Origin of the sequence: Hyphomicrobium sp., assembly GCF_035548195.1 — a bacterium.
GTDB lineage: Bacteria > Pseudomonadota > Alphaproteobacteria > Rhizobiales > Hyphomicrobiaceae > Hyphomicrobium_B.
This window is the reverse complement of record NZ_DASZTY010000016.1, coordinates 1-57,671: the sequence shown is the minus strand read 5'-3', so window position 1 is coordinate 57,671 and position 57,671 is coordinate 1. Positions and strand designations below refer to the sequence as shown.

Genomic DNA, 57,671 nt, shown 5'->3' with positions numbered 1-57,671 from the left:
CAAACAGGCCTGGTTCGTCCGTGCCGACAATGGTGACATCAGTGCGTTCCTTCTAAAAGGACAAGCGGAAGATTGGGCCAAGACCAAGGGCGGGAAGGTTCTCGATTACAATGCCGCACGCGCCTCGGTCGTGGCCAGCAATTGAGAAACGCCAGTGTCTGCTTCAGCCGAAACAAGCAACGGCCGCGGCCGCTGGATCTTGCAAGCGTCGTCGATTGCTGCCTGCCTTCTCGCCTGGCAGGCAGCATCCTCGTTTCATGCCGATCTCGGTATCGTTACCTTTGCGAACGTCCCAACTCCGGTTGAAGTGCTGAAAGCGGGCATTGATTTCGCAAAGTCGCCCAAGCTCTTGAATGACCTGTCGAGCAGCCTGATGCGCGTCTTCGCCGGTTATGGGATTGCCGCGGTTGTCGGCATCGCATTGGGCGTCGCCATCGGACGATCTCGACGAGCTTCCGATCTCCTGATGGCGCCTCTCGAACTCATGCGCCCTATTCCTGCAGTAGCCTGGATACCGCTTGCTGTCCTGATGTTTCCGTCGTCGGAACTTTCGATGATTTACATCACGTTCATCGGCGCGCTTTTTCCGATTCTGCTCAACACCATTCACGGCGTCGAGCATGTCGACCAGCGCTTGATCGCATCCGCGCGAAGCCTCGGAGCGACGCGCAGCGCAATTTTGCGCGAAGTGATCCTCCCCGGCGCCGCGCCAAATATCGTCACCGGCCTTGCGGTCGGAATGGGCACCTCCTGGTTTTGCCTGATTACAGCGGAGATGATCTCCGGACAGTATGGGATCGGCTATTTCACATGGGAATCCTACACGCTGCAGAATTACTCCGACATCGTCGTCGGCATGATCTTGATCGGCCTGCTCGGCATGGGCAGCAGCTATCTGCTGCGCAAGGTCGGGACGGTGCTGACACCCTGGCACACCGTCGAGGAAGCGCGCCGATGAGCGGGCGCGAACGCTTGATGCGAACCGATGCAGGTCGCATAGCCGCAGAGCACGTCTCGATAGAGCTAGGGCAAGGTGCGCAGGCATTCGAAGCCGTGCAGGATGTCAGCCTGACAGTAGAACCTGGTGAATTCGTTTGCATCCTCGGGCCCTCAGGATGCGGGAAGTCGACGCTGCTCGGGGCACTCGCAGGCCACATCACACCGAGCAAAGGCGGTCTTGCGGTTGACGATACTCCGATCGCAGGCCCCCATCCCGATCGCGGCATAGTCTTTCAGCATCACACGCTCTTTCCTTGGAAATCCATTCGCGAGAATGTTTCGTTCGGTCCGAAGATGCTCGGCTTCAAAAAAGCCGAACGACGTCGCATGGCCGATGAAATCTTGGACCTTGTGGGACTCTCTGATTTTTCCGATCGCTATCCTCGGCAGCTTTCTGGCGGCATGCAGCAACGCGTCGAACTCGCACGTGTACTCGTGAACCGACCGCGCCTTCTGTTGATGGATGAGCCGTTTAGCGCGCTCGATGCCCTCACGCGCATGCGGATGCAAGAACTGCTTCTCGACATATGGGAACGCATACGCACCACGATCCTGTTCGTAACTCATGACATCGACGAAGCGTTGTTCCTCGCCGATCGTATCGTCGTCATGACCGCGAGGCCCGGCAGAATTCTTGAAGAGATCGTCGTACCCTTCAGCCGCCCGCGCGCGACCGAAATCGTCGCGCTCCCCGAATTCGGAAAATTAAAGCGGCACTGCCTCGATCTCTTGCGCGCCGAGCACCCCTCTGCTCCGCTACCACGCCTGACACCTTTGGGATTGTAAAATCTTAATCCAATTGATGTCAGGAAGAAGATGGGCGACACTCCGAAATAGTGCGGATGCCGTCCCGCTCCATATCCGGCTTGAATTTCCGTTCCCTACGCCTTTGATAGGTTGTCACGCATTGGAAAATCGAGTTCGGTTGCCGGCCTTTTCTTCAGGCACTGGGTTTGGTCGAATCTTCGGTGCCAGCCTTGATGACCCTTTCGGTCAGTTCCGGCGCGCACAACTCGATGAAGCGGTAGGCAAACCGACGCAAGAAACGGCCACGACGAAGTGCAATGCGCGACGTCGATTTGGGGAAAAGATGAGCACTGTCGAGCAAACGAAGCTCGGTGTCGCGCTCTTCGTTATAGGCCATCGACGCGACGATGCCGATACCGAGTCCGACCTCGACATATGTCTTGATGACGTCGGCATCGAGCGCGACCATCACGATATCCGGCGCCAGCCCTGCCTTGGCGAAGGTCGCGTCAATTGCCGGGCGGCCGGTGAAGCCTTCATGATATGTGATGATCGGCCACTCCGTGATGTTCTCGAGTGTCAGTGGCGTCACGCTCTCCAGCGCGTGCCCCTTCGGCACGATAACGGCGTGGTTCCAGGAATAATAAGGAAACGAAACAAGCTCGGGTGCTTCTTCCAAAGCTTCAGTCGCGATGCCGATGTCCGCCGTGCCGTCGTTCAGCATCGTCGCGATCTCTTTCGGCGATCCCTGTTGAAGCACCAGGTGAACGTTGGAAAATTCTTTACGGAAGGCAGCAATTGGGCCTGGCAGCGCATAGCGCGCCTGCGAGTGCGTCGTCGCGATCGTGATCTCGCCGCGATCTGATTTCGCGAACTGATCGGCAAGACGCTTGATATTAGCGGTGTCGAGAAGAATACGCTCGACGATCTGTGCCAATTCTTTTCCTGGCTCCGTGAGCCCCAGCAGTCTTTTGCCGCGGCGGACGAAGAGTTCGACTCCAAGCTCGTCTTCAAGATCCTTGATGTGTTTCGAGACACCGGACTGTGACGTATAAAGCGCGTTCGCAACTTCAGTAAGATTGAAGTTGCGTCTGAGCGTTTCGCGGATGATGCGGAGCTGCTGGAAGTTCACGACGAGGATGTACCGTTCTGATCTGGGAAAATGCTGAGACGACGACTTCGGAGTTTCACGGATTGGCCGGGGGACAGTCCTAGCGACGCCGTCTGGGTTTCTGGAAGCTCGACTTCGAAGAAATCTTTTCGGCCCTTGCGGTCCGCACCGCTTGCAACGAGTTCTATACGCGCAACGGCTCCGTTGCCAAGAATACGGTTGATGTTGGCTGTGATGCCGTCGCTGGAAGCGGCGTCGGTCACGATCTCCGTGTCGTGGGGCCGGACGAACGCCACGACCTCCTGCCCGTCCTTGACGTGCTCGACATGATGGCGAAGGCGCTCGTCGCCGACACGAAGATAGTCACCTTCGATGCGGCCACGAAATTCGTTAACCGCACCTATGAAGCCATAGGCGAATGCCGTTGCCGGCCGTTCGTAAATCTCCTTCGGATTGCCGATCTGCTCGATGCGTCCTTTGTTGACGAGGACGATCCGATCGGAGACCTCGAGCGCTTCTTCCTGATCGTGGGTCACGAAGATCGACGAAATGTGGAGTTCGTCGTGGAGCGTACGCAGCCAGCGCCGGAGTTCCTTGCGAACCTTGGCGTCGAGGGCGCCGAAGGGCTCATCGAGCAGAAGCACGCGCGGCTCGACCGCCAAAGCCCGGGCGAGCGCGATGCGCTGGCGCTGACCGCCCGATAGTTGGGAGGGAAAGCGGTTGGCGACCCAGGAGAGTTGTACGAGATCCAGCAGACGCCCGACCTTGGCACGGATTTCCTTTTCCCTCGGCCGCTCACGACGCGGACGGACTCTCAAACCGAAGGCGATATTTTCGAACACCGTCATGTGCCGGAAAAGCGCATAATGCTGGAATACGAACCCGACGCGGCGCTGACGGACATCTTTGTCCGTCGCATCGTCGCCATCGAGGATGACGCGACCGCTGTCGGCGTGCTCCAGTCCCGCGATGACGCGAAGCAGTGTCGTCTTTCCGCACCCGGAAGGTCCGAGCAATGCCACGAGTTCGCCATCAGGAAAATTCAGCGAGATGTTGTCGAGCGCTTTGAACGCGCCGAACGCCTTGCTGACGCCTTGGACCTCGATGCTCATCGCTCTTGTCCTTCCTGTCCGGACTTTCGTGCGCGCCACTCGACATATGTCTTCAGAACGAGTGTCACGAGGGCCAGCAAAGCCAGCAACGATGCAACGGCAAACGCTGCTGAGAATTGGTATTCGTTGTAAAGAATTTCGACGTGAAGCGGCATCGTGTTGGTCTCGCCGCGGATATGCCCAGAGACCACGGAAACGGCGCCGAACTCGCCCATGGCGCGGGCGTTGCAAAGGATGACCCCGTAAAGAAGCGCCCATTTGATGTTTGGAAGCGTGACACGCCAGAACGTCTGAAAGCCCGCGGCCCCAAGCGAAATTGCGGCTTCCTCTTCTTCGCGGCCTTGCGCCTGCATCAGTGGTATGAGTTCTCTGGCAATGAATGGAAAGGTCACGAAGATCGTCGCCAGAACTATGCCCGGCACAGCGAAGATGATCCTGATGTCGTGCTCGCCGAGCCAGGGTCCGAGCCATCCTTGCCTGCCGAATACGAGGACGTAGATCAAACCGGCGACAACCGGTGAAACCGAGAACGGCAGATCGATGAGCGTGATCAGAAAATTCTTGCCCGGGAACTCGAACTTGGCGACGGCCCAAGCGGCTGACAGTCCGAAGATCAAATTCGACGGCACGGCGATGGCGGCTGCCAGCAGCGTCAACCGAATCGCCGATAGCGCATCGGGTTCAACAAGTGCTGCGAAGTAAGCTTCAGTTCCTTTGCGGAACGCTTCGGCAAAGACGGCAATTAACGGCAGCAGCAGAAAGACCAGAAAATAACTCAGCCCAATGCCCAGGATGAGAAACTTGACCCACGAAGCATCACGCGTTGCAGCGTTAGCTTCGAACTTGCCAGCTCCCTGCACGCGCGCACCGAATGTTGCAACGACGCCCGTCATCCGACGTTCCTCCCAAAGCGACGACCGTTCCAGGCTTGCAGCGCATTGATCACCAGGAGCATGACAAACGAGATGACGAGCATGACGGCCGCGACGGCTGTTGCACCTCGATAATCGAACTGTTCAAGCTTGGTGATGATGATCAGCGGCGTGATCTCCGAAACCATCGGAATGTTACCGGCGATGAAAATCACCGAGCCGTATTCTCCGACGGCTCGTGCGAAGGCGAGCGCGAAGCCCGTAAGAAGTGCCGGCAGCAACGTCGGAAAGACCACACGCTGGAACGACTGCCACCGGTTGGCACCGAGGCTCGCGGCTGCTTCTTCAAACTCGACTTCCAAATCTTCAAGGATCGGCTGGACGGTGCGAACAACGAAAGGCAGGCCGATAAAGATCAACGCGACGAGCACGCCGGTGGGGCGGAACGCAATTTTGATATCGTGAGGTTCCAGGAAACTGCCGATCCAGCCGTTCTTTGCGTAAATCGCCGTCAAGGATATGCCGGCAACGGCCGTCGGAAGGGCAAATGGAAGGTCGATCAAAGCATCGACGATCTTGCGCCCCGGAAACGTGTAGCGGGTAAGACCCCACGCCAACAGCAGGCCAAAGACGGCATTGATGCATGCGGCGAGGAAGGAAGCACCGAATGTCAGTTTATAGGACGCAACGACACGTGGCGCCGTTACGGCCTGCCAGAAGTCGTGCGGCGTCATCGTCGACGACTTCAGGAATACGGCCGAGAGAGGAATGAGGACGATCAGCGACAGGTAGATAAGGGTAAACCCGAGCGAAAGCCCGAACCCCGGCAATACTCGCTTATTTATGCTGCGTGCCATTTTGGCAAACCGTCTCCCCTAAATGGCAATGTCTAGAATTGCGATAATCACGGCCGGATATCCGAACCACGCGGGATACCTCGCGCCCGATTACGAACACCCGGCATATGCAGGCGTCCGTTAAAACGAATGCACCGCATATTATGGGAGAGGTTTGCCCTCGCTAAAGAAGAAGACATGCTAATCATATTCCGTCGGATGGAATTGACCTGAGACGCGGCGATGCCGGCGGGAGATCAGAACGGGTGCGGGCGGGAACCGTTGCCATCTATGCGCGTCACGACGAGGAAAAGTTTTGCTTCCCTGTCACCTAGGTTGTGAAGCCGGTGCGCGGTATCGGCATTAAAGAGGATGGCGTCACCGTCGGAGAGGATTGCAGGAGATTCGTCTACGAGACCCACCTCAACGTTTCCAACGACAACAAAAATTGCCTTCTTGGTTCCCGGCACGTGTGCGGCGATATCTTCGTTGTGATGCGGCGCTATCGTCACTTCGTACATTTCGATACTTTGCGTATCACCCCAGGGGAACAAGGCGCGACAGATAAATCCGCCGTCGCTCGATGTGAGGATCGTTGCCCGGTCGTGCGAGACGACGACCGTTCCAGCTCTTCCAGGAATTGAGATAAGGCTTGGAACAGAGACCTTCAGGGCGTCCGCTATGCGGCCGAGAAGGTTGATTGTCGGAGCGCTTTTGCCAGTTTCGATCTGACCCAGCATGGCGCGGCTGACACCGGATAGATTGGCCAATTGCTCAAGCGAGAGACCGTGTTTTCGTCTTAGCTGGCGGAGGTTTTCTCCTACGGCGAGCGAAAGCTTGGTCGAGACGCTCTCTGCGGTCTGAAACTCGGTGGTGTCCTGCTTTCTTGCCATTCCCATCGCGTCGCCCATTTTTACCCGTCACTCTGCGAAGACGGATAACCGGGCAATGATATCAGTGGAACGAAGAAGAAATGCTGAGCTTATGAGCAAGCCCAGACACGATCTGTATCGCAGCAGATCAGTAAAAGGCAAGAAGGGCGGACTAGGACTGCCCTTCTTGCCCAAAAGCTCACGGGAGGTGTCAGACCACAGCTGCCCGGTCTAGAAATTGACCTTCACGCCGCCGATAACCTGCTGCATCGTGTCCAACCTCGTGCTCGCGACATCGTCTCCCAGAATGACGTCGCCGTCCGCATGCTGATAAAGGAGGTAAAGCATCGTCTCGGCATTATCGAGGTACTGCGCGACACCACCGGACCAATACTCGATATCTGCGCTTCGAGTCCGCAACGTCCCTCCGCTCACGTTCGAGCCGGGTGCATCGTGGCGATATTGAGCAAAGAAGTTTGTCTTACCGAGCGACAGCCATTTGTGCTCGATGCCGGTTTGGACGTACCAGGCGTCGTCCCGCTTATCGACCAGGGCAGCATCCGTGCCGGCGTCGAAGGCACGTGTATTGTCAATCTGCTGACCATAGCCTGCGAAGACGAAAAGCCCCGTCGGCTTGTGCTGGACGAACCCCGACACGCCCCACCAGTCGCAATCGGCGCGGAAATCGGTCGGACCCGTATGGCAGGGGGTGGATTTCTCGTCCGTCGAGTGGCCGTAGCCGGCACGCGCGTTGACATTGAAATCACCGAAGCCGCCCTTGTAGATCAGCGCGGTGTCGAAGATATCGTCCTCACCCCACGTTGCCGTGTAGGTGAACCCGGCAATCGTCGGTGAATCATAGCGCACGATGTTGCGACGTCCGTCGTCGCCGGGCGTCGAGTTGTTGAAGCCGCGCATGACATCCGACCATTTCAGGTTGCCGCCACCGGGAGCAGCGACGAAGCTGCCGCCCGAACGAACGAAAAAGCCGGCCTGGTAGTCTGGCGCGCCTTCGCCATCGAAGAAGTTACGCGTCATCGTGGTGTCGGCGTCGTCGAGCAGATGGTAGGTCGAAGTGCCGTCCTGGCCGACGATCACCCGTCCGAGGTGATTATTCTTCAAGAACCAACTGCTTTTGCGGACCGAAACGCTGTTCGGGCCAGAGCCATCGGGAGTATTCTGGTCCCACTTGCCGCCATTGGCGCCATAAATTCCAAGCTCGATAACGTAACCCGCCGACCAGTCCTTATCGATCCGCGCTTCGCCAACAAAGCGGACACGCGACTGTTCTACAGGGTTGGTCCCGACGTACGCGTTGCTTTCCGTGCCGTCGTCCCACCAGGCGACCTCTTCGTTGACCCAACCTGACACCGTCAGGCTGACGTTGCGGTTGCCCTTTCGTGCGGTCGTGGCTTCGAGCTCGGCGATACGCTCTTCGAGATCGGCGCAGCAATTGCCGCCGAGATCCGCAGCGATCGCCGGTGGCGACCATCCCCCAATCAGCATGGTTGCCGCCCCCAGCAGCAACCCTGCCGTAAATTTCGGCATACTTGCCATAGCTTTCAGACCCCCGTCTAATTGAAGCTTGTTTTTGGTGCTTCTTGAGTCCTGATCTTTTGAGTTTGCCTCCTGCTGTCAATTCGAAGCGCGGTATCAACGATTTTTCTGCGATAGCGGCGTCGCTATGTTGCACCACGGGCGTGGACGTTCGGCGCACGCACCGTCCAGCCCGCATCGCGAAGGAGCGTCGCGGCACCCTTGATGTCTTGCGGGATCAAACCGCCTGCATCGCTTGCAGCCGGCGCCCGCTGGCGCGCGAGCCCATGTCGTCGAAGCCGTTGCGGCCGAGACAGGTTGAATGCCGCAAGCCTCTCGCTTGCCACACGAAATTCGGCCGCGCGCCGCAATCGTTCGAGGAAGGCCAGCGCCTCCGGCCAAGGTCCGAAACCCGATTCGGCATTGATGTGGCCGGCGTTGCCCAGGTTGATGAGCTCCGCTTGCCAAAGGGCCGCCCAGTAGCCTGCGCGGTCCAATTCCATCCATGGATCATTTGTGCTGGCGACCACGATTGCCGGAAATCCCAACGGCTTCGTTGGAAGGAATTCAGCGACTCCGAATTCTTCCGGATCGGCTGGAGCGACGAGCAACGCGCCGGTGATTCGCTCGACGTGATCGCTTGCGGCCTGGACCGCGGCCAGCGCACCGAAAGAATGGGCGACGATAAATATGCGTCCCGTTGCGCGTTTGATCTCGCTCCGTACCCGGGCCGACCAGTCGGGCAGGTGAGGATCGTTCCAGTCTCGCTGCGAAATGCGAATGCTGCCGGTGACGCGGCTTTCGAGCCAGGTCTGCCAGTGCGTCGGGCCGCTCGATCGAAGGCCGGGAACGATGAGAGTCGTAGACATGGAAATGATCCTGAAATGCAAAGCGCTACGCGCTCGTGGTCTGTCTTCGGAAAGGCTTGCGTGGCGATAGGGATCGCCTTCAACAAAGGCCCCCAAAGTTCCACTTGCGCGTTCGCATCGACATTGTTCGGTGTCCCATGACGTTCCGGTGATAACTCCGCTTCGTGCGCCGCCCGATCTCACGTCAAGCTGAACTTGCTGAGATACAGGCTCCCCCCGCCGGGCGGCGCACGAGCCGCGCGGAAGTGCGCCTAGCCATTTTTGCCGGGTGTATAGATCTGATCGAAAATGCCGCCGTCGGCGAAGTGCTTGGCTTGCGCCTTCGTCCAGCCCCCGAAGACGTCGTCGATGGTGAACGTCTTCACCTGTGCGAATTTTCCGGCGTATTCCGCCGCAACTTTCGGATCGCGCGGACGGTAGAAATTCTCCGCAGCGATTTTCTGGCCTTCAGGGCTGTAGAGATAATTGAGATACGCCTCAGCCACTTTCCGCGTGCCGCGCTTATCAACGACCTTGTCGACAACGGCGACGTTGGGCTCCGCCAGGATCGAAACCGATGGCGTCACGATCTCGAACTTGTCAGGGCCGAACTCCTTGAGCGCCAAGTGCGCCTCATTTTCCCACGCCAACAGAACGTCGCCGATGCCTCGCTCGACGAACGTATTCGTCGATCCGCGCGCGCCGGAATCGAGCACCTTCGTGTGCTTGTAGATCTGGCTGACGAATTCCTTCGCCTTCTCTTCGTTGCCACCGGGCTGCTTCAAGGCATAACCCCAGGCCGCAAGGTAATTCCACCGTGCGCCACCCGATGTCTTTGGGTTCGGCGTGATGATATCGACGCCGTTCTTAACGAGATCCGGCCAATCCTTGATACCCTTCGGGTTGCCTTTGCGGACCAGGAACACAATCGTCGACGTATAAGGTGCCGAGTTGTCCGGGAATTTTTTGATCCAATCGGCTTTGATGAGATCGCCGTTCTTGTGCAGGGCATCGACGTCCGCGGCCAGCGCCAGCGTCACGACGTCCGCCTGAAGTCCGTCGATGACCGCACGTGCCTGCTTACCCGAACCGCCATGCGATTGTTTAACAGTGACATCGTCACCGGTTTTCGCTTTCCAGTATTTCTCGAACGCCTTGTCATATGCCGCATAGAGTTCGCGCGTCGGATCATAGGAAACGTTGAGCAGCGTAATATCTTTCGCGGCAGCGGAAGGCGCGTGGCCGGCTAGGCCGGAGATGCCTAGGCCAAATGCGGCGACGATCGCCGATCTGCGGGTGAGGGTCGTGAAGGGCATGGCAACCTCTCAAGTTGGTGTTAACTCGAGAGCAACCCTATTTTACCGGCATACTTCCGCGAACGAAGAAGAATTGCTGAGCTTATTAGCTAGTGAAATTGGAATCTTCTTGACGCTTTTCCTTGTCGACGATAGCGGCTGCCCGGCGCACAATACCCAGGATCAGACGTGACCTGAATGCACCGAGCAACGTGCCTTCTGAGAAGCGATCCTGTCGGATCAAAGCCGTGATCAAGTACAAGAGTTGCATTGGGTCCGCCCGCGCAAGTGCCGACGGATCGTTACATAATGCTTGCGCATCCTCTGATCGAACCCACGATAGCCAATGGAAGCCGGGTAACACCCAACCACGATCGTAGGCGGACGTGACGAACGCCTCGGCGACGTCGCCGAGCACCACATAGGGCATGATGAAGGAGCCCGATTCCGTCCTCTCACCGGAATGAACCTCGCCTGGCGAGAAGTCAGAATCTTCCAATGTCGGAAGATAGCAGGTCATCGCATGAAGACGCTGCAGAAGATCAGGGGGCTCAGGAATCCTTTGTATATCTCTGATCGTCATCTCGCTTGCCGGGCTCCCGCGTCAATGCATCTTCACAGGCTGGGACAGGGAGCGACCTTCCTCGACTCACGAGTTCAACCGCTCGTCGGTGCCAACCAATGCGTACTTTCTGGCAGAAGTCGAGAGCTGTCTGCGCACTAGCTGAGGTCCCGTTTAGGGCGCATTTCTTGAGTAATGTGTTGTCAAAATACGTGATGAATCTGCGCGTGTTTCAGTGAATCTAAGCTCGGTGAAAGCTCTCACCATTTCGACCGGCACTACGCAGGTCAGGCCGTTAGGCCAGAGATCGAAGTCGACTATGAAAGAGTTGAAAATCCGTGGAGCTGAGAAATTGGACGATCGAGTCCACCTGATCGTCGAACTTGCAATGCGGGAACTGAAAGAGCTCAGCTTCACATGTCGCCAGCCACGGCGCTTCGACAGGGAGCCAGACGCGGCCCTGTTCGAACTTCACTGTCTGCTCCTGCGCGCGCTCTACCTTTCCTTTTTCTGGTTCACGCGAGAGCAGCCACGGCTGGTGACCCGATTTGGTGAAGTACTCGATGAGGCTGATACCGCTCGCCTTTCTCTCGACGATGACCAGCTTGGCATTCCACTTCTCTTTCTGAACTTTGACCTGATTGACGAGATCAACAAAGTTGGGGCGGTCGCGCCAAACGTCGAGCAAATAATACCCGTCGGGGCACTTCGCCCAGGTCGTGCAGACTGTGTAGGAGTTGGTCTCGTCACCTTGATAGGCGGTATCCCACGACTGAATCACCGCCTCGACTTTCGCTGCATCAGGGGCTTTTTGATAGCGTTTCACCCAGGCATTCTTGAAGATATAACCGCCCGGCGGCAGCGGGCACTGATTATATTGGGCTTCGAAATCATGTTCGCCCATATCTATTTTTAGCTGTTTGAGATCCGCCGTGTTATGCCGTGACCACTGAAGTATCGATCCCTCCCCAATCCATATCTTGTCCCCTCCAGCGACAATGTCGTAAATCTGTTTTTTTGGAAATATGGCTGGCAGTATCAGTTCTTCCCAGCCTCCTTTCGCGATGAGATGGCCTGGCAAATCCTCGGCGTGCAGTCTCTGTCCGACAACAATGACCCTCCCCTTCTTTGGGTGATCAAAACGGCTATGAATCGTTGAGTTGAACCAGTGGATACAGCTCTCGCGTGCCGTCGGTGAATGCGCCTCGCTGGCCTTGAGCAAATCGTCGGCGATAAAAAAATGCGCGCCGCGCCCAGTCACCGTACCTCCGACCGACGTTGCCAGCCGGTATCCCCCTGCAGTCGTTCCAATCTCGGTCTTATTCTGTAAGTTGGGATCCAGGATGGTTGCAGGAAACAACCTTCGATAAAAGGGCGACCGCATCAGTCTTAAGGTATCGCCGCTGAACTTCTCGGCAAGCGAGGCCGCATAAGATGCACAAACGATGCGTGTTTTGGGGTTCCTGCCAAGCAGCCAAGCTGTGTATGCGATCGAAATCAGATAAGTCTTCAGATAGCGTGGTGGGATGCAGACCAGGGCGCGCCGGACTTCGCCGTCATACACCTTTTCGAGCAGCCGACAGACGATGCTGATGTGGCGAGACATCTCGAGCATTCCTCCTTCCAGGACCGGAAAGGCACGAATAGCGAAGGATGGAAACTCGCGACGGCACAAGTCATCGACTATCTTTCGCAGCTCGAACGGGTCAGCCATCGGCTTCATCCTTTTTCTTGAAGACGTGAAATTTCTCACGAAGCTCGATCCACGCTTCGAGCGTCGCATAATCCGCAGTGGAGTCTTCCGGTGATGGCGGAGCGGCCTTCGGTGGGTCGTATCTCTCGTCGAGCTCTTTCTGGATCTGAAATGCCTTCAGGTCGCCGTTAGCGGCTTTCTGGGCTACTTGATGGTAACCCAGTTCCTTCTTGGACATGGTCTTCTGTTTGCCGTCCATGTTGACGGTAATCTTCTGTTCAAATGCCTCCTTGTAGAGGGTCTTCTGATTCTTCGTGCCTTTCGGGCGGCCCATCGGGTTGGGTGACGGGCCGCCTTTCTTCCACCAGGTTTTAGGATCCGTTTTGCCCTTGCCCCACTTCGAGGACTTCAGGGCCTTCTTCTCCTCATCCATGGTTGCCCGGCCCTTCGTCGCCAGCACGCTGTTCGACGAGTTCTGTAAAGGTCAAACCGGTATCGACGTGGACGGCGCGATCACCCGTTAGTCGTTCCCAGCGCCGGATGGCGCGATCGACATACTTGGGATCGAGTTCGATGCAGCGGGCTTCTCGATTACAATGCTCGCTGGCGATGATCGTCGCGCCCCCGCCAGAAAACGGATCGAGCACCACGTTGCCGGGTTGGGTCACATCGAGGATTGCGTCAACGACAAGTTCAACGGGCTTCGGTGTTGGATGATCGGCGAGTGCCTGAGCGGCAGAGGATCCCCGACGGTTGGCGCCCGGATAGCACCAAATGTTTGTGCGGTCCCGTCCGTGAACGCCGAGAGCCACATTATTTACAGCGAGCGAAGTTCCATTGCAGAACACAGCGATGAATTCATGGGCCGATCGGTACAGACCGCCCATACCGCCCGATCCTTTATTCCACACAGCGACATTGATGCGATCCAACTCAGCATCGCGTCCGGCTCCGAGAAGGACGTCTATTTGACGCCAGTCCATGCAGGCGAACAGGACCGCACCCGGCAACAACGACGCCCGGCAAAGTGTGAGGTACGTTTGCAAGAACTGGCGGAACTCGGCCTCGCTCTCCTTCCCCGCAAACATGACGAAGTCTTCGTGCTGATGCTTGCCGAGACCGCCGACGAAACCTTCGATTGGACAGTTATAAGGTGGATCGCTGAAGGCCGCGTGCGCCGCGCTGCCACCGAGCACACGCTTATATGATGTCTCATCCAAAGCATCGCCGCAAAGCAGCTGATGGCGACCGAGGCGGTATAGGTCGCCGACCCTGCTCGTTGTAACGGCTGTTGTGCTACCCTCTTCTTCGTCTCCCCCAATGTTGTGTTCGATCGGAAGAGGCTCAAACTTGATCTGATCGATCTCGGGTAACGTGAAACCGGTGGAGATCAACTCGATCCCGTGGGACTCGATCGTGATCATCCGATCGCGCAACTTATCGAGGTTGTATTTGCCGATTTCGCCGATGCGATTGAGCGCGAGACTGAGAGCTTCGAGTTCGATCGGATCAAGATGATCGACCACTCGGCATTCGATTGTCTCGAGGCCAAGCCGGATCGCCGCTTCCCACAAGACATGCCCAGCAATGATGGTGCCATGTTTGTCGATCAAGATCGGCAGCACCATCCCGAACTTCTTGACGGAGCGGATCGTGCTTTCGAGAAGCTGCGGCGTCGTCTCCCGCGTCCGATTTGCTGATGGGTGGAGCGAGTTGACGGGCTTGAAGACGGTGAGAAGCGCTGGCTGCGGATCATTGCGACCGTGACCATGGAGAAGAGCAGTGATCCGCGTCTCGTCACGGTTGCTTGAGCGACGCTTCTTCGTCTTGGCCTGAAGCTGTTTAGTTAGATTGCGGGATGTGAGCGTGTTTCTGGTCGGCATTCCTTCCTCCAATCGATATTCGATTGGAGGCCGACGCATAATAGGGGTCCTGCATCCAATCGGAGTGCAAGACCTGACCCCAAGAACTAGGGGTCCATATTTCTAAGAATATATCAGGTCTAAACGTTACGCTGGGCCAATCCCACACCCTGGGTCATATCCATCCAGATACAATCGGATCCAACGCCTATTGCCATTGAACTTGGCCCCATGCACTAGGGGTCTATATTTCATCGAATATACCGAGCTCAATGCACGGGTAAAATATGCAAGAGAGCAAATTTATTCAAGGGCGCTCGTGATTTGAGCTTAATCTGTTTCGCCCACTGCAATCCGTAATCCCTGTAATCGACATCCGTGCTTCCGCGCTCGCGTTTCCGTGTTTTGATTTTCACCGGAAAATTGACAAAACCCACGTATTACTTGGCGTTTGAAGCGATCAGGCGATCCCATTCCGTGTATTTTTGCGAGTTTTCCGTGTTTTCCGGGGGTGAACACGGAAAATCCACCTGGAGACTAGTTCGCCTTCGACTGTCACCACAGCCACCCAACTTGCTGAAATAGGTAAGTTTTATCGTTCTCCCAAGCAGCCTGGATGTGCCGCAATATCCGCGGCTCGTCACACGGGTCGTGAGATCGTAGCGAACGCGAAACAGCATCGTCGGGCGAGAAACGTGGTCGCCCGTCTCTGGGGGCTTCTTGCTCGGCCTCAGGGCACAAATCCGAGGTGCGCGCGCTGAGCCAGCCAGTCGTGCGGCCGAGTTTCAGGAGACGCGCCGACGGCCCGAAAGGCTCGGATTACGGGTACGATGTCAGGTTCATTTCAATAACAGAGCTCGGCGATCATCACGACGACGAAGCCCTCGGCGTTTCGCCGGCGTTCCAGACACTGATTTGGGAATGAAAGCTATTTCAGCGGCGTGTAATCAGCGACCGGTTCGGGACGATGAAAGTGATACGTGAGCCCGAGCCGGAGGATCCAGAAGTCGTCATCCCAACCGACGTGCTGTGTGCACGTCGCGCCGCACGCGCCAGTAAACGTGTAATCTGCACTATCGGATCCGAGATCGACGTAAAGCGCCTCTGCCCGGAACGACCAATTCTCATCGGCCATAAATTCAACGCCACCGCCAGCAGTCCATCCAAGCTGCGTGCCGCCGCTCGATGCGGAAAACGGCGGAGATATCAGTCCTGTTGGACCGACGTTCGTTATGAACCGATGGTCGGTATTGGCATAAGCAAGACCTCCCGTTGCGTAGATCAGGTAGCTGTCGTCGCCAACAATACCCAGTCGAGCCCGAAGTGTTCCGAACCAATCCATGCTTGATTGGAATGCAGCTGAGCCCACAGGCCCGCCGCAGGGAGCAGAACCGCAAACACCGACATCAGACTCTGTATCGGTCCCATAATAGCTGAAGTCGGTTTCGACGCCGAACACTACGCCGCCGCATTGGACGTTGTAGCCGCCATGACCGCCGATCGTGAATCCGCGATCGTTGTCAGCCAAACCCGCAATGCCATTCGGCGAGCCGTCGTCAGCATACTGCGTCACCTCTTGGTGCGATCTGGTGCTGCCGAAACCAAGCTGAATACCGGCATAAGGCCCGGCAAATGCACCTCCGAAACAACGTCCCGGCGGTGACGCCATCGGCACATCTCTCATCATGCCGTCGGCCCAGGCATTGCCGGCAGCAAACAGTGCAGCACAGAGAACCATAAGGAAGGAAAATAATCTCATTGTCTAAGCCTCTGATTCAACGGCATGAACGGGAAACCGGAATTTGCAGATGCGCCAAATTTAGCAATGTTCACCATATGGAAAGGTGATTCGTGCGCGCCCGTCGAGTTCGGACTGCCTTCACTTGCGCATTCGATCTGACAATCTGCCCATTCGACGAGCAAATGCGCGCTAACGGTTGCCTCAACGCAACACGGTTCAATGCCGCCGACCCGCAGCATTCGACTTTCAAAAAGTAAAGTCCGAGGGTTGGATCTACAGTCGAATGAGCGGCGGCTCCCACGACGGATCTTCGATCAAGCTCGTCGCGACGCAGTACCGATGCAGGCCAATCAGCATGGGATCTTTCTCTGGGCCATGCTTCTTGCCGATGAGCAACGCAGCTAGTCTTTTCATGAAAGCCTGACGCTCGTCTGTTCCCATGTCGTCGACGCAATGGAAAATTTGCTCCAGGAGACGCAGCCCGTTCTGGCAGTCGGCGTCAGTTTCAGACGCGCGCTCTGTGCCGCGAGCCAGAGCTAGGAGATCAGCAACGCGCGTGTAGTAGGCTCTCTGTTCCATAGTGCGCAGAATACGCCGCGCATCGTGGGAACGAAATTGTCGGAAACGACAGGGCCGAAAGTCATTAGAATTTGCGCGTAATGGCGCGGCTCAGCACCACGACGCTCTCGCTTCGTCATGGCTTTGCAGGAACTTTCTAAACGGCGATGAGCTGCTGCGCGACTACCTTCGCGACGGCCTGAGTCGTTGTCGTGCAATTTAGCTTTTCGCGTGCGGAGTTGAGGTGAAACCGCACCGTGCGCTCGCTAATGCCGAGAATGACGCTCGCTTCCCAAGCTGATTTTCCTGCCGCGACCCACCTCAAGCAGTCCAGCTCGCGTGCCGAGACGACAAGAGCTTCGGAGGTATCGATACCGTTCCGCCGCAGCATATGGCTGTGAAAGTATTCGCCGAGGATTTTAAGTTCGGCAACTTCGGGCTCGAGGGCTTCCTCGTACTCATCGAACTCGGACTGAGCTTGGAAGCCAAGTATTGCAAACTCACCTCGGCGCGAACTGATCTGCAGCGCGCCAATCTCGTCACCACCCTGCATCGTCGGCTTTGCTGCGCTGTCCTCGCACGCCATCCGGACGATATTCAGCTCCGAAAGACGTTCCACAGGAACCGCCTTCGCGGTAATGGCCTGACTGGCGGTGTTGCCTGAAAACGCGCAATGCACAAACGATCCGCTGGAAAAGCGGGGGATGTTCACGCACAGGTACGAGATGTCCGAGAGCTGATAAATCTTCTGCGCGGCGAGCAGGAACGCTACGCCTTTGTCTCTTTCGACGATCGCGCTCCGATCATCAACGATCGCTGCTAATACGCCTGACAACATGTCCTAACCTTCGCTTCGCTCAATTTCTACGTTTGTATGGAAGGGCCGATGACTGAACTCATTTCTCTCGGAATGCGCGCGAGAAGCTGTCCATTACCGGCTCCATGATGTAGTCGAAGAAGGTCCGTTTCCCGGTGCGGATATAAAGATCCGCAGGCATGCCCGGCGTCGGTTTGAAATCGGGAATCTTCGCGAGCACATCGCTCTTGTCGAGCTTTACGCGCACGATGAACGAGCCGCGGTCGATTGTCTCCGGAGTTTCGGTCATCATCGAGGGACGATCGGAAATGGTGTCGGCCGAAAGATAGCTGACGTGCCCGTCGATCATGGGCGTTACGCGTTGGTTCAGGGCCGAGAGCCGCACGGTTGCGGGCTGACCTTCCTTCACGTGGACGACCTGGTTTGGGCTGATGCGGCCTTCGATAATCAGTTCGTCGTTGACCGGCAAAAGCTCAAGGATCGTGCTTCCCGCGGCAACGACCCCACCACGAGTATGTTGGTTCAGCTTGACAACAATGCCGCGAACCGGAGCCTTGACGTCGGTACGCTCCACGACATCCTTGGCCGAGCGAATTTGCTCGGTGACGTCATCAAGATCGGATTCCGTTTGACGAAGTTCTTCTACCGATTTTTGTGTGGCCGTAGATTGAATTGACGCAATCTGCTGCTCCGCGCGCGCGACTTGTTGGCGGCTGTCTGCGACGCGGCCGACCAGCTCTCCGAGCTCGCCATTGAGTGCGGCCTCGTCGCGCTGGACGGCATAAACTTCCGTTTTTCGAATTAGATCGCGCTGCAGCAACGCGTTCTTGGCCTTGAGTTCCTCGCCGAAAAGATCGAGCCGCTGCTGCGTCGCCGAGATTTGCGCATTGTAGCCAGCGATGCTTTCCTTGAGACCCGCAATCTCCTTGTGCAAGACGGCGATTTCCGCCTGGAGCTTGTTGCGCCTTGCCGTCAACTCCAATTCCTGCCGTTTGATAATCATCTGCACTTCGGGATCCTTGACATCGACGTCGGCCGTCGCCGGTAGCGAAAACGTCTCCTTTCCAGCAAGCTCGGCTTCAAGACGCGCCTGTGCCGTGATTAGCCTGTCCTTTCTAAGGACAAGCATGCGAAGCTTCGCGACCGCCGTCGTCGGATCAAGCCGCAACAGAACTTGTCCTGCTTCGACGAGATCACCTTCTTTCACATCAACTTCGCTGACGATGCCGCCTTCAAGATGCTGGATTTGCTTGTTCTGTCCTGCGGCGACAAACGTGCCCGATGTTACGACAGCCCCATCGAGCGGCGCGGTCGCCGCCCAGGCACCGAAACCGAGTCCACAAGCTGCAACAACGCCCAGGCCGAGCAGGGTCGGAATGCGAGAGCTTCTGGGAACGCTCACGTGCCACTGGTCGATTCCTGGACATCCGAGAAGCATGTCGATTTCCTGACGATTATAATTTCAAACCTGGCGCCATTGCTTAAGCTGAGGTATTCGCGGTGGCCTGACGAACGAGGCGGTGCAGCACATCGCGTGGCGCGCCGAAGCCTTCCATGCGCCCGGACCGCAAGATCAGAACCTTGTCGACGGTATTAAGTAGTGCGGGCCGCTGCGTGATCAGGACCATCGTCACGCCGCGCTCCTTCGCCTTCTTCATACTGTCGGCCAGCGCCTGCTCGCCGACGGAGTCCAGATTGGAGTTGGGCTCGTCGAGAACGATGAGCGAAGGATTGCCGAAGAATGCGCGGGCTAACGCGATGCGTTGCTTCTGGCCGCCCGAAAGCGGCGCGCCGTTCCGATCGAGAACCGTCTCGTATCCGGCGTTGAGCTGGCACACCATGTCGTGAACGCCCGCAACGGTGGCCGCATCATAAACATCTCTGTCCGGCAGATCGGTACGGAGGCGACAGATGTTCTCCTTGATCGTGCCCGGGAAAAGCTCGACCTCTTGCGGCAGGTACCCGGTGAATTCACCGAACTGCCGCCGGTCCCAATTGCGCAACTCCGTTCCGTCGAGCCGTACCTTCCCTGCCGTCGGAAACAGGCAGCCCACGAGAACGCGCGCCAGCGTCGATTTACCCGAACCCGAAGGTCCGACGATCGCGAGCGACTCGCCGGGGTTGAGTTCAAAGCTGAGCCCGTTGAGAACTGGCTCGCGGCTTCCCTGCGGAATATAAAGGAGACGTTCGACACTTACCTTTCCGGCCGGCTTCGGAAGCCGAAGCTTGGACCTCTCTTTTCCGACGCCTTCGAGAGCGGCCCTGACGCGCGCATAGGCGGCCCGCGTTTGCACCACGGATCGCCAGCCCTCGATCATCCCTTCAAGCGGCTGCAAGGCGCGCCCGCCGATGATCGATGCGGCAATCATCATGCCGCCCGTGAGCGTCCCGTTGAGCGCCAGATGTGCACCCCAGCCGAGAATCGAAATCTGCGTGACGAGCCGGACAAACTTAGAGGCGCCGCTGATCCAGAAATTACGGTCATGGGCATTGATTTGCATGGCCAGGGCCGGAGCCTGCTCACGCCCCCAATGCAGGATGCTTTCGTTGAGCATGCCCATGGCGTTGATCACCTGGGCATTGCGCGCCAGCGAGTCCGCATGAGCGTCAGCTTTCGATGAATAGGTCCCCGCTTTGCTGAGAGGACCGGACGTCGCGGTCTGGTTCAGCAATGCAATGACGAAAAGAATGATGCCCGCCGTGAGCACGATCGCGCCAAGGTCAGGGTGAATGAGAAAGACGACGCCGAAATAAAATGGCGATAACGGCGCGTCGAAGAGCAACAGCATCGTCGGGCTGGAGATAAAGCTGCGTACCTGATGCAGCGCGCGGAGAGCCTGGACGCTTCCGCCCTCGCCTGTCGGTGCCGACATGACAATGCTGGCGAGCACAGGCCCGCCTAGAATCGTTTCCATCGTAGCGGCAAGCCGGCCGAGAATTTGGCGCCGAAGAATGTCGAGGACGGAGAGCGTCGCGAGCAGCCCGACTGCAAGAGCGGACAGCATCATCAGCGTATCGAGACTGCGGCTCGTCAAAACTCTGTCAGAAATTTGGAACAGATAGATCGGCATCGTCAGCATCAGCGCATTGACGAACACCGAGAAGAGCGCGACCGAGGCGAATGTTCTCCGCGAGATCGAGCGCCACTTCGCTAAGGGGTCCACGACGGATTCAGTCTGTGAGGAATACGTCTCTGGAACAGCGGAGTTTGTGCTCTTCCATTTGCTGAGTTCGGCACGTATGCCCGCGAGCCGACGAAGCGCAGGATGCTGGTCGCCAGCCTCCGCTTCCGCTTCAGCGGATTCGGCCTCAGCTCCGGACCGATCAAAGTCGATGAGGGACGGCTCTCCCTCATCGGGCTCGTGTCGCGGCTGATTGCTCGTCGCCAGATACGTATTCATCGGTCGTCCGTCCCCTGTTTGACGATTCTTCTCTTATCCAAGCAGGCCGTGAAGATGGGATTGAAGATCGTCCAAGACAGGCAAATGAACCGATTGCTGATCGCTGCTATGATCGACCGAATCCGTATCGGAATGCGAAGCATGCGAGCCAATTCCGATCGCGCTCGTGATGATCGTGGTGATGCCGCCGGTGTCTGTCGAAGCCGAACCTGTCGCGCCCGCATCCGCCGAACTATCGCTGAGAGCCAGGTTGAATTGGGAGTAGCCCGTCGCGCCTGATCCGATATCGTGGGCAAGCATCACATCAGGCGTTTCGGCTGCGAATGCGAGCGATCCGGACGACGACAGGCCCAAGCCGTTCAGCGCGCTACCGACAATGTCCGTGCCGGACGCCACGAGATCGTGGCCCGCTGTCAAAACGTCATGGCTGACAGAAGGCAAAAGAGAATTCGTTGCACCATCATGATCGAGAAGCGTAACGATCGGTGAGGTGCTGGACATGACGTCGCTTCCGATGTCCGCCACCGCATGAACGAACGAGCCGCCGATATCGTCCACTGTATGCGTGACGGTTGTCGCAAGTGTATCGACCGCTGAAATAGCCGTCGGAACGACATCGCCCAGCGTGCTGGCAACGGTGTTTAATGCTGAATGTGCGATATCACTCACGGCAGTCGTTGCGCCGCCTAGAATATGGCCGACGTCATCCGTAACGGTGCCCAGCGTATCGCCGAGATTGCCGAGAACGTTAGAAGCTGTCTGCAAAGTCGTGTCGACGACACCGACGAGCGGTGAAATGGCATCAGTCACCGGGTGGATGACCGTATCGACAACAGTGCTGACGACGTCGTGATTGCCATCGCTTCCCGTATTGTCATAATAGTTGTTGGTCGCGCTATTTGTTGAATCGTGACTATCGGATGAATAGAAGTAGTTATTGATCGTGTCGGAGTGTGCTCCCGACTCCGACGCAAACGTGACTTGGCCGGCAATGCTCGATTCGAGATTCGGCTGCGCGGTTGACGCCCCAAAATGCATTGCACTGAAATCCGGAAGTGATGCCGTCGCTCCCGAAAAAGAATTCATCGCGGCGTTTGCTTGGTCTGCGTGAGCAGTCGGATCGCTCGCGAGCGATTCGAGTGACATATGCTGCATTTCCGGGTGCGAGATGCCGGAGGAGGACGCATCATTGCCCGAGTGCAGATTATCGTGATCTCCGCCTACCATGGCCGCCGCGTGTGCCGCTTGGCCGAAAATATCCGTTCCGGTCAGAAAGTTCGCAAGAAAGAACGACCACGTAAGAAAACTCCAAAGCCCGCGTTGCCGCTCAGGACCCGGGAGATTTCTGACATCGATTGCTTTCGCATTCTTCTTCGTGGCAGTCGAATACGCATCGCCAAATTGGATTGACATGTGTCCGTCCTCGTTGATGTTTCCGGTTCGGGTTGGTTCTGCTGGTTTGATCTCCTCTTGGGGACCGTGCATCGGCCGGCCCGCTGGGGCCGGCCGACAAATTCACGCTATGAGTGATGGATGTCCGTGCCCGTATCCACGTGCGCGGTATCGAACAAGTTCAGGTTGCTGGTCAGATGATCGAGATCGAGGTTGCTCGACAGGATGTCACCGATGCCATGTCCGTTGAGCAGAGCACCGACATCGGATAGATCGGCCGAACCCGCATCGTGAAGGAGGCCGGATAGATCCGCGTTCGAATGCGAAGACGCATCGGCAAGCCCCGAGGCAATATTTGCATCCTGGCTCAAACCGGTGAGGTTCAGGCCGCCGAGTGGATTACCCGCGTCAAACGAAGCGATGCTGGCGACGATATTTCCGACGTCATGCACGACAGCCGGGACAATGCCTAAGTCACCCGTACCGGTCGCCGCGCCAAGCAGCGAGTCGACCGCATGGCCGGCACCGTCGACGACGTTGTCGACCAGGCCGGACAGCGAACCGAGATCACCCGCGCCGCCTGCCGCACCGGCAAGCGTATCGACCACGTGTCCGACGTCGCCCGCAACGTTATCGACCAAGCCAGACAACGAACCGAGGTCACCCGCGCCGCCTGCCGCACCGGCCAGCGTATCGACCACGTGTCCGACATCGCCTGCAACGTTATCGACGAGCCCCGACAGCGAACCGAGGTCGCCCGTATCGGTTGCCGCGCCAAGCAGCGAGTCAACCGCATGGCCCGCGCCGTCGACGACGTTGTCGACCAGGCCAGACAGCGAGCCGAGGTCGCCCGCACCGCCTGCTGCACCGGCGAGCGTATCGACGACATGTCCCACATCGCCTGCAACGTTGTCGACCAAACCCGACAACGCGCCGAGGTCACCCGCGCCGCCTGCCGCACCAGCAAGAGTATCGACCACGTGTCCGACATCGCCCGCAAGATTGTCGACGAGCGATGTCAACAAGCCAAGATCGTCCGTGCCGCCCGCCGCACCGGCGAGTGCATCAACGACCTGGCCGACATCCGAAGCGACGTTATCGATCAGGCCAGACAGCGAACCAAGGTCTCCCGTGCCGCCGGCAACACCGCCGAGTGCGCCGAGAGTTCCGTCGATCAGGTTGCCGATATCAGTTGTGGCTGCGTCGAGAATTGGCGGGATAATACCGGAGACGTCTCCCAAGCCTGACGTGATACCGGAGAGTGAGCTGGTCACGCCGCCAAGATCCGTGGTCAATCCATCGACGAGCGCAGGAACGGTAGCTGTAATATCTCCCAGATCTACCAGATTGCTGACCGCTGGCAGGCTGCCCGTCACGCCATCAAGATCAGCATTTATGCCATCGACCAGCGACGGCACCGTCGCTGTGAGGCCGCTGAGATCGCCGATAGTTCCCAGATCGACCCCGAGCCCATCGACAAGGGAGGGCACCGTCGCCGTGAGACCGCTAAGATCGGCGATATCGCCGACGTTCAACCCATCGACGAGAGAAGGAACCGTCGCGGCAACATCGCCGAGGTCGACGAGACCGGACAACGACGGCAACGCGTCACCAACATCGAGAAGATTGGAGAGGTCCGGCAAGGTGGCGGTGAGACCGCTAAGATCGGCGGTGATATCGCCTACGGTTGGAAGGCCGGCCGTAATGCCACCAAGATCGAGATCGCCAAGCGATGGCAGCGTGATTGTGGGATCAACCGTGATGCTCGGCAGTGTCTCAGTGCCGTTGTCGCCGCCGGTATCGCCACCCCCATTATCCGACCCGCCATTGTCGTCCGACGAATTGTAATAATAATAATTGTTGGTCGTCGTTGTCGTCGTGTCGTGGCTGTCGGTGGTGTAGTAATAGTTGTTGGTTGTGCTTTGGGTCATCGAATTACAAGGCTCCGGTGGGCAATTACATGAAGGGGGAGGCGGAGGAGGAGGCTCCGGTGGCGGACAGTCCCAGAGTGTTACGCAGTCTTGCGCCATGCTCAGTTTCCTCTTTCAGAGAAAGTTCTTCGAGGACCTGAACGACAAACGTCCGATCTAGTACGGCTTTCCTGATGTCGCTTTCCGAGTCCATGCGCTTACCTTGGCGGAAAACAGAAATGGAGGAAGCTGTTCGAAACGACAGCTCGATCGCCAAAATCGATTCAATTTTTTCGAAAACTTGAAAATTTCCGGAGATCCTTTCATTCGATAAATATCGCCTGCGAGGATCCCACCCATTTATTGCGTTATGCTTTTTCGATTGCGAATAACTGCAAATATTCGTGAAACGTTTCGCTAAATCTAATCGGACGCAATTGCCTAAATGCAGTTGTTTCTAATCATGGCCCCAATCAAGCATTTTTGTTATTGAGGAAAATTCTGGCTGCGAGGTTTGCCACGTCTCTGGGGTCGTCAAACCCACGCTCGACAAGAGTCTGTACAATCGAGGCAAGCTGAGAATGACGCTCGTCCAGATTCGCCATATCCGTCGAAAGTTGGAGCCTGTCGCATGCGATATCGAAAGCTGCACGCATCAGAGAAAGTTCAAGTTGGTGCAAACTTTCGAGGGTCATGGATCATCCGGAAGGACGAGATGCGGCGAGGACGAGCACCTCGAACTCAGGGGGGCGTCCGAGGTGCTCGCATTTTGTCAGCGGGCGCGAGGACGGGTCGCGTGCTGGCGAGTTAAAGGTCTCAGGCCGAACGTTTTCCGACAACTGTCGAAAACGACATCGAGCTTGAACGAGCCGAGGTGGTTCCCGCGCTAACTATATTGGAACCGGCTAGCTCGAAATATCTGATTATGCAGCTACGAAGGCCTAGCTGCGCGCTCATATTCCAAGGCAAGCATCAGTGAGATTTGTACGGAGTAAAACTTCAGCGCGCGCTTGCCTGCTCCGTTGACCATAAATAACGATCTGACTGCGAATCCCGGGTCAATCTTCCCTGAGCCCACTTTCAGGGATTCCCTGCTCGTTGCCATAGTACTTGTAGGGTAGGAATTTTCCTGAAATCATCAACCGCACACGATCGCCTTTGGCATGCGGTTGCCGTTCGATCTCCGTTTCGAGATCGATCGCCGACATAATGCCGTCCCCGAACTCTTCTTCAATCAATGCCTTCCAGGCGGGGCCGTTGACCATCACAAGTTCGTAGAAGCGATAGAGCAGAGGATCGGTCGGTGGCATCGGCGTGCCGCGATATGGCACTTCATTCAGCATCCGCTCTTCAGTCTCGGATAATCCGAAGAGTCCAGCGGCTTTCTTCGCTAGCGGTTTCACCAGCTTCATCTGCCCCAAAAGAGCTCCGACGATAAGAATGGGAGACACGCCACCGATTTCCTGCGTGATATGTTTCCAGGTCCAGCCATTCGCGCGTTTGATATCAAGGATCTTTTCTGTCAACTCTTCTCGGCGCATCTCTGTCTCCCTCGAATTTAAAACATGAGAAGCGCCCCCGTTCGGGGCGCTTCCCGGTCTTAGCTCAGGCTTTCTTGAACTTGGCCGCTTCTTCCGAGCCGCCTGTCGCATTCCCGGCGCTGTAGGAATGCGCCCCGGCGCCCGCGAGCTTGCCGCCCTGTACGATGAGGTATTCGTTACGGATCGGCTTGTTTTCGAAGTAGCACTCGAGGATTTCGCGTGTGCCTGCAGCATAGCGCGCCTGCGCAGACAGTGACGTGCCGGAGATGTGTGGTGTCATGCCGTGATGTGGCATTGTCCGCCACGGATGATCCTGCGGCGCAGGCTGCGGGAACCACACGTCGCCCGCATACCCTGCGAGCTGGCCGCTCTCGAGTGCGCGAACGATCGCGTCGCGATCGCACAGCTTGCCGCGCGCCGTATTGACGAGATACGCGCCGCGCTTGAAGTTCTTGAGCGAGGCATCGTTGATCATGTGCTCCGTTTCCGGATGCAGCGGGCAGTTCAAGGTTACGATATCGCAAGCCTTCGTCAAGCTTTCGAGGGTCGTGTGGTGCGTAAGGTTCAGTTCCTTCTCGACCGCGTCCGGAAGCTTGTAACGGTCCATGTAGTGCAGCTTGACATCGAATGGCTTCAAGAGACGAAGGACGCGCAGGCCGATACGGCCGGCCGCGACGGTTCCGACGTGCATGCCTTCGATATCGTAGGACCGCTCGACGCAATCGGCGATATTCCAGCCGCCTTCGATGACCCATTTGTACGAAGGAATGTAGTTACGGACGAGCGACAGCATCTGCATCACGACGTGCTCAGCAACGCTGTTCGAGTTGCAGTACGTGACCTCGGCAACGGTAATGCCGCGATCCATCGCAGCCTGCAGGTCGGTGTGATCGGAGCCGATGCCGGCCGTGACGATCATCTTGAGCTTCGGCGCTTTCGCGATCCGCTCAGCCGTCATGTAAGCGGGCCAGAAGGGCTGCGAAATGACGATCTCGGCGTCGGGCAGTTCCTTGTCGAGCGTCGAGTTGGCGCCGTCCTTATCGGACGTCACAACGAGAGTGTGGCCGTTGCTTTCGAGATATTTACGAAGGCCGAGTTCGCCCGACACGCTGCCAAGCAGGTGTCCGGGAACAAAATCGATGGCGTGCGGCGTCGGCGTCGTCTGCCCATCGGGATATTTCGTGATTTTTGGAATGTCGTCACGCGCATACGATTTCGGATACCCGGTTACGGGATCGTCGTAGAGAACACATACGATCTTAGCCATCTCGAACTCCGTTCATGAAAAAAGGCCGAGAGAAAACGCTTCGTCCGGGTGCGTTCCGAACGACTGACAACCTGTCGGTGAGGGTGATACGACGAGGCTCTCGTCAGCCCCGGGTTTCGCTCCTCTTCGCGCTCCTCGCTTGATGCCGGCTATTGCAAGCTCTTCCTCGACCAAGCGCGCGAGTTGTCGTGCCTTGTGTGCCGGGCGGTCAAACGAATGAGATCTCTAAGCTGATCGATATGATCGATCAGCCCGCCACCTCGAGAGCAGGCGCGAAAAGGTCGTCATGCTCGAGATGCGCGGCGCAACGAATGAGGGCGTGCGCGAGAGGAGAGAGCGGATCGCGATCGGAGACGACAAGACCGACGGCTTGGCTGTGCCGAGGTTCGGCCAATTCGACGAGCGCCAGCTCTTTGCACCCGCTAAAAATGTAGGAAAACGTATGCGGGATGATGCTCGACCATTCGCCTGCGCAAACGTGGGAGCATATGGCAAGGTACGAATTCGACGTGACAGATGGTGTGAGCTTCAGTCCTAGAGATTCCGTGAGCTTATTAAGAATGCGCCTGTTTTGCATGCTTTCGTTCAGTAAACAGAGGTTTTCGGCAACTGCTTCTTTCCACGATATTGCGTCGCTCTGTGCCAGAGGGCTGTCGATGTGCGTTACCAGAAAGTAGCGCTCGTCATAAAGCGGTGTTTTGCGGACGTTCGAAAGTGGCTCGTTTTCCAAATACGTCAGACCGGCGTCGAGTTCGAACTTATCGATGCCCGCTTGGATCTCTACCGACGTCATCGAAAAGACATCGACGGTAATACCGGGGTGCTTGGCGCAAAACGGCGACGTCAGCCGGGCAACAGCAGGCATCGCCGCTGGGATCACTCCGAGCCGTAACGTTCCCTTCAAGCCATCGCGAATTCCGGCAACATCTTGTTTGAGACTTTCGTAGTCGGAGATGATCTGTGAGGCCCACGTCACCACACGCTCGCCCTCGGGCGTCAAGCCGATAAATCGCGGTCCGCGCAAAACCAGACGCATGTCGAGTTCGCGCTCGAGTGCCTTGAGGCCTGCCGACAGTGTCGATTGGGTAACGTGGCATTTCTCGGCCGCACGCGTGAAATGCTTCTCTCGCGCGAGAGCTAGCAGATAACTCATTTGCCTAACAAACATAGCATCTGTGCTCCAGATTCCATATCGAAATAGTCATACGGCTATTTCGTGTTAAATGGATAGTGCTCCGCGATGGCCTTGTCCACCTTGGATAGGAAGCGCTAACCTCATCTTGCCATTGAAATCCGATATCGGATCACTGCGTCACCCACGCTGGGCGCATGCAGATTTCTGTCCAACGAGGAGACAGTCCATGGAGAAGGAGTTGACCAGCAGACGGTCCAGAGATCCTGGAATGGAGGCAAGCTGATCGGCGGAAAGCCGCCGCCAAGCACCGCCTTATTTGGTTCTTCAGACTAGCCTTCACATGCAAAGGGACGCGGGATCTGACCAAGTGATCGAGCACATTTGGGGACGACGCAGAAGAGGCTAGCATTCTTTGTTCGCCGCGCACGGGCATTTTGCCCGCCAAGCCCCGGCGCTACTTCATTTCGGGACGAGAACAATGCAAACTCTTCTCAAAAACGGGGGTGGTCATGCGTCTTCTTACGCTGCTGATTATTCGGCTCATGGCGGTTGTGCTGCTTTGTCTTGCTGCCGCCATCGGTTGCTTGGTCTGGGATGCTCATCGGTCAATCGAAAGCGATGTCGTCTCTACCGCAGCGCGTGTAAACCAGCGCCTGCAGGCGCTCTATTGGCAGCAACTCCTCTGGCGTAACGGAACGCAACGTGGAACGCTCATGCCGCTTCCGGAATGGGACACCGTCGAAACCCAAAGCATCATTTCGCCAGGGGTGTGCGTCACGTTCGGCCTTCCGGGAGCTGACCGCCACAAGCTCTGCAGCCAGGTTGAGGCGCTCGGTCCAACCGCGCCGGGCTGGTTTGCTGCGACGTACCTTTCTCTTCTGGGAGCAGACAAGCCGGTCGCGCAGCCCCTCTCGATCCATGATGAGAGCGCTGGACTTATTGTAACGAATGCAGATCCGGATGCGACGCTTCGACGGGCATGGCGTGAAATTTCTACCGTTGTGAACGTTGCGATCATGCTGGCGGCAGGCATTGCCTTTCTAGCTGCACTTATGATCGGACATGCATTAATGCCGGCGCGGGCTATCATAACCGCGCTCAAGAAGCTTGAAGAAGGGCAACTCAGTCTGCGGCTCGGCAAATTCAAGAGCACCGAGTTCAATCACATTGCAAATGCCGTCAACCGCCTCGCCGGGACGCTTCGACAGACGAATTCCGAACGTATGGCGCTCACGGCACGGCTGTTCCAGGTTCAAGAGGAAGAACGAAGGTCCATCGCGCGGGACCTGCATGATGAATTCGGCCAAGCCCTCACCGCCACCACCGCTCTTGCCACGGTTATCGAGACGAACGCCCCACCTGATCGGCCGGACATCGCCCAGGACGCCAGGGCGATCGCCAAAACGCAACAGCGCATGATGGGCGCCCTACGGACGACGCTGGTTCGCCTGCGCTCGCAGAGTATCGAGGAAGTCGGGTTGGAGGCGAGCCTTCGGCAACTCATCACCGATTTCAACGCACAATCGAAGAGCGGGACTGTGTTCCGACTACAAATGACCGGACGATTGGCCGAACTTCAAAAGCGCGTCGCGATCGATCTTTATCGTATCGTCCAAGAATGCCTGACGAATGCAAGTAAGCATGGCCGTCCTACCGAAGTCAGCGTGCATCTTGAGCATCGTGTGTTCCGAGATCCACACATTGCGCTCACGATAGAAGACGACGGCGGCGGAGACATCAGCCGGATACACACATCATCGGGCCACGGGATACTCGGCGTGCGCGAGCGACTCGCAGGGCTCGGAGGTTCTCTGTCTATTGCCAATGCGCAGCGCGGGATCAGAATTTTTGCGATGGTGCCTCTTGGGCCCGAAGCGGTTCGCGCATGAGCCGTATTTCCATACTCCTGGTCGATGACCATCCGATCGTGCGGGAGGGGTACCGGCGGCTCTTGGAAATGCGCCCGCAATTTTCCGTCTGCGCGGAAGCCGAAGATGTCACGCAGGCCTACGTAGCTTACAAAACGCATCAGCCCGATATCGTTATTTTGGATCTCACGCTGCTCGGTGCGAGCGGGATAGAGGCTTTGCGGCGAATTCGAGAATTCGACAAGGACGCCAAAATCCTGATCTTCACAATGCACGCTGGTTCCGCTTTCGCTCTAAAGGCCTTCGAGGCCGGCGCCAGAGGCTACATCACCAAGAGCAGTCCTCCTGGTGAACTCATTCGTGCTGTCGAAATCGTCGCTGAGGGCGGCCGGGCGATGAGCGAGGACATTTCACGCGCGCTCGCGGCTGATCGTTTGAGCGGCGGCCGCCCGGCGATCGATGAGCTCACGCCAAGGGAGATGGAGGTTTTGAGGCTCGTCGCGACCGGACTCAGCAGCGAGGCAATTGCGGGCCTTCTCAATCTCAGCCTCAAGACCGTGCGCAATATCCACTATGCGGTCAAGGCAAAGATCGGCGCCGAAAACGATGCGCATCTCGTTTGGCTTGCTCCGGCAGCCGGACTCATTCCCGCCGACCAACTCGCATCGAACAGCGCGTGACGCGGGCATTTTGCCCGGACCGCGCGGGCATCGTGCTCTGGTGTGCAGGCCAACCTTGAGCAATTTTTCTTCCGGGAACGTCGACGGGCACCGAGGCAAATCAACTTCAACCTTGAACTGAAGCGTCCAACGATATCGCCCGCGACCGGCATGCGAGATATTTAGTAGGCTATATCGGCAGCAGGTGCATTGCCAAATAAGAAAAGGGAGAACGACCGAATGCCTTTGGACTCTTCAATTCCGAGCCATCTGAGATGCCCACGCACAAGGACACGCCAAGTCAGCGACAAGTGGAATCCGGCATATCCGGCGTTTTCGTCTCGTCCGGCAAAATCCATCGAAAGCATCGTCATGTCCTATTTCGGTGTCCAATCGAAGGGCGACGAAAACAAGGGCCGAGCTTGCGCCGCGTTTCAACAGATTTTGGAGAGCTTCAAACAGCCCGACGGGCCTGCGAGACACGATCTGGTCCAATTCGTCGATGGCGAAGGTTACATAAACCTTATTGCAGTCGGATATTGGACAGACCCAGCCAAGTTCGAAAATTGGAATGACAGTCCGTCGATCAAGGATTGGTGGGCATCTGATAAGCGGCTGGACGAAGGCGTCGGATATTTTCGCGAAATCTTGCGTCCGCGCATGGAACAGTTTGAGACGATCTTCACGCATGAACATGGGCCGTTCGAAGGCGCCAGCATTCTCTTTCCCGAGATGAGCGCTCCCATCATAGAACACGGTTACTGGGGTTCGATGCGAGACCGTCTTCCCTTGTCCCAAACCAGCGTCATGGACCCGGAAGGAGAGTTATCGATAAAGTCAGGCGCGCCGGAACAGGGCGGCCGTGTGATCATCGGCGGTCATGACAATCTTACGCTCATCCGCTCGGGAGAAGACTGGAGTTTTACCGAAGGCGAGGAGCGCCGCACATGGTTCGACAATATCGAACCGGTGCTGCATGAAGGCATGAACTATCTGCGCGACGATGGTCTTGAGGTCGGCTGCTACTGCAATCGCTATGTCCATCACATGGACGAACAAAGGAAATCTTCTGGAAAAAGGCTTCGGCTATAGCCTTTGGAGATCGCTATCCGCTCTGGAAACGTGGGGAGCGTCGCATCACACACACCTGCAGATCTTCGTGACGTTCATGCGCAACGTTCATAAGTTCAAGAATCTAACCCTCTACCACGAGGTGTCGGTGTTCGACGCCGCGAACCAGTATTTCGAGTATATCAATTGTCATCCGAAGACCGGTCTTCTGCGCGCGGTCTGAGACGCGCTTCCGGCCGGTCGGCTACGGCATCACTCATAGAGTGATGCCGTTCTCTTAACTGGCGTTTTCACCACATCACGACACTCGATATTGAAAGAATTGGATCGTGTAGAGATTGATCGCGGACAGAGTTCGTGTGGCTTTGCACAGGCCGGCATGCATGGTGCTCGCGGAAAGATAGCACGAGCCACAATCGGGAAAATTCACCGAGCCAGAGACGATGGTATTCCAACTGCGGAGGCTCCGTCGACGTCGCACCTCTGCATGAGACCGTTGACGAGTCCCTATCTTTGATTTTAGCGTTTCCCCATGGTGGGGAACTTGGGGAAAAGAAGGTGGAACAGCACCTGGGCGGCATTTGCGCTGCTGGGTGTGGTCCATTTTGCGGCGCTTCTCCCGAACCACCTTATTTCAGAACTTAGACATTCTCTGTTTGTCGCGGACTACGGCAGCTTTGCTGATTCCATTTGCGACAGCGCGAAATCTCGCTCTGAGCAACCGGGCGGCAAGAAATCAAGCTGCCCTTTCTGCAACGGACTTGCAGCCTTCCAGCTTGCCGTCACCACGGCGCCGTTGGTGCTTCAGCCTCTGTCCGCGATTGGCCAGAGAATTCATGAGAGCGAAACTGCGTTACTCGCGATTGTCTACCTAATACGGGCGCGAAATCGCGGCCCACCCATGAGCGCTTGATAGCGATTTGGATCGTCCGCTGACGCGGATAATTCAGCACGTCCAATCCAATCATCTCGTCGAAAGACCAGCGTCTTCATCAGTAGGGTACTGATGGTCGCTGCATGGGGGAATGCATTATGTGTCGTCATCAACGAACACAGCTGCTTACTGCGGCTGCAACGACTGTTATCGCCTTGAACCTTCAAGCCGGTGAAGCAATTGCACAGCAAGCCACGAATACAGTGATGCCACCGGTCGTTGTTGAGCAAGGGAGACAACCGAAGGTCAAGACTAAGAAAAAAGTAAAATCCTCGCATTCAAAAATCCAGCCAGGCGACAGTCCCGGGTCTAATCTCCAGCAGCCCGCCGAAGTTTATCCGACGGCTGAACCGGGCGTCGGCCGCACAGATTCGAAAAGTTTTACTGCGCCGCTCAACACCGCACGACTTTCGGGGGAGGCGATTCAATCGCAGCTACCCCGCACCAGTGATACCGCTCAGCTTCTGACGAGAGTTCCCGGAGTCAGCGTCTACACGTCCGGCGGAATATCGAGCTTGCCTGTGATTAACGGCCTCAATGACGATCGAGTAAGAGTGCTCGTCAATGGCATGGTCATTTCACCGGCTTGCACGAACCATATGAACCCGCCGCTTTCGTACATCGATCCGTCGCGGGTCGCTTCTGCCGAAGTAATCGCCGGTGTAACTCCGGTAAGCAAAGGCGGCGACAGCCTGGGTGGAACGGTCATCGTCGAATCCCGTCCTCCGGAATTTGCCGACGTGGGTGAAGGTGTGAGAACGGGCGGAAGTCTTTCAACTTTCTACCGCAGTAACGGAGATGGCATTTCTTCCTCGGCGCACGCCGAAGCGGCGACGCAGAATCTCAGCCTCGGCTATACCGGCACCTGGACCAAATCCAACGATTACTCGCGAGGGGATGATGGACCGGTTGTTCGATCGACGCTTTATCAAGCTTACAACCACGCACTCACGCTGGGCGTAAAGAACGGTGGTGATCTCTTCACTTTCGAGGGTATCTACGCGTCCGTTCCCTACCAGGGCTTCGTCAATCAGCGCATGGACATGATCGACAACGATGCGTGGCTTTTCAACGCGCGCTATCTCACGCACTTCGATTGGGGCACTCTCGATTTTCGCGCCTTCTATCACCAGACAAAGCATCGGATGGACATGCTCGCGGATAAACCCGGCACCATGCCCATGAGCGTCGACGGGACCGATGCAGGCTATTCGGTAAAGGCGGAAATTCCGCTTACGACCGCTGATATTCTCCGCGTGGGTAACGAATTTCACCGGGAGACGCTCAACGATTGGTGGCCGCCGGTTGCGGGCATGGCTCCTATGATGGGGCCCGATACGTTCGTCGACATCAATCACGGTACGCGGCAACGGCTCGGCACGTTCGCCGAGTGGGAACATCGCTGGAACGCCGCGTGGAGCACACTCATCGGCGTTAGGAACGATATGGTGTGGATGGATACAGGCGATGTCCAAGGCTACAGCGAAATGTATGCCGCCGATGCGGCCGCCTTCAACGCGCGAGGTCATGCGCGTACAGACGCCAATTTCGATGTGACGGCGCTCGCACGCTACGAACCGTCAGCCAACGAAACGTACGAGCTTGGCTATGCGCGCAAGACCCGGTCACCCAACCTCTACGAGCGCTATGCCTGGAGCACGGGTTCCATGGCCGCCGATATGATTGGCTGGTATGGCGATGCTAACGGCTATGTTGGCAATCTCGATCTCAAACCTGAGGTCGGCAATACGGTGAGCTTTACAGCCGGCTGGCACGATCGCACGCGCCGCGCCTGGGAAATCAAAGTCACTCCTTATTACACCTACGTACAGAACTATATCGATGCTAATTTCGTGGCGTCGCAAGCGAGCATGGGCGGCATGGATATGGGCGGCATGGGCATGATGGCGATGCCATCGAGTGAATTCGTAACTCTCCAATTCGCCAACCATGCCGCGCAGCTCTACGGCGTCAACGTATCCGGAAGCATGGATCTATGGGAGAGCCCTGTATATGGCCAGTTCGGACTTTCCGGCATTATAGGTTACGTGAATGGGGAAAACCTCGATACCGGCGACACGCTCTATCACATGATGCCGCTCAATGCGCAGCTGACACTCAACCATCGCCTTGGCAGTTGGTCGAACGCGGTGCAGCTGACGCTGGTCAACGATAAGAGCGACGTCAATTCACTTCGCCACGAACCGACGACGCCAGGTTACGCACTTGTTGATCTGCGTTCGAGCTACCAATGGGAGAATGTGCGCTTCGATGTCGGTATCGAGAATCTGTTCGACAAACTCTATTATCCGCCGCTTGGCGGTGTTGATTGGGCCGACTATGCGGCATCAGGAGAAGTCGGCCTGATATCCCCTGTGCCAGGGCAAGGCCGCTCGTTCAACGCAGGCGTTACGATTACATTTTGATCTTGGGCGGAGGGTGGCCGGTAGTGAACTAACCGGCCACCTGCAAAGGTGCATTAGCCAATTAGATATCCGCCTGTGGTGCTTACGGACGAACCACACGCGTGCAGCGGTATTACTTTTTTCTGGCCTTATGCCCATATCGGCTGATGGGATGTTCGGCCAGGTGTGGCACACCGATGCCATCGGTTCTCGGCAGCTTTCTCTGAGTAGCAGGCAAATTGAAAATGAATTTCAGTGTTGGCGGGTAAAGCCTTCCCCGTGACTTAGGAGGGAAGCGGCAGGAGTCCGAAATACCTCTCTCTCGCTATAACTTGCGATTTCCAATCACATACAAAGCTTCAGTTTCGGCTCCGCAACCGAGCTGCGCGTCACTTCACAAGGTCAAGAATATTTCGGAAATGGCCATGGTCGCAGCCTTTTATCCATTCAAATAGGACCATCTCGGTCGTCACTATATCTGCACCGAACCGAGCCGCTCGTTGCAGGCCTGCTTCTTTATTTTCGTCCGTGCGAGAACCAACGGCATCTCGAACCACTCGGACGCGACGTCCTTCGTTCAACAAACCAATAACCGTTTGCAGCACACAGACGTGGCCTTCACATCCGGCAACAACAATGTCGTTCTGCGAACGTGGGACCACGCATTTCCAGTCGTTTTCTTTCGTCGCGTCAAAATTCCTTTTCTGGATCACCGCATCGGAAAATTGCGCAAGCTCGGCGATTGTTTCTCCCAGACCGGCCTTATTTTCTTCGGTCAGCAATACGGAAATGTTCAGTATTTTAGCGGCCTGCGCCAAACGACGCGCATTAGCGATGATAACGTCAGATGACGCAATGGCCGGCATCAGCTTCGTTTGGAAGTCAACGAAAAGGAGACAGCTTCGCGCCGCGTCGACGGCTGTATAAGGAAAACGACCACTGTTCGGGGTTACCATCTGGCCGTCCCTGTTCTCCCGTCGCTTCTATTTTCTCCGCGGCCTCGGCGCCGCGCCTTTAATCTCAGTTCGAACAGTGCTCCAGATTGCATGCATTGCGCTTCTGAGCGAAATGCCATCTTTAGCGAGTATGCGGGTGAACAATCCGCAACTGCTCGGCAGAGCGGATGCGCCGATCACCGCGCCTTCGACGTCAATTATCTGCAGTCGGTCTTGGAGGTCATCGGATGGCCGGTCACTCACTATCACCAGCGAACCTTGCGCCGAGAAATGCCCGGTTATTCCTGGCCAGTGACGGGCAAATAGAGATCCCTCGATCTTCTGTCTATCAATGGCTAAAGCCTCACCGGACTCGGATACGACTTGTATCTCGCTTGCATAGGTTGAAAAACACGCGTCCGAGCTCGACGGATCGTGGACGAGAAAGGCATCGGCGACAAGAGTAGTAGAACCTCGCGCTTTCTGTACTCTGATTAAAGAGCTAAAGCGTGACTCCGGAAAGAGAACCTGAGGATCGGGTAAGAATTCAATATAGGCGCCCTCTTCCGCTTCAATAAACACATCCTGCTGCGCCGAACCGACCGGCATACTATGGACGACCGTAGATGACTGCGTGGTCACATGACTTGCTGTACCCGTAGATGCCTGCAGACGCATTTGCAAGTGATCGCTTTCGTAAATTCCGCCTGAGCAAGACTGTATATAAAGGGTTGCGAGATCGGGATAGTCGGCGTCAACGTATTGCGGGCGACAGATATGAAAAGGATACTGTGCGTATTGCTCCGCTAAATATGTTCGGCCGTTAGGGGATAAGGCGAACCTAATATTTACGTGTCCCTTTGCGGACGCCGGATGACGTGCCGCGAGATTCGATTCAACCTTTGAAAATAACGTCATCGATCAGTCGATCTACAATTGCTTCGATGCCTTCGCCAGTCTTGCAATTCGTAAGCATGGGCGATCTTCCGCCGCGGACCATCGTTCCTTCTTCGACCATGCGCTGAAGATCTGCTCCGACAAGGGGCGCAAGGTCCGTCTTGTTGATGACGAGGAGATCGGAGCGCAGAATGCCCAATCCGCGCTTTCGCGGAATATCGTCGCCCCCCGACGTATCAATTACGAAAAGCCAATAGTCGACTAATTCAAGTGAAAATGTCGAAGCGAGGTTATCACCTCCTGATTCAACCAACACGACGTCGAGCTCCGGAAACTTCTCCATAAGATGCTCGGTCGCTTGGATATTCATGCTCGGGTCTTCTCGTATCGCCGTGTGAGGACAGGCTCCAGTCTCGACGGCCATGACCCGTTGCGGATCAATGAGACCCGATCGACGGATACGTTCCGCGTCTTCCTGCGTGACGATATCATTGGCAACGACGCCGACCTCAATGTCTCGCGCTTTGAAAATAGGAATGAGGCGCTCGACGAGAGCCGTTTTTCCCGACCCAACCGGCCCTCCAATTCCAATACGGGCAATGCCAGGCAGTGTGTGCTTGGTACTCATCGGAGCATGAACATTTGAGCGAGGGGAAGTTTCTTAGCGGGCTCACACGTAGCGAGTTTGCCATCGACAAATACGTCGAAGGTTTGTGGGTTCACGGTAATTGCAGGACAAACATCATTGTGCAGCATATGCTGTTTGTGAAGCTTTCGCGTGCCCTTTGCTGCGAGCAGCGGTTTGTGAAGTTCAAGTCGGCCAGAGATATCGGCCTCTATTGCCATCGGATTGACAAAGGATGCGCTCAGCGCTTGCTTCGCACGGCCGAACGCGCCCCACTGCGGACGCATCTCCAAAGGTTCGCATGTCATCAAACTCGCGGCGCTGTCTCCCATCGCGCCCCAACAGATGAAACCGCCTTTTACGACCACTTCGGGCTTAATGCCGAAGAAACCCGGACGCCACAAAACCACGTCCGCCATTTTGCCCGGCTCGAGAGAACCGATATGGGCATCGATCCCAAAAGTGCGGGCCGCATTGATCGTGTACTTTGCGATATAGCGTTTGATGCGCTCGTTATCGCCCCGTTTCGAACGTTCTTCCGGGAGGCGACCGCGCTGATCCTTCATCTTTGAAGCCAACTGCCACGTTCGGCAAATAACTTCGCCAATTCGGCCCATGCCTTGACTGTCGGAACCAAGCATAGAAATCGCACCGATATCGTGAAGCACATCCTCCGCCGCTATCGTTTGAGCGCGGATTCGGCTTTCGGCGAACGCAACGTCTTCCGGGATGGCCGGGCTGAGATGGTGGCACACCATCGTCATGTCCAGATGCTCGTCAAACGTGTTCACGGTGAAGGGATTTGTCGGATTCGTGGAAGATGGAAGGCAGTTGACCTCGCCCGCGACCCTGATGATATCGGGTGCATGGCCGCCTCCTGCACCTTCCGTATGGTACATATGGATGGTGCGCCCGCGCATTGCCGCTAACGTGTCTTCCAGAAACCCGCTTTCGTTGAGCGTATCGGTATGCAACTGCACTTGGAAATCGAGTTCGTCGGCGACTGAGAGGCAGGTGTCGATCACCGCGGGCATCGCGCCCCAATCTTCGTGGATTTTTAGACCGATACAGCCGCCTCTTATCTGATCGAAAATGGATCGCGGCCTCGATGTATTTCCTCGACCCAAAAATCCGAAATTGATCGGCCAATTTTCGGTAGCTTGAAGCATCTTACCAACGTTGAATGCCCCTCCGCAGTCGATTCCCACCGTAATAGGACCGAGGGAGCCACCGATCATCGTCGTTAAGCCGGAGCTGATCGCATGTTCGCATAGTTGCGCCGAGTCAAAATGAACATGCACATCGATGCCGCCGGGCGTCGCGATCATGCCTTCGGCATCACGTACGGTCGTCGCAGCACCAACGATGAGTTGAGGATGGACGTTATCCATCGTAGCCGGATTGCCCGCTTTACCGATGCCCACGATGCGCCCGTCTTTAATGCCCAGATCGCCTTTCACGATGCCGATCACGGGATCGATGATGAGGGCATTGCAAAGAAGCATATCCAGCGAGCCCATTGCACTATCGTAGCCCGGCGTCATGCCCAGGCCATCGCGCAACGTTTTCCCGCCACCATGGAGACACTCTTCTCCCGGGACACCGAAATCATGTTCGACTTCGGCCAGGAGTGAAGTGTCGCCCAAGCGCACCGCGTCGCCCGTCGTCGGGCCGTACATTTCGGCGTATTGCCGTTTGCTGAGCTTTGCCACGTTAGGCTCCTTTAAATCCGCGTTCGCGTGCCCTGCTCAGCGCTTGCGCCTTGATCTCTTCGCTGCGCCAGCTCCCTCCCGTGAGACTATTCAAGCCGACGAGCTCTCCCGTCCCGCCAAATTCCGCCAAAACAACCTCCTTGGCCTCTCCCGGCGCAAACCGAACCGCGGTTCCCGCGGGAATATCCAAGTGCGTTCCAAATGCTTTTTCGCGATCGAATTCGAGGGCTTTGTTCGCCTCAAAAAAATGATAGTGGCTTCCGACCTGGATCGGTCTGTCGCCCGTGTTGACGACCGAGAGGGTGACCTTCCGCCGTCCGACGTTTATCTCGATCTCGCCATCGTCGACGATCAGTTCGCCGGGTTCCACAGCATTGCCTACGCTGTCTTTACCCGGCCGTATTGGATCGTGGATGGTGACGAGCTTAGTGCCATCCGGAAAAGTGCATTCGATCTGAATCATTGGTGCAAGGGTCGCAACCCCCGGCATCACGTCGTCGGTTGTCAGAATCGTAGAACCCCAAGAAATCAGGTCTGCGACTGATCTTCCTTCCCGCGCGCCTTCCAAAATTTCATCGACAATGTACGCAACGGCTTCCGGATGGTTGAGTAACAGCCCTTTGGCTTTGCGCCGACGCGCGAGTTCGGCAACGGTAAAAATGGTGAGGCGCTCTTTTTCGGTCGGAGTCAGCAACATCTTACGATCCGTCCTTGCTCAATTTCAGTTAGAAAACATGCGAGTTGCTTGTTTCGCGTGACGCATGACCGCAATCTCGGATTCGAATCCGCAACTGCTTATTTCGTCCAAGCTACAAACCGCGGTCTGGGCTATCCGCGCCCCTTCGTGGCGAAGATCTTCAAGCGTCATCTGTGCTTCGATGTGAGAAAGACATCCGAGCCGAATTGCGGCGCTCAACAAGCCTACACAGAATGTGTGCAATGACAGAGCTACGGCGTCTTCTTCATCCAATCCCGCCGTCGCCCACAAGAACCCTTGCATTGGAGCCAAGTGACCGCATGCCGATCCGGCCAGGACGATATTCTGATATGCGGACGCTTCATCTCTACCGAGTTTGGCAAATATCGTCAGCATTGCCCGGCCCAATCGGCGTGATCCCGCACGAAATTCTGCCGATGGCGTTTGAATGTCGACCTGATTGTCGACAGCGGACACAGCTCCGAGGTCAAGATTTGCTTTGTGGGCCGCGATGACAACAGGACGATCGAATTTCGCCCATCGCGCATAAAGCTGACCTCTGACGAATGATTTTACATCGTCGGCCGTTGTCAAAATGGCATTTTCCGAGAGGAACTCCGTTCCCCAAGAAAAACAAGCGGAGCCCGACGGGAAAAAGCTATCTCCGTACTGCAGCACCGCCATTCTCGCCGCGAAACTAGTCATCTGATATGATCTCTAATGCCGATCGATGTCGAATTGAGTTGAGTTTTTCGATATATTCTTTCGCCGTTCCCTCTACCGCGATTTGGATTTCGCCCGGCTCAAAACGCACGCGCCAATGCTGATTGCCGATGCAGTAACCGACTTCGGCAGCCGCATCGACATCGCGGATCCTGACCCGTATCCAACGCTGGGCAGATGTTCGCAGAACAATTGCCCGCGTTGGTTCAAGCAACAAGATCGCTCCGTCTTCCAGTTCATCGTTCGCATTTAAGGCAATGACGACATCGGTCCCACGATCGGTTTTTCCACGCCATCGCCGTCGAAGCGTGTCGGCCATCGACAAGACTTCAACACCACCTTCATGATCGATCCGATGAAGTCTCTCAGCGATGTGCTCGTCGGTGACGGAGCCGACAATCTCTGTGACGACAATCATGCCACGATCCTCCGGCTATCTGCCGTCAGCTTACCAAGTCAGACCTGCGCAGTTTCTGATCGACAAGCTCGTTGCGGGCTCGCGCCATCGCCGCCATTAGCCGTAGGATGGTGCAAACGGCCAGACGCGATGTCGTTCCGCTGACGTCATAAACCGGCGCAAGTTCCGTAACATCGATGACGCTCACCGATTTCCTCTTACCGATAATGTCGGCAACACGGATCATTTCGCGACTCTCAAGTCCGCCGGGTTCCGCTGCCGTCACACCCGGCGAAGCCGACGCATCCATGACGTTGAAATTGAAACTTAAGTATTGTGCGTCGGTCGACTTCCAAACTTTTTCGGCGGCTTCCTCGGTGACTGCATCGATGCCGCGCTCAAATACTTCGAACATCGGATAAAAACGAATGTTTCTCTCTTTCGCGAGGTCGATGTAATCCTTTGGATTCATCGAATTTCGCGCGCCAATGTGAGCGACATGTTTCGAGCTTACGTTCGGTAACTCGGTGATCCGTGCGAACGCACATGTGCTGAGCAGTTTTTCTCCGGCCCAGCTGTCGGCGAGATCGAGATGCGCGCCAAAATGCAGGCAACCCATCGCCTTTTTGCTTCCGATGTGATCGGAAAGCGCGCGCGCTGCCTGGATCGAAATCGATCTGTCGCCGCCAACAATAATAGGCGTGACGCCTGCTTCGAGCACCGTTTTTACCGCTTTATAGATTTTTGCACGCGCGGTGTCGGGGTTGACTTTCGGCATCGGCACATCGCCGCAATCGACCGCGAGCCCGTTGAGATCCACCCCAAACTCAAACCAATATGAGAGATATTCCTGCGAGGCGATGCGAAATTCGCGCGGACCGTCCTCGCTGCCAGGCTTGCCGACGTTGCCCTCATCGAAAGGAACGCCGACAAAAGCAAAGCGTGCACCGTGTTTTTTCAGCGCGGCCGTTTCTAGCGGCACATGCTCGGAACGAAGAAAGGTTAGCTGACCGGGCGCACGATAGTTATCAGCGTCATCTCCTCCCAGCGGTGAAAAAAGATGGGCGTAGCTCTTTGCAGGATTCATGGTTCACTATCTCTCACATTGCGCTGAGGGGTTATGGGTTTTCATTGCGATCTCGAAGCGTTTTGGCCCGGCTTCCGAGAAAATGATAAATCATCAGACATGCTGTCTTGATACTGATGTGGCTGACATCGAATTGAGGACAGAGTTCTGAGACTTCGAGGATATCGGCGCCGTAGGTGCCCGCCGTCCGCGCCAACTGAATGATTTCACGCCCTTTGAGACCGAAACATTCGGGCGCTGTGGTTCCCGGCATGCAGCTGGAATCGATGGAATCGGTATCCCAAGAAAAATAAACCCCATCGGTGCCGTCCCAAGCGCGCGTAAAAATGTCTTTGGTACATTCGACGACACCGCGACTGACGACCTCGCTCATCGGCATGCAGCGGACATCATTATCGACGAAGAAGTCGTGCCAGTCCTTCGGATTGAGGCCATTTCTCGACCCCATGTGAACCAGGTTCTTCGAACTGCAATTTGGAAGATCCAGCGCACGCGATGGGCCAGAACAGTTCGTATAGGCGTTGCCCGCCCAATCCGGCGCCGCGTCGAGATGACAATCTACATGCAGGTAACCGATCTTTCCGTTCTTATGAAAATCCGAAAGCGCTCGCGCCCCAGGAATGGGGACGGAGTGATCACCGCCGCAAAGAATAACTTTTGCGCCGCCGTGAAGACATTCGCTGATATATTGATAGATGTACTCGTGCGATTTGATGTTGTTGCCTGGAACGATTGGGACATCTCCGCAATCGACGACTTTAAAAAACGTCAGCAAATCGACGTCATATTCGAACATATAGGGAAAGTATTGCGTTGACGCTTCGCGGATGCCGGCTGCGCCCTGTGATGTCCCCGCGCGGACCACCTGCCCCTGATCCCACGGAACTCCAAGGAAGCAGACTTTGGCGCCCATCTCCTTGATGATGTGACGATCGGGCGGGCAGTAGGGCGCTCCCATGAACGTTGAAATGCCTTGCGACTTAAACGTCCCATTATGCAGTTTGGGCGAGTAGACGTGATCATTGGGACCAGCCTGCTGTTGCGGGCCCTGGTGCTGATGCGGGATATGATCCCAGGATAACGCGTCTCTGCTCATTGAAGATTTTCACTCCTCGAACTTTCACTGATGACGTGTGACTTGTTGGTCGCCACATCGCGGCTGTCGTCCGTCGCGTCACTCACAAAGCTGACGGAGAGCAATTGCATTTCACGCCCCTTAAGGACTTTCGGCGTCGGACGTCCGCAGTCCGGGCAGCGAAAATTGTAGAGCGCTGCAGGTGTTTTTTCGGCGTCGCAATGGTTGCACATAACCACAAGCGGCACCTCTTCGATGTTCAATGTCGCGTCCTCGCACAGCGTGCCCCGCGCAGCGGAGGGAAAGCAAAAATACAAGGAGCGCGCGATTCCACGCAGCACTCCCATGCGTATATTCACTTCCGCTATTGCTGTTGCTCTTCGAGCGTTTGCAACCGCACAAACCTGTTCGACCAAAGCAGACGCAATCGTTAGCTCATGCATGAGTGGCGATTTCCGTATTGGCTGACGTTCTGCGCGCATAGTTTTCGAGCCAACCGAGCCAGGTCTCCATTCCCTCTCCGCTGCGAGAGGATAATGTAAAAACACCGATGTCCGGATTTATCGATCTGGCGTTCTCAATGCAGCGATCGACGTCGAAGTCCACGTGGGGGAGCAGATCAGACTTTGAAACGATCAAGGTGCTCGCAGCCGCAAACGTGTCAGGATATTTTAGCGGTTTATCGTCACCTTCTGTCACCGAGAGAATTGCAATTTTCTGATGTTCTCCAAGATCGAACGTCGCAGGACAGACAAGATTCCCCACGTTCTCGATGAAGAGCATTCCGCCCGGTTCCAGCGGAATCTCATCGAGCGCGTGACCGACCATATGCGCATCGAGATGGCAGCCTCGTCCCGTGTTAATCTGCACAGCAGGAATGCCAACCGCCTTTATTCGATGCGCATCGATCGACGTTTCCTGGTCCCCTTCGATTACCGCGACGCTAAGCCGTGCTTTTAACGCCGCCAACGTTTTCACAAGCAGCGTCGTCTTTCCCGCTCCGGGGCTAGACAAGAAGTTGAAGGCGACTATGCCGTTTTTTTCGAAACGCCTCCTATTTTCAGCCGCGTAGGCATTATTTTTTGCGAGGATATCGAGTTCAACAGCATGAAGCTCGATCGTTGAATGCTTATGCTGATGCTCGTGATATTGGGCATTCTGCGCATGCCCATCGTGACTGCTGCAGCCGCATACGCCGCACATAGTAATCTCCTATAATAATCAGTCCGACGATGTTGGATCGTCGAAAGCACTTCGCGTCTCGTCACGCATCAAATGCATGAGCTTTTTCTCCATCTCGTGAAAGCCGCTGGCTTCCATCATTTCCTCATGATTTGCAAAGCGCCGGCCCAACTTAAATCGAGTGAACATATTTTCTTTCACGGTGCCGGGGTGACGCGACATGAAGATGATGTGGTCGGCAAGAAAAATTGCTTCTTCGAGATCGTGAGTAACAATCAGCACCGTCACGCGCGAAGATTCGACGATGCCAATCATGAGCTCTTGCATCTGCCATTTCGTTTCGGCGTCGAGAGCGCCAAACGGCTCGTCCATCAGCAGGATTGATGGGCCGTTGGCGAGCGTTCTCGCTATGGCGACCCGTTGCTGCATGCCGCCTGAAAGCTGTCTCGGATAGGCGTTCTTGAATTTCGACAGCTTGACGAGCTTGAGAAACTGATCGGCGCGATCGCGACGCTGCTCTTTTGGAATGCCATTGATGCGCATTCCATATTCGACGTTTTGCTGCACAGTCATCCAATCGAACGAGGTGTATCGTTGGAAGACCATTCCCCTTGACTTGTCAGGCCCATCGATCGGCCGGCCGTCAAGATACATCGCCCCGGACGTTGGCCGATCGAGCCCTGCGATCATCCGCAATACGGTCGACTTTCCGCATCCTGATGGTCCAAGAAGTGCGCAAATCTCGCCTTCTTTGACGTCAAAAGATACATTGCTGACCGCGTCGATTTCCGTACTCGCATCCATACGGAAACGCTTGCCGATGTGCTTGACGCTGAGCTTGAATGCCGCGTCCGAGTTCGGTGATATCTGTGCAATATTCGAATGCATCGTCGCGATTTCCCGAATTAATCAGCCGCGGTAACCGCTGTCGTACAGATCTTTCAGGAGACTGCAGTCGATGGCTTTATCCGGCGGATAAAGTGCCTTCACGACTCCAAATTTGACCCACCATTCATTCGTCAACTTGTAATGTTTGAACAGCTGTCCGTTCTTTTGGCCGAACGGCGGATCTCCCGGCGCTACGCCACAGGCCTGCGCAGCCTGCAGGAATGTGTAGGGATAAAGTCCAGCATCCAGCCCGCTACCATCTTTGCCGAGGACGAGTTCCACATCCGCAACGGACATTTTCAAGCCGTCGGCAATAATTTGATTTCCTTCCTTCGGATTCTTCTTCCACCAGGCGATCGCGTCGTACATCGCCTTGATTGCCTTCAAGGCAACAGGCCGCTTTTCTTTGACCCAATTGGAATTTATGAAATGTCCGTCAGCGATCAGACCAGTGGAAGCCCACTCGGGATCTGCCGTGCTAGCTACGGTGCGGGCACCGGGAATAGCACTTAAAGTCTGAGAGCTGAATGGCTCCCACAATTCTGCCGCTGCTACAGTGCCGCCGATCATTGCTGCTGTAGCTTGATCCATAATGACATTGACGTAGTTGACCGAGTCGAACGGCAAGCCGTTCTTCTCCAAATAAATTCCCATCATGATTTGCGGCAGTCCGCCGACCATCACCGCTACTTTCTTGCCTTTCAGCTCCGCGGCGTTTTTGATTTCGGGCCGAACAATAATTTTATCTATTCCGTGCGAAAGATTGCCGTAAGCAAACATCCGGACCGGCATGTTTTGGGAAGCGCCAATCGGAGCGAACTCTGCAGTGCTCGAAACAATTTCGAGCTGTCCTGACGTCATCAAGCTAAAGCTTTGGAAAGGGTCCTCGATCGTCTGGTACGTTATGTCCAGGTCTGGAGCGAGATTCTTTGCCTTTGCAATTTGCCACCATCCATAGCCGGGCCACGTAAGGCCTGCTATTCGAACTTGTTCCTTAGCAAAGGCAGGCGACTGTAGAGGTATTGCGGAGCAAACGAGGACTGATGCCAGCAATACCGGTCGAAGCAAGCGAGAAAGTCTGATTTGCATAACAAAACTCCCTAGACGTTTTTTTGTGTGATTTATGCTTCTTCTGCGGGAACGTACGGAAAGAGCTTTTTGTGAGCCAATCTAAATAGAAAATCGAACGCCAGGCCGAGGAGGCCGATGACGAGAATCCCAGCCATGATTTCGTCCACCTTGAGGAACCGCTGACCTCGCATCATGACCGCACCAATTCCCGTCGTCGCAGCGATGATTTCGGCGATGACGAGATAAGTCCAACTGACGGCGAGCATCTGCCTCATCGAGATCAGGATTTTTGGCGCGACAGCGGGAAGAACGATGGTGCGAAGGATTTGAGTTCGACTTGCGCCCAAGGTCATCGCAGTCTCGATCAACTCGGCGCGTACAGCGCGCGTGTGATCCATGATGAGAGTGACCAGAAAGAAAATTACGCCAACGAATAGAAGCGCCAATTTGGACCCCTCACCCGCGCCAAACCACATGAGGAGCAACGGGATAAAGGCGGGAGCCGGCAAATAGCGCCACGCGCTGACGAATGGATTGAAGAAAGCGCTAATTGGCCTGAAACATCCCATCAGAACGCCCAATGGAATGGCAACGACGCAGGCCAGAGCAAAGCTTGCAACGATCCGGGATACGCTGGACACAACGTCGGCCAGGAAACCCTGGTGAGCAAACATAGAATAGAGCGTTGCTAGAACCTTATGGGGGGCCGGCATGAACAATGGGTTGACCCACTGTTTCGCGTCCGCGAGTTCCCACAGGCCAAAGAAAATTGCCCACAAAGCACAACCGAGAACAAGCGACGAAGTTCTCGAAATTGGCTTATTGTATTGAAGCCATTTTTCCCTAGCTTTCCGCCGGGGCGAAGTAGACGATAACTCCGTTGGCGGAGTCGCATGATTCTCTGCCGACATTTTTGGCATGGGCATCATCCAAAGAATCTCCATTTACGGCCAATACAGGAGACCTCTTCTGGATTTATAATGAGGGCCACTATGGTTGCCCCCATTTCAGCATATTCTTGTACATCGCCAGACCAACCATCGCTTCCACCGACGCGAGGTCGACTCTGTTGTAACAATGCTCTCGCAGGAATAGCGCGAGCTGGTCGTGGGTCTCACAGATGACTTCGACTAAAAGATCGTATCGCCCCGCAACGAAGAGGACATAGGTCACCTCATCTCTTTCGCGGAAATAGCAAGCGGCGTCCTGCGGATCGAATCCTGCCGCCAATTTCAGACCGACCATCGCAAAGGCATCGTACCCAAGCGCAATCGGATCAGCCACGCCGATTATGCGTAAAACTTTTGAATCGACGAGATTGTTGACGCGATTTCGGACAGCGCCTTCCGATAGCTCAAGCTGCTTCGCAATCGCCGTAAATGGCGCGCGACCGTCATCCTGAAGAATTCGGATAATCGCCAAGTCAATTTCATCGAGCGCAGATTCATTGCCATTCGACGCCGGGCGTTTCTGCGCGAGCTCGAGAATTGGGGCGGTGGAGATTGTAGGCTTTTTCATCGTCGCAGCAGCACCCCCGCAGCAGCCCATTTATGCGCTACTGATATCGAAATATTTTCGTATTAAAACTACGAAAGCATTATAATTATTGACTGTCAACTGCGGTTATCGCATAAAAATCTAGTTTTTGGTGCGTATATCGTAAAATCGTTGTTGCGCTGCGGCGACTGGTGAAGATGGCGTTCTGCTCCTTTTGGATTGTGTGCGCCAGCGAGCCAAAAAGCTGCGGTCCAAATAAATCGATACGATCAGCGTACTTAGCGAAAGGAACTGGCAGAATGCCTTACCGAATGACGAGCCTGCGAAGCGACTGACGTGATTTGCTGCACTGCTTTCAACGAATGGCAGCGGCGACGACTGAATCTCTTTTTGCCCTCGCAAAAAGGGAAAATCACTTGGGTGGAAATGCAGAGAATATGAAACGAAAAGAAACAGGAGTTCTTATGAAAGTTTCAAGCCTGGCACACTGCGCGAAAATCTCGGCGTTCGTGCCGCTGTGCCTTGTCGCTGCCGCTTTGCCGGCATCGGCTCATGTCGGCATAGGTCCTGTCGATACCTTTTCTAGGGGGTTCGCCCACCCTCTTGGAGGGATCGATCATATTCTTGCTATGGTCGCGGTTGGTTTGTACGCGGCTAATCTTGGCGGACGGGCGCTTTGGCTAGTCCCGTCCGCTTTCGTTGGCACGATGATTTTAGGTGGGCTGCTCGGATATTATGGTTGGCCGCTTCCGATGGTGGAAGAAGGTATTGGCCTTTCCGTAGTGGTGATGGGAGTCGCAATAGCGGTCGGCGTGCGATTGAGCACCATTGCCTCAATGTCGCTTGTAGGCCTTTTCGCTTTATTTCACGGACACGCACACGGAAACGAAGGTGCGGGGCTCGGCATGGCCTTTCTACCATATGCGGCAGGATTTATTGTTGCGACTTGCTTGCTCCACGTCTCTGGCATTGCCTTGGGGTCTTCACTCGACCGTCTTCGTCCCTCTCTAGCATCAACGTCCAAACGGATAATTGGCATCGCCGGGGCGTTGGCTGGCGTTTCTCTCTTGGCGGGATGGCTCAGCGCCTGAGTTGCTCGTCACCTGCTGTGATTGGCAGTCTTAGGCCGTGGCTGGCGATGTCAGCCACGGCCTTTTCCAAATGGAACGCTGTCCTCGCTCAGCGGAACGCATTTCGACTCAAACGCCATACGGGCCGCGCAGCATCGCGGTATCTAAAACTTGGCGTGACGGACCATCTTCTTCCAAGCGGCCGTCAACAATGAGCGCAACCCGGCTGGATGCGCGATACGCGAACTGAGCATCGTGGCCGGCCTGCAGAGACTGTGATAATTGAGAATCGGACGGCGCTCGCACCAAGCTTGGCGTGTACGTTCTCGTTCGATAGTCCTAGTGTTTGTTGCGTTGCAAATGTCTTGCCGGTTTGAGTTCGCGCAAATACCATTAGCCTTCGCCGTCCGTATCACTGAGGGGTATGCCGCTGATGCTGCGTCGCTATCGTGCCGGGCTGATTATATCGACGTTGCTGCTGGCGAGCATGGGAAGCGCCCAATCTGCTGAGCAGGTCCCCGACACGATGGAAGCTCGCGTGCTGGCATGCGCGTCCTGTCACGGCGCCAAGGGCGAAGGGACGGACAATGCCTACTTCCCACGACTTGCGGGCAAGCCCGCAGGCTATCTCTACAATCAGCTTCTGGCGTTCCGCAGCGGCAGGCGCCACTATCCGCCGATGAACTACCTCCTCGAGTATTTGCCCGAGGACTATTTGAAGAAAATGGCTGAGTATTTCGCGGCGCAACGACCGCCGCTTCCGTCACCTGCGGTCGTCGACGTCAGCAAGCAGATGTTGAAGCGCGGCGAGGAACTGGTGACGCATGGAGACAGTGCTAAAGGTATTCCGGCATGTTCCGGGTGCCACGGTCCACACCTCACGGGGATGAAGCCGGCAATCCCTGGGCTGCTCGGATTGCGTGCGAGCTATATCAGCGCCCAACTCGGGGCTTGGCGGTATGGAACGCGCACGGCGACTGAGCCGGATTGCATGCAAATCGTGGCCGGACATCTGACGGAGGATGACGTCAAGTCGGTCGCCGCCTACCTCTCCTCGCTCGCCGGACCGCCCGAGCCCTGGCCGGTCGCAGAAGGCAGCTACAAGCTCCTACTCAAATGCGGGAGCGAGCCACAATGACAATCTTCACCTCCTATAATGCAAAGATCCTCGCGCTCGTTTTTGGGTTAGGCGCGATCGCGGCCGCAACATCTTCAACCTACGCGGAAGATACGAAATCAGCGCAGCGGCCCGCGGCTTCGCTCGTCGCGCAAGGAGAATATTTGGCGCGGGCGGGCGACTGTATTGCGTGTCACACGAAACCGGAAGGCAAGCTGTTCGCGGGCGGCCGTGCCATGCCGACGCCCTTCGGGACGCTCTACACGTCGAACATTACGCCGGATCCAGAAACCGGAATCGGCAAGTGGAACGCCGATGATTTCTATGCGACGATGCATAACGGCCGTTTTCCCGATGGCGGTTTGATCTATCCGGCGATGCCATTCGGCTCCTATACGAAGGTGACTCGTAAAGACAGCGACGCCATTTTCGCCTATCTGAAAACCGTGCAACCGGTTAAACAGGCCAATCGTCCGCACGATCTCAAATTCCCCTATAACAACCGCTCGCTCATTCTCGGCTGGCGCACGCTGTTCTTTTACGAGGGCGAATATAAGCCAGACCCGAAGCAGTCCGACGAGTGGAACCGGGGCGCCTATCTCGTCGAAGGCCTTGGCCACTGCGGGATGTGCCACACTGCGATCAACGCGCTTGGCGGCAGTTCGGAATCGGAAGCATTCCAGGGCGGTCTGATTCCGATGCAGAACTGGTACGCTCCGTCGCTGACGTCAAACAAGGAAGCGGGGCTTGGTGATTGGAGCATCAAGGACATCACCGACCTTTTGAAAACCGGTGTCTCGGCGAGAGGCGTCGTTTTCGGTCCGATGGCGGAGGTTGTCTATAACAGTCTGCAGTATCTCAGCGATCAGGACGTCCGCGCCATGGCCGTCTATCTCAAAAGCCTTGGACAGGGCGCACCGCCTCAACCCGCGGCGTCGAATCTTCCCACGTCCGAAAGCAGCCTGCTGTCGGTACTGGGCAAAACGATCTACGATCGCCATTGCGCAAGCTGCCATGGCGCCGAGGGACTAGGAAAACCGCCTCATTATCCGCCTCTGGCCGGTAACCAGTCCATTCAGATGTCTTCCGCTGTCAATCCGATCCGAATGGTCCTAAACGGCGGCTATCCACCAGGGACTGCGGGAAATCCAATGCCCTACGGCATGCCGCCCTTCGCGCAGTCTCTATCCGACGATGAGGTCGCCGCCGTCGTGACGTATATCAGAACCGCCTGGGGAAACCGTGGCGCCGCCGTCAGCGCTCACGAAGCCAATGCGCTCCGCGCGGCACCGCTCGATTGAGGTTGCAATGCTCAATTCGCCGTTACATTCCTCAGACGATTCCGACGCGAGCCCCGAGGACCTCGAACGGATCGTCAGCGTGGGGCCGCAAGGCGCAATCGCCTTGGCAGGAGTCTCCACGTTCATCGTTATCGCACTCTGGTTCGCCTTTTACGTATTTGTATTCCTCCCTCGCGGGGTGACGGGATGACAGACGGATCTTCGTCAACGGACAGTCATTCCGGCAGCGCGAGCGTTGCTGCCCGGATTGAACGGCGATGGGCTGCCATCTCCATCGGCATCATCGCACTTATTGGCGTGATGGCCGCATATGCCGGCATTCATCGAGCAACGATGCCCCAGACCCAGGTCGAGACGATCGATCCGACAACCCTGCATCTTAATGGCGAGTTCATCGAGAGTAATCTCGGAAGCGCGATCGAGCCCGATGGCTCTGTAACGGTGCGCGTGGTCGGGCAGCAATATTCATTCACGCCGCAGTGCATCTTGGTGCCAACCAATACGCCCGTCACCATCCGCGCAACAAGTCCCGACGTCGTTCATGGTTTTCTGATCGAAGGCACCAACATCAATACGATGCTCGTGCCGGGATACATTTCCGACCTGCCAGTTCAGTTCGATAAACCTGGAGAGCACCTCATGCCCTGCCATGAATTCTGCGGTGTCGGGCATGAAGGCATGTGGGGGAAGGTAAAAGTCATCGATAAATTCGATTTCTTGCAACTGAGCACCAAGGGGCGGAGGCTGAACTGTGTTGACTAACAAGCGGCTCATTCTTGCGCACTTCTGGCTCGCGTTCTCGGTTTTTGGCCTCGCGATTCTTCTCGGCGCCTGGCAGATGCTCATCCGCAGCCCGCTTCATGCCTGGATCAGCAATCCGGAATGGTACTACCGATCGCTGACGGCGCACGGCACAGTGATGGGCTATGTCTTTCCGACGCTCGTGGCTATGGGCTTCGGTTACGCAATCAGCGAGACATCGCTCAATCAACCGCTGATAGGACGCCGTTGGGCCTGGGCCGGGTTCTGGCTCGTTCTCGTCGGCGCAGTGACGGCCATGGTGCCGGTTTCACTCGGCTTGGCGTCCGTCCTTTACACTTTCTATCCGCCGATGATCGGCAATCCCTTTTATTACATCGGCGTCGTTCTCGTGGTCGTCGGGTCGTGGATATGGGTCGCCCTCATGTCCATCAACCTGACCGCCTGGAAGCGGGCAAATCCCGACAAACCCGTGCCGTTGGCAATGTTCGCGAATGTTGCGGGCTCTTACTTATGGGCTTGGACAGCCGTCGGCGCAGCCCTGGAGTTGCTTCTCCAAATCATTCCGGCCGCCATAGGGCTCACTTCCACGATCGATGCGGGATTGTCGCGCGTCTTCTTCTCATGGACGCTGCACGCCATCGTTTATTTCTGGCTGATACCCGCTTACATCGCCTACTACACCATCGTGCCGCGCGCGATCGGCGGAAAAGTCTATAGCGATACGATGGCCCGCATCGCGTTCATCCTGTTTCTGGTCGTGTCGATGCCGATCGGCATGCATCACACGTTCGCGGACCCCCAGGTTGGCGCGGGCTTCAAGTTCATCCATTCCGCGTTCACAGCACTCGTCGCCATACCGACGTTGCTCACCGTCTTTACGATCTGCGCCTCTGTTGAAATTGCGGGCCGACTACGCGGCGGAAAGGGTCCATTCGGCTGGATCGCCGCATTGCCCTGGGACAATCCCATCATGCTCGCGGTCACCTTTTCCTTCATCATGTTGGGGTTCGGCGGCGCCGGTGGCCTGATCAACATGAGCTATCAGCTCGACGCGACCATTCACAACACGCAGTGGATCACGGGCCATTTCCATCTGATCTTTGGCGGCGCGATCGTGATCATGTATTTTGCCATTGCCTACGATCTGTGGCCCCATCTCACCGGCCGTCGGCTGTCGAACCTGAGGCTAATGCGGACTCAGCTGTGGCTCTGGTTCATCGGTATGATCGTCACGACGTTCCCATGGCATTGGGTCGGAATTCTCGGCATGCCGCGCAGGATGGCTTATTACGATTACACAAATGCCGCGCTCGAACCGACGGCATTATCGGTCAGCATCTCCGTTGTCGGCGCCTTCATCCTTGTCATTTCTGCAATTCTGTTTTTCGTCGTCCTGCTCGAAGGGCAGCGTGCACCTCGTGAGGATGCGCCGCCCTATCGTTTCTCCAAGGCAGTGCATCCGCCGGTTGCACTTCCTGCCGTACTGAACGGCCATGCGCTCTGGGTGACACTGATGGTGGGCCTCACGATAACAAATTACGGGTTTCCCGTTTTTGAGCTCGTGACGCGATCGGGCATGCCGGTCCCGGCTATTTATGTCGGAGGCGAGCGATGAGCGTCGGAGGCAACTCGATCTTCCGCGACCGCTGGGCTATCCGCTGCATCGCTCTGACCGCAGCGATCTTCGTCACGATGGCCTTCATCGGATTCGTCCTCTTGCCGCTCCTGCAGCCGAACGTAAAGGCGGCGGGATTGTGGGAGGCGATCTGCAGCGCTGCCGGTATCGCAAAGACTCCGACAAGTACGACGCCTGTCGCTCCAAATTTCAAGATTTCTTCCGTCGTCGTGACGCCTGAAATGCTGGACACCGCCGACGCTCAATCCATAGGACGAGGCGCAACTCTCGCGCATCAATGTGCGATCTGTCACGGGCCGGCCGGGTTCAGCCGTGCGGACGCACCCAATCTGTCTGGTCAATACGCGAGCGCCATCTACAAACAGTTGAAAGATTTCCAAAGCGGCGCGCGCAGCAACGCCATCATGACCCCGTTCGCTGCTAAGCTGACGAACCAGGATATGATCGACGTAGCATCGTACTATGCCTATTTGCCGAGGCTGCCAGAGGATCAAGCACGTCAGGTGATTGCGGCGCCGCGGATCGTAAGCGGCGGCGCGCCGTTGCGGAACATTCCTCCCTGCGGATCTTGTCACGGCAGCATCGACCATAAAGCGGGAACCCCTTGGCTTCAGGGACAGCCGGCCGCCTACATCAAAGCCCAGCTGCAAGCCTTCGCAAGCGGCCATCGCAACAACGACATCAGTCAACAGATGCGCAACATTGCGAGACAAATGACGCCTCAAGAAATAGACGAGGCCGCGCGCTACTATTCTTCTCTTTCACAGCACGCACGGCTGACCGGACGCTGACACAATATATACATCGGCGCGTCCATCTGCTGCCGCTTCCGGTCAAGGCTGTTGCCATTTCTACAAGCGAGCCGTCCGGGACGGTAAGGCCCGGATCCATTTCCGCGTGGGGTCCGTGTCGGTGCGCATAGTTCGGTAAAGCGATAGGCGAAGCCGCGAGATGCCGGCGCGGCGAAGCGCGAACCGCGATGTCGAAGGGCGAACTCGCCCTGCTTGGCAAAGGCGGGGAGGAGGTTCAACTGTTCACGACACGTCCGTGTGTTAGAAGTTGACCTTCACACCGCCGATGACTTGTTGCATCGTATCGAGCTTCGTGCTCCCGACATCGTTTCCTAAAATCACGTCGCCGTCGGCATGTTGATAGACGAGGTAAAGCATCGTCTCGGCATTATCCAGGTACTGAGCAACACCGCCGGACCAGTACTCGATATCTGCATTCTGAGTCCGTAACGTCCCCCCGGTCACGTTTGAGCCGGGCGCATCGCGACGATACTGCGTAAAGACGTTTGTCTTTCCGAGCGGTAGCCACTTTTGCTCGATGCCCGCCTGGACGAACCAAACATCATCCGTCTTATCGACAAGAGCCGCGTCTGTGCCAGCGTCGGAGGCGCGCGTGTTGTCGTTCTGCTCGCCATAGCCTGCGAAAACAAAAAGTCCGGTCGGCTTGTGTTGGACAAATCCCGACGCGCCCCACCATTCGCAGTCGGCCCGGAATCCGGCCGGACCAGAGTGACAAACCGTGGACCTCTCGTCGGTCGAGTGGCCATAGCCGGCCCGCGCGTTGATATTAAAATCGCCGAAACCGCCTCTGTAGATCAGTGCAGTGTCAAAGATATCGTCCTCGCCCCACGTCACCGTATACGTGAACCCGGCAATCGTCGGAGAGTCATAACGGACGATGTTGCGGCGTCCATCGTCGCCGGGAGTGGAGTTATTGAAGCCGCGCATGATGTCGGACCACTTCAGGTTGCCGCCGCCCGGCGCCGCGACGAAGCTGCCGCCCGAGCGGACGAAGAAACCGGCCTGGTAGTCCGGGGCGCCCTCGCCGTCGAAGAAATTTCGCGTCATCGTGGTGTCTGAATCATCGAGCAGGTGATAAGTCGAGGTACCGTCCTGGCCGACCAGCACACGTCCGAGCTTCGGGTTCATGACGAACCAACTGCTCTTGCGCACCGAAACGCTGTTCGGACTGGCGCCGTCGGGATTGTTCTGGGCCCATTTGCCGCCGTTGCCGCCGAATACGCCGAGTTCGAGAAAATAACCCGCCGACCAATCGTGAGATATGCGGGCTTCGCCCACGAAGCGGACACGCGACTGCTCTACAGGATTGGTTCCGACGTAGGCGTTGCTTTCGGTTCCGTCGTCCCACCAGGCAATCTCCTCGCTGACCCAGCCGGAAACCGTCAGGCTCACATTACGATTGCCCTTGCGCGCGGTCGTAGCTTCGAGTTCGGCAACGCGCTCTTCAAGATCGGCGCAGCAATCGCCGCCGAGATCTGCGGCGTAAGCGTGCGGTGCGCCTCCTCCGGGCCCAATGATCGCAGCGGCCAGCAGCAACCCTGCCGTATTTTTCGGCACGCCCCTCATTCTTCAGACCCCTGTGTGACGACTATTATTATGTTTTGTTGATCGTGATCTTTTGAGTTTGTCTCCTGCTGTCAATTCGAAGGCTCGTATGACGAATTCTTCTACTATAGCGAAGTGACTATCTTGCATCACGAGCGCCCACGTTCGGCGCATGCATCATCTGGCGAATATGGACTTAAATCGCTCTACAGCATTTGCGGATAATGGCCACCCTCGCGCAAGCCGATGCCATCGAAGACGCGGGGACAAAGGCGTGCTGGATGTCACAAGCCTTTCGAAGGCCAAATGAAATTCGGTTTCAGGTTGCAATCCGTCGATGAGAGGGAGTGCCTCCGGCCAATGCCTGAAACCCGATTCGGCAGTCGCCGGCCCTTCAGGGTATGGGGCGTGATCGGTGCTCGCAGGACCGAGACTGACATTGCCAGCCTCGGCTTTTTTCAAAAAGGAAATTTAGCGTTCTTGCATGCGGCCCCTAGCGATACGACGCTATAGTTCTTCGAACACAAAATCCTCGTGAGCCAGGTTTAGAGATCGCGCTGCGGAATTAATGGTGTTGACGAGCAGCATGGTGACCGTCATCGGTCCTACTCCGCCGGGAACCGGAGTGATCATTGAAGCTCGCTTCCTCACCGCATCGAAATCGCAATCTCCGACAAGCTGCCCGTTTGCAAGACGATTAATCCCCACGTCGATCACCACCGCTCCCGATTTGACCATCGGTCCAGTAATCAGATTTGGACATCCGGCCGCGACGATCAAAATGTCTGCAAGGATTGTAAACTGAGCCAGGTCGCGTGTTTTGACATGGCAGACGGAGACTGTCGCTTCGCGCTGCATGAGCATGAGGGCCATCGGCTTCCCCACGATATTGCTCGCTCCAACGACGACCGCATTACGGCCTGCTATTTCTACTCCAGCATTATCGAGCAGAAGCATGACGCCGTAGGGCGTGCACGGAGGGAACACCGTTTCACCAACGACAAGACCGCCTACATTGTAGAGATGAAATCCGTCGACATCTTTTTCTCGATCGATTGCCCCGAGGACAGCTTTAAGGTCAAAGTGTTTTGGCAATGGAAGCTGAACTAAAATCCCATGAATATCCGGATCAGCACTCAATTCCTGAATTTTCGCGATTACGACATCTTGGCTTTCGGTGGCGGAAAACAGAAATTTGTGGGATTTGATACCCACATCGGCGCATGCCTGAATTTTTTTGCGGACATATACGGTTGAGGCTGGATTGTCGCCGACCATGATTACCGCAAGGCCGGGCGATGCCCCGAAGCGGCGCCAAAGGTCATCCACACGAGCTCTGCAATTCCGCCGCACATTCGCTGCCACGGATTTGCCGTCGATTATCGTCGCTGTCATTAGAACCGCCTTCTTAACTGAGCAGAATTGCCGGTCGACCGAGTTGGGTCACCCAGTCCGTCAGAACAAGCCTTGGATCTGGCCTTTGTCGTCGAGGCGGATCGAGTCTGCGGCGGGGACTTTCGGCAAGCCGGGCATCGTCATGATCTCGCCTGTGACGACGACGACGAACTCGGCTCCAGCCGATAAGCGCAGCTCGCGGA

Annotated in this window: 52 protein-coding genes and 1 pseudogene (1 of these 53 running past the window's edge); 13 read left to right on the top strand and 40 right to left on the bottom strand. The window is 56.3% G+C overall.

The genetic code is table 11. The features are described 5' to 3' along the window. The 3 genes in view from VHB22_RS04470 to VHB22_RS04460 are tightly spaced (at most 9 nt apart) and all read left to right on the top strand, a layout consistent with a single transcriptional unit that may run on beyond the window. Positions 1-145, top strand: partial view of an ABC transporter substrate-binding protein gene (locus VHB22_RS04470; RefSeq protein ID WP_414652701.1) — the 3' end only. Its footprint begins 1,265 nt before the window's first position; 145 of the gene's 1,410 nt are visible here — the last part of the coding sequence; its start codon lies beyond the left edge, outside the window; it ends in the stop codon at positions 143-145. 9 nt (positions 146-154) lie between these two features. Then, complete coding sequence (locus VHB22_RS04465) at positions 155-958, top strand: ABC transporter permease (RefSeq protein WP_325455757.1); 804 nt, start codon at positions 155-157, stop codon at positions 956-958. Further along, a complete protein-coding gene (locus VHB22_RS04460) occupies positions 955-1,785 on the top strand; it encodes an ABC transporter ATP-binding protein (RefSeq protein ID WP_325455756.1) in 831 nt (276 codons plus the stop codon). Before VHB22_RS04465 ends, VHB22_RS04460 begins: the two co-directional genes overlap by 4 nt. Before the next feature lie 154 nt (positions 1,786-1,939). Here VHB22_RS04460 and VHB22_RS04455 read toward each other — a convergent pair whose 3' ends face one another. From VHB22_RS04455 to VHB22_RS04350, 22 genes are all read right to left on the bottom strand, one after another. Next, complete coding sequence (locus tag VHB22_RS04455) at positions 1,940-2,878, bottom strand: CysB family HTH-type transcriptional regulator (protein WP_325455755.1); 939 nt, start codon at positions 2,876-2,878, stop codon at positions 1,940-1,942. Further along, the gene (locus tag VHB22_RS04450; protein ID WP_325455754.1) at positions 2,875-3,969 is read right to left on the bottom strand and encodes a sulfate/molybdate ABC transporter ATP-binding protein; all 1,095 of its coding nucleotides are present in this window, start codon (positions 3,967-3,969) and stop codon (positions 2,875-2,877) included. Before VHB22_RS04450 ends, VHB22_RS04455 begins: the two co-directional genes overlap by 4 nt. Next, positions 3,966-4,862, bottom strand: coding sequence for a sulfate ABC transporter permease subunit CysW (gene cysW / locus VHB22_RS04445; RefSeq protein ID WP_325455753.1), 897 nt, complete (start codon positions 4,860-4,862; stop codon positions 3,966-3,968). The genes VHB22_RS04450 and cysW overlap by 4 nt, the downstream gene beginning before the upstream one ends. Next, positions 4,859-5,698, bottom strand: a complete 840-nt coding sequence (gene cysT / locus VHB22_RS04440) for a sulfate ABC transporter permease subunit CysT (protein WP_325455752.1) — start codon at positions 5,696-5,698, stop codon at positions 4,859-4,861. Before cysT ends, cysW begins: the two co-directional genes overlap by 4 nt. A 236-nt stretch (positions 5,699-5,934) precedes the next feature. Continuing rightward, positions 5,935-6,570, bottom strand: coding sequence for an XRE family transcriptional regulator (locus tag VHB22_RS04435; protein ID WP_325455751.1), 636 nt, complete (start codon positions 6,568-6,570; stop codon positions 5,935-5,937). 210 nt (positions 6,571-6,780) lie between these two features. Further along, positions 6,781-8,097 carry a porin gene (locus VHB22_RS04430; protein ID WP_325455750.1) on the bottom strand — a complete coding sequence of 439 codons (1,317 nt, stop codon included), beginning with the start codon at positions 8,095-8,097 and terminating at the stop codon, positions 6,781-6,783. Positions 8,098-8,231: 134 nt separating this feature from the next. Beyond that, positions 8,232-8,954, bottom strand: coding sequence for an alpha/beta hydrolase (locus VHB22_RS04425; protein ID WP_325455749.1), 723 nt, complete (start codon positions 8,952-8,954; stop codon positions 8,232-8,234). A 251-nt stretch (positions 8,955-9,205) separates the two neighbouring features. Continuing rightward, positions 9,206-10,249: a sulfate ABC transporter substrate-binding protein gene (locus VHB22_RS04420; RefSeq protein ID WP_325455748.1), complete on the bottom strand. Its 1,044-nt coding sequence runs from the start codon at positions 10,247-10,249 to the stop codon at positions 9,206-9,208. Between the two features lie 85 nt (positions 10,250-10,334). Continuing rightward, positions 10,335-10,811 carry a DUF6508 domain-containing protein gene (locus VHB22_RS04415; RefSeq protein WP_325455747.1) on the bottom strand — a complete coding sequence of 159 codons (477 nt, stop codon included), beginning with the start codon at positions 10,809-10,811 and terminating at the stop codon, positions 10,335-10,337. A gap of 274 nt (positions 10,812-11,085) precedes the next feature. Then, a complete protein-coding gene (gene terL / locus VHB22_RS04410) occupies positions 11,086-12,504 on the bottom strand; it encodes a phage terminase large subunit (protein ID WP_325455746.1) in 1,419 nt (472 codons plus the stop codon). Beyond that, positions 12,497-12,916: a DUF5681 domain-containing protein gene (locus tag VHB22_RS04405; RefSeq protein ID WP_325455745.1), complete on the bottom strand. Its 420-nt coding sequence runs from the start codon at positions 12,914-12,916 to the stop codon at positions 12,497-12,499. Before VHB22_RS04405 ends, terL begins: the two co-directional genes overlap by 8 nt. Further along, positions 12,909-14,366, bottom strand: coding sequence for a DNA modification methylase (locus VHB22_RS04400; protein ID WP_325455744.1), 1,458 nt, complete (start codon positions 14,364-14,366; stop codon positions 12,909-12,911). The genes VHB22_RS04405 and VHB22_RS04400 overlap by 8 nt, the downstream gene beginning before the upstream one ends. A gap of 907 nt (positions 14,367-15,273) precedes the next feature. Beyond that, positions 15,274-16,104 (bottom strand): outer membrane protein, encoded by an 831-nt coding sequence (locus tag VHB22_RS04395; RefSeq protein ID WP_325455743.1) that lies wholly within the window; start codon positions 16,102-16,104, stop codon positions 15,274-15,276. A 255-nt stretch (positions 16,105-16,359) separates the two neighbouring features. Further along, positions 16,360-16,665, bottom strand: a complete 306-nt coding sequence (locus VHB22_RS04390; RefSeq protein WP_325455742.1) for a hypothetical protein — start codon at positions 16,663-16,665, stop codon at positions 16,360-16,362. 136 nt (positions 16,666-16,801) lie between these two features. Further along, a complete protein-coding gene (locus tag VHB22_RS04385) occupies positions 16,802-17,482 on the bottom strand; it encodes a helix-turn-helix transcriptional regulator (protein WP_325455741.1) in 681 nt (226 codons plus the stop codon). Positions 17,483-17,540: 58 nt separating this feature from the next. Continuing rightward, positions 17,541-18,899 (bottom strand): HlyD family type I secretion periplasmic adaptor subunit, encoded by a 1,359-nt coding sequence (locus tag VHB22_RS04380; protein ID WP_325455740.1) that lies wholly within the window; start codon positions 18,897-18,899, stop codon positions 17,541-17,543. Positions 18,900-18,942: 43 nt separating this feature from the next. Further along, positions 18,943-20,862 carry a type I secretion system permease/ATPase gene (locus VHB22_RS04375; RefSeq protein ID WP_325455739.1) on the bottom strand — a complete coding sequence of 640 codons (1,920 nt, stop codon included), beginning with the start codon at positions 20,860-20,862 and terminating at the stop codon, positions 18,943-18,945. A 33-nt stretch (positions 20,863-20,895) separates the two neighbouring features. Beyond that, entirely contained in the window at positions 20,896-22,275 is a 1,380-nt protein-coding gene (locus tag VHB22_RS04370) for a hypothetical protein (RefSeq protein ID WP_325455738.1), read from the bottom strand. 107 nt (positions 22,276-22,382) lie between these two features. Next, complete coding sequence (locus VHB22_RS04365; protein WP_325455737.1) at positions 22,383-24,185, bottom strand: hypothetical protein; 1,803 nt, start codon at positions 24,183-24,185, stop codon at positions 22,383-22,385. Positions 24,186-25,222: 1,037 nt separating this feature from the next. Further along, the gene (gene cynS, locus VHB22_RS04360) at positions 25,223-25,705 is read right to left on the bottom strand and encodes a cyanase (protein WP_325455736.1); all 483 of its coding nucleotides are present in this window, start codon (positions 25,703-25,705) and stop codon (positions 25,223-25,225) included. A 64-nt stretch (positions 25,706-25,769) separates the two neighbouring features. Then, positions 25,770-26,972 (bottom strand): NAD-dependent formate dehydrogenase, encoded by a 1,203-nt coding sequence (locus VHB22_RS04355; protein WP_325455735.1) that lies wholly within the window; start codon positions 26,970-26,972, stop codon positions 25,770-25,772. 247 nt (positions 26,973-27,219) lie between these two features. Then, positions 27,220-28,140 carry a LysR family transcriptional regulator gene (locus tag VHB22_RS04350; protein ID WP_325455734.1) on the bottom strand — a complete coding sequence of 307 codons (921 nt, stop codon included), beginning with the start codon at positions 28,138-28,140 and terminating at the stop codon, positions 27,220-27,222. A 476-nt stretch (positions 28,141-28,616) separates the two neighbouring features. Here VHB22_RS04350 and VHB22_RS04345 point away from each other — a divergent pair, with 476 nt between their 5' ends. The 4 genes and pseudogenes from VHB22_RS04345 to VHB22_RS04325 all read left to right on the top strand — a co-directional run bounded on the left by VHB22_RS04345 (position 28,617) and on the right by VHB22_RS04325 (position 35,065). Further along, on the top strand, positions 28,617-29,996 hold the full coding sequence (locus VHB22_RS04345; protein WP_325455733.1) for a sensor histidine kinase: 1,380 nt from the start codon (positions 28,617-28,619) through the stop codon (positions 29,994-29,996). Continuing rightward, complete coding sequence (locus VHB22_RS04340; protein WP_325455732.1) at positions 29,993-30,655, top strand: response regulator transcription factor; 663 nt, start codon at positions 29,993-29,995, stop codon at positions 30,653-30,655. Before VHB22_RS04345 ends, VHB22_RS04340 begins: the two co-directional genes overlap by 4 nt. A 219-nt stretch (positions 30,656-30,874) precedes the next feature. After that, positions 30,875-31,928: pseudogene (locus VHB22_RS04335) on the top strand (phenylacetaldoxime dehydratase family protein). A gap of 809 nt (positions 31,929-32,737) precedes the next feature. Then, entirely contained in the window at positions 32,738-35,065 is a 2,328-nt protein-coding gene (locus VHB22_RS04325) for a TonB-dependent receptor (RefSeq protein WP_325455729.1), read from the top strand. 368 nt (positions 35,066-35,433) lie between these two features. Here the strand turns inward: VHB22_RS04325 and VHB22_RS04320 are convergent, their stop codons facing one another. From VHB22_RS04320 to VHB22_RS04250, 15 genes are all read right to left on the bottom strand, one after another. Further along, complete coding sequence (locus tag VHB22_RS04320) at positions 35,434-36,000, bottom strand: isochorismatase family protein (protein ID WP_325455728.1); 567 nt, start codon at positions 35,998-36,000, stop codon at positions 35,434-35,436. 27 nt (positions 36,001-36,027) lie between these two features. Continuing rightward, positions 36,028-36,897 (bottom strand): urease accessory protein UreD, encoded by an 870-nt coding sequence (locus VHB22_RS04315; RefSeq protein WP_325455727.1) that lies wholly within the window; start codon positions 36,895-36,897, stop codon positions 36,028-36,030. Further along, positions 36,875-37,504 (bottom strand): urease accessory protein UreG, encoded by a 630-nt coding sequence (ureG, locus tag VHB22_RS04310; protein ID WP_325455726.1) that lies wholly within the window; start codon positions 37,502-37,504, stop codon positions 36,875-36,877. Before ureG ends, VHB22_RS04315 begins: the two co-directional genes overlap by 23 nt. Next, positions 37,501-39,213, bottom strand: coding sequence for an urease subunit alpha (gene ureC / locus VHB22_RS04305; protein ID WP_325455725.1), 1,713 nt, complete (start codon positions 39,211-39,213; stop codon positions 37,501-37,503). Before ureC ends, ureG begins: the two co-directional genes overlap by 4 nt. A gap of 1 nt (position 39,214) precedes the next feature. Continuing rightward, complete coding sequence (locus tag VHB22_RS04300) at positions 39,215-39,910, bottom strand: urease subunit gamma (protein ID WP_325455724.1); 696 nt, start codon at positions 39,908-39,910, stop codon at positions 39,215-39,217. Positions 39,911-39,934: 24 nt separating this feature from the next. Further along, entirely contained in the window at positions 39,935-40,615 is a 681-nt protein-coding gene (locus VHB22_RS04295; RefSeq protein ID WP_325455723.1) for an urease accessory protein UreF, read from the bottom strand. Further along, on the bottom strand, positions 40,608-41,051 hold the full coding sequence (locus VHB22_RS04290; protein WP_325455722.1) for an urease accessory protein UreE: 444 nt from the start codon (positions 41,049-41,051) through the stop codon (positions 40,608-40,610). The genes VHB22_RS04295 and VHB22_RS04290 overlap by 8 nt, the downstream gene beginning before the upstream one ends. A gap of 25 nt (positions 41,052-41,076) precedes the next feature. Further along, positions 41,077-42,117, bottom strand: a complete 1,041-nt coding sequence (locus VHB22_RS04285; protein WP_325455721.1) for an agmatinase family protein — start codon at positions 42,115-42,117, stop codon at positions 41,077-41,079. A gap of 31 nt (positions 42,118-42,148) precedes the next feature. Next, positions 42,149-43,213: an agmatinase family protein gene (locus VHB22_RS04280; RefSeq protein WP_325455720.1), complete on the bottom strand. Its 1,065-nt coding sequence runs from the start codon at positions 43,211-43,213 to the stop codon at positions 42,149-42,151. Further along, positions 43,210-43,635, bottom strand: coding sequence for a hydrogenase maturation nickel metallochaperone HypA (locus VHB22_RS04275; protein WP_325455719.1), 426 nt, complete (start codon positions 43,633-43,635; stop codon positions 43,210-43,212). The genes VHB22_RS04280 and VHB22_RS04275 overlap by 4 nt, the downstream gene beginning before the upstream one ends. Beyond that, positions 43,628-44,395, bottom strand: a complete 768-nt coding sequence (gene hypB, locus VHB22_RS04270; RefSeq protein ID WP_325455718.1) for a hydrogenase nickel incorporation protein HypB — start codon at positions 44,393-44,395, stop codon at positions 43,628-43,630. The genes VHB22_RS04275 and hypB overlap by 8 nt, the downstream gene beginning before the upstream one ends. 18 nt (positions 44,396-44,413) lie before the next feature. Continuing rightward, positions 44,414-45,262 (bottom strand): ABC transporter ATP-binding protein, encoded by an 849-nt coding sequence (locus tag VHB22_RS04265; protein ID WP_325455717.1) that lies wholly within the window; start codon positions 45,260-45,262, stop codon positions 44,414-44,416. A 21-nt stretch (positions 45,263-45,283) separates the two neighbouring features. Then, positions 45,284-46,351: an ABC transporter substrate-binding protein gene (locus VHB22_RS04260; protein WP_325455716.1), complete on the bottom strand. Its 1,068-nt coding sequence runs from the start codon at positions 46,349-46,351 to the stop codon at positions 45,284-45,286. Between the two features lie 32 nt (positions 46,352-46,383). Beyond that, a complete protein-coding gene (locus tag VHB22_RS04255) occupies positions 46,384-47,007 on the bottom strand; it encodes an ABC transporter permease (RefSeq protein WP_325455715.1) in 624 nt (207 codons plus the stop codon). Between the two features lie 316 nt (positions 47,008-47,323). Beyond that, the gene (locus VHB22_RS04250) at positions 47,324-47,851 is read right to left on the bottom strand and encodes an Lrp/AsnC family transcriptional regulator (protein WP_325455714.1); all 528 of its coding nucleotides are present in this window, start codon (positions 47,849-47,851) and stop codon (positions 47,324-47,326) included. Between the two features lie 443 nt (positions 47,852-48,294). Between VHB22_RS04250 and VHB22_RS04245 the strand changes: the two genes are divergently transcribed. From VHB22_RS04245 to VHB22_RS04220, 6 genes are all read left to right on the top strand, one after another. Next, complete coding sequence (locus VHB22_RS04245) at positions 48,295-48,921, top strand: HupE/UreJ family protein (protein WP_414652702.1); 627 nt, start codon at positions 48,295-48,297, stop codon at positions 48,919-48,921. 412 nt (positions 48,922-49,333) lie between these two features. Further along, the gene (locus tag VHB22_RS04240; RefSeq protein ID WP_325455712.1) at positions 49,334-50,038 is read left to right on the top strand and encodes a c-type cytochrome; all 705 of its coding nucleotides are present in this window, start codon (positions 49,334-49,336) and stop codon (positions 50,036-50,038) included. Beyond that, entirely contained in the window at positions 50,035-51,318 is a 1,284-nt protein-coding gene (locus VHB22_RS04235) for a cytochrome c (RefSeq protein WP_325455711.1), read from the top strand. The genes VHB22_RS04240 and VHB22_RS04235 overlap by 4 nt, the downstream gene beginning before the upstream one ends. 186 nt (positions 51,319-51,504) lie before the next feature. Beyond that, a complete protein-coding gene (locus tag VHB22_RS04230; RefSeq protein ID WP_325455710.1) occupies positions 51,505-52,080 on the top strand; it encodes a cytochrome C oxidase subunit II in 576 nt (191 codons plus the stop codon). Then, positions 52,070-53,695 carry a b(o/a)3-type cytochrome-c oxidase subunit 1 gene (locus VHB22_RS04225; RefSeq protein WP_325455709.1) on the top strand — a complete coding sequence of 542 codons (1,626 nt, stop codon included), beginning with the start codon at positions 52,070-52,072 and terminating at the stop codon, positions 53,693-53,695. Before VHB22_RS04230 ends, VHB22_RS04225 begins: the two co-directional genes overlap by 11 nt. After that, positions 53,692-54,507 (top strand): c-type cytochrome, encoded by an 816-nt coding sequence (locus VHB22_RS04220; RefSeq protein ID WP_325455708.1) that lies wholly within the window; start codon positions 53,692-53,694, stop codon positions 54,505-54,507. The genes VHB22_RS04225 and VHB22_RS04220 overlap by 4 nt, the downstream gene beginning before the upstream one ends. Before the next feature lie 261 nt (positions 54,508-54,768). Here VHB22_RS04220 and VHB22_RS04215 read toward each other — a convergent pair whose 3' ends face one another. The 3 genes from VHB22_RS04215 to VHB22_RS04205 form a co-directional block, all read right to left on the bottom strand. Then, a complete protein-coding gene (locus VHB22_RS04215) occupies positions 54,769-56,094 on the bottom strand; it encodes a porin (RefSeq protein WP_325455707.1) in 1,326 nt (441 codons plus the stop codon). Positions 56,095-56,580: 486 nt separating this feature from the next. Further along, positions 56,581-57,468, bottom strand: coding sequence for a bifunctional methylenetetrahydrofolate dehydrogenase/methenyltetrahydrofolate cyclohydrolase FolD (folD, locus tag VHB22_RS04210; RefSeq protein ID WP_325455706.1), 888 nt, complete (start codon positions 57,466-57,468; stop codon positions 56,581-56,583). Between the two features lie 60 nt (positions 57,469-57,528). Then, positions 57,529-57,671, bottom strand: a 143-nt coding sequence (locus tag VHB22_RS04205) for a formate--tetrahydrofolate ligase (RefSeq protein WP_325455775.1), incomplete at its 5' end; no start/stop codon positions are given.

What these genes read in the sequence shown, in the direction of transcription:
- VHB22_RS04460 (WP_325455756.1), top strand. Translation starts at nt 955, where the DNA reads ATGAGCGGGCGCGAACGCTTGATGCGAACCGATGCAGGTCGCATAGCC.
- VHB22_RS04450 (WP_325455754.1), bottom strand. Translation starts at nt 3,969, where the DNA reads ATGAGCATCGAGGTCCAAGGCGTCAGCAAGGCGTTCGGCGCGTTCAAA.
- cysW (WP_325455753.1), bottom strand. Translation starts at nt 4,862, where the DNA reads ATGACGGGCGTCGTTGCAACATTCGGTGCGCGCGTGCAGGGAGCTGGC.
- cysT (WP_325455752.1), bottom strand. Translation starts at nt 5,698, where the DNA reads ATGGCACGCAGCATAAATAAGCGAGTATTGCCGGGGTTCGGGCTTTCG.
- VHB22_RS04435 (WP_325455751.1), bottom strand. Translation starts at nt 6,570, where the DNA reads ATGGCAAGAAAGCAGGACACCACCGAGTTTCAGACCGCAGAGAGCGTC.
- VHB22_RS04430 (WP_325455750.1), bottom strand. Translation starts at nt 8,097, where the DNA reads ATGCCGAAATTTACGGCAGGGTTGCTGCTGGGGGCGGCAACCATGCTG.
- VHB22_RS04425 (WP_325455749.1), bottom strand. Translation starts at nt 8,954, where the DNA reads ATGTCTACGACTCTCATCGTTCCCGGCCTTCGATCGAGCGGCCCGACG.
- VHB22_RS04420 (WP_325455748.1), bottom strand. Translation starts at nt 10,249, where the DNA reads ATGCCCTTCACGACCCTCACCCGCAGATCGGCGATCGTCGCCGCATTT.
- VHB22_RS04415 (WP_325455747.1), bottom strand. Translation starts at nt 10,811, where the DNA reads ATGACGATCAGAGATATACAAAGGATTCCTGAGCCCCCTGATCTTCTG.
- terL (WP_325455746.1), bottom strand. Translation starts at nt 12,504, where the DNA reads ATGGCTGACCCGTTCGAGCTGCGAAAGATAGTCGATGACTTGTGCCGT.
- VHB22_RS04405 (WP_325455745.1), bottom strand. Translation starts at nt 12,916, where the DNA reads ATGGATGAGGAGAAGAAGGCCCTGAAGTCCTCGAAGTGGGGCAAGGGC.
- VHB22_RS04400 (WP_325455744.1), bottom strand. Translation starts at nt 14,366, where the DNA reads ATGCCGACCAGAAACACGCTCACATCCCGCAATCTAACTAAACAGCTT.
- VHB22_RS04395 (WP_325455743.1), bottom strand. Translation starts at nt 16,104, where the DNA reads ATGAGATTATTTTCCTTCCTTATGGTTCTCTGTGCTGCACTGTTTGCT.
- VHB22_RS04390 (WP_325455742.1), bottom strand. Translation starts at nt 16,665, where the DNA reads ATGGAACAGAGAGCCTACTACACGCGCGTTGCTGATCTCCTAGCTCTG.
- VHB22_RS04385 (WP_325455741.1), bottom strand. Translation starts at nt 17,482, where the DNA reads ATGTTGTCAGGCGTATTAGCAGCGATCGTTGATGATCGGAGCGCGATC.
- VHB22_RS04380 (WP_325455740.1), bottom strand. Translation starts at nt 18,899, where the DNA reads ATGCTTCTCGGATGTCCAGGAATCGACCAGTGGCACGTGAGCGTTCCC.
- VHB22_RS04375 (WP_325455739.1), bottom strand. Translation starts at nt 20,862, where the DNA reads ATGAATACGTATCTGGCGACGAGCAATCAGCCGCGACACGAGCCCGAT.
- VHB22_RS04370 (WP_325455738.1), bottom strand. Translation starts at nt 22,275, where the DNA reads ATGTCAATCCAATTTGGCGATGCGTATTCGACTGCCACGAAGAAGAAT.
- VHB22_RS04365 (WP_325455737.1), bottom strand. Translation starts at nt 24,185, where the DNA reads ATGACCCAAAGCACAACCAACAACTATTACTACACCACCGACAGCCAC.
- cynS (WP_325455736.1), bottom strand. Translation starts at nt 25,705, where the DNA reads ATGCGCCGAGAAGAGTTGACAGAAAAGATCCTTGATATCAAACGCGCG.
- VHB22_RS04355 (WP_325455735.1), bottom strand. Translation starts at nt 26,972, where the DNA reads ATGGCTAAGATCGTATGTGTTCTCTACGACGATCCCGTAACCGGGTAT.
- VHB22_RS04350 (WP_325455734.1), bottom strand. Translation starts at nt 28,140, where the DNA reads ATGTTTGTTAGGCAAATGAGTTATCTGCTAGCTCTCGCGCGAGAGAAG.
- VHB22_RS04345 (WP_325455733.1), top strand. Translation starts at nt 28,617, where the DNA reads ATGCGTCTTCTTACGCTGCTGATTATTCGGCTCATGGCGGTTGTGCTG.
- VHB22_RS04340 (WP_325455732.1), top strand. Translation starts at nt 29,993, where the DNA reads ATGAGCCGTATTTCCATACTCCTGGTCGATGACCATCCGATCGTGCGG.
- VHB22_RS04325 (WP_325455729.1), top strand. Translation starts at nt 32,738, where the DNA reads ATGTGTCGTCATCAACGAACACAGCTGCTTACTGCGGCTGCAACGACT.
- VHB22_RS04320 (WP_325455728.1), bottom strand. Translation starts at nt 36,000, where the DNA reads ATGGTAACCCCGAACAGTGGTCGTTTTCCTTATACAGCCGTCGACGCG.
- VHB22_RS04315 (WP_325455727.1), bottom strand. Translation starts at nt 36,897, where the DNA reads ATGACGTTATTTTCAAAGGTTGAATCGAATCTCGCGGCACGTCATCCG.
- ureG (WP_325455726.1), bottom strand. Translation starts at nt 37,504, where the DNA reads ATGAGTACCAAGCACACACTGCCTGGCATTGCCCGTATTGGAATTGGA.
- VHB22_RS04300 (WP_325455724.1), bottom strand. Translation starts at nt 39,910, where the DNA reads ATGTTGCTGACTCCGACCGAAAAAGAGCGCCTCACCATTTTTACCGTT.
- VHB22_RS04295 (WP_325455723.1), bottom strand. Translation starts at nt 40,615, where the DNA reads ATGACTAGTTTCGCGGCGAGAATGGCGGTGCTGCAGTACGGAGATAGC.
- VHB22_RS04290 (WP_325455722.1), bottom strand. Translation starts at nt 41,051, where the DNA reads ATGATTGTCGTCACAGAGATTGTCGGCTCCGTCACCGACGAGCACATC.
- VHB22_RS04285 (WP_325455721.1), bottom strand. Translation starts at nt 42,117, where the DNA reads ATGAATCCTGCAAAGAGCTACGCCCATCTTTTTTCACCGCTGGGAGGA.
- VHB22_RS04280 (WP_325455720.1), bottom strand. Translation starts at nt 43,213, where the DNA reads ATGAGCAGAGACGCGTTATCCTGGGATCATATCCCGCATCAGCACCAG.
- VHB22_RS04275 (WP_325455719.1), bottom strand. Translation starts at nt 43,635, where the DNA reads ATGCATGAGCTAACGATTGCGTCTGCTTTGGTCGAACAGGTTTGTGCG.
- hypB (WP_325455718.1), bottom strand. Translation starts at nt 44,395, where the DNA reads ATGTGCGGCGTATGCGGCTGCAGCAGTCACGATGGGCATGCGCAGAAT.
- VHB22_RS04265 (WP_325455717.1), bottom strand. Translation starts at nt 45,262, where the DNA reads ATGCATTCGAATATTGCACAGATATCACCGAACTCGGACGCGGCATTC.
- VHB22_RS04260 (WP_325455716.1), bottom strand. Translation starts at nt 46,351, where the DNA reads ATGCAAATCAGACTTTCTCGCTTGCTTCGACCGGTATTGCTGGCATCA.
- VHB22_RS04255 (WP_325455715.1), bottom strand. Translation starts at nt 47,007, where the DNA reads ATGTTTGCTCACCAGGGTTTCCTGGCCGACGTTGTGTCCAGCGTATCC.
- VHB22_RS04250 (WP_325455714.1), bottom strand. Translation starts at nt 47,851, where the DNA reads ATGAAAAAGCCTACAATCTCCACCGCCCCAATTCTCGAGCTCGCGCAG.
- VHB22_RS04245 (WP_414652702.1), top strand. Translation starts at nt 48,295, where the DNA reads ATGAAAGTTTCAAGCCTGGCACACTGCGCGAAAATCTCGGCGTTCGTG.
- VHB22_RS04240 (WP_325455712.1), top strand. Translation starts at nt 49,334, where the DNA reads ATGCTGCGTCGCTATCGTGCCGGGCTGATTATATCGACGTTGCTGCTG.
- VHB22_RS04235 (WP_325455711.1), top strand. Translation starts at nt 50,035, where the DNA reads ATGACAATCTTCACCTCCTATAATGCAAAGATCCTCGCGCTCGTTTTT.
- VHB22_RS04230 (WP_325455710.1), top strand. Translation starts at nt 51,505, where the DNA reads ATGACAGACGGATCTTCGTCAACGGACAGTCATTCCGGCAGCGCGAGC.
- VHB22_RS04220 (WP_325455708.1), top strand. Translation starts at nt 53,692, where the DNA reads ATGAGCGTCGGAGGCAACTCGATCTTCCGCGACCGCTGGGCTATCCGC.
- VHB22_RS04215 (WP_325455707.1), bottom strand. Translation starts at nt 56,094, where the DNA reads ATGAGGGGCGTGCCGAAAAATACGGCAGGGTTGCTGCTGGCCGCTGCG.
- folD (WP_325455706.1), bottom strand. Translation starts at nt 57,468, where the DNA reads ATGACAGCGACGATAATCGACGGCAAATCCGTGGCAGCGAATGTGCGG.